Annotated in this window: 37 protein-coding genes; 19 read left to right on the plus strand and 18 right to left on the minus strand. The window is 73.0% G+C overall.

Annotation, left to right across the window (positions count from 1 at the left end; all coding sequences use genetic code 11):
* The first annotated feature begins 188 nt into the window (after positions 1-188).
* The 3 genes from AB0D29_RS30015 to AB0D29_RS30025 are packed head-to-tail and all read left to right on the plus strand — an operon-like array spanning position 189 to position 2,593.
* A complete protein-coding gene (locus AB0D29_RS30015) occupies positions 189-1,097 on the plus strand; it encodes an alpha/beta hydrolase fold domain-containing protein (protein WP_362858515.1) in 909 nt (302 codons plus the stop codon).
* 1 nt (position 1,098) lies between these two features.
* Complete coding sequence (locus tag AB0D29_RS30020; protein WP_362858517.1) at positions 1,099-1,617, plus strand: hypothetical protein; 519 nt, start codon at positions 1,099-1,101, stop codon at positions 1,615-1,617.
* 13 nt (positions 1,618-1,630) lie between these two features.
* Positions 1,631-2,593, plus strand: coding sequence for an LLM class flavin-dependent oxidoreductase (locus AB0D29_RS30025; RefSeq protein WP_362858518.1), 963 nt, complete (start codon positions 1,631-1,633; stop codon positions 2,591-2,593).
* Here AB0D29_RS30025 and AB0D29_RS30030 read toward each other — a convergent pair.
* Positions 2,584-3,090 (minus strand): hypothetical protein, encoded by a 507-nt coding sequence (locus AB0D29_RS30030; RefSeq protein ID WP_362858520.1) that lies wholly within the window; start codon positions 3,088-3,090, stop codon positions 2,584-2,586. The genes AB0D29_RS30025 and AB0D29_RS30030 overlap by 10 nt on opposite strands.
* A 411-nt stretch (positions 3,091-3,501) precedes the next feature.
* Here AB0D29_RS30030 and AB0D29_RS30035 point away from each other — a divergent pair, with 411 nt between their 5' ends.
* The 3 genes from AB0D29_RS30035 (at position 3,502) to AB0D29_RS30045 (ending at position 9,332) form a co-directional block, all read left to right on the plus strand.
* Entirely contained in the window at positions 3,502-7,518 is a 4,017-nt protein-coding gene (locus tag AB0D29_RS30035; protein WP_362858522.1) for an SGNH/GDSL hydrolase family protein, read from the plus strand.
* A gap of 94 nt (positions 7,519-7,612) precedes the next feature.
* Positions 7,613-8,065: a hypothetical protein gene (locus tag AB0D29_RS30040; RefSeq protein ID WP_362858523.1), complete on the plus strand. Its 453-nt coding sequence runs from the start codon at positions 7,613-7,615 to the stop codon at positions 8,063-8,065.
* Positions 8,066-8,114: 49 nt separating this feature from the next.
* Entirely contained in the window at positions 8,115-9,332 is a 1,218-nt protein-coding gene (locus tag AB0D29_RS30045) for a glycosyltransferase (RefSeq protein WP_362858525.1), read from the plus strand.
* A 19-nt stretch (positions 9,333-9,351) separates the two neighbouring features.
* Here AB0D29_RS30045 and AB0D29_RS30050 read toward each other — a convergent pair whose 3' ends face one another.
* Positions 9,352-9,690, minus strand: a complete 339-nt coding sequence (locus tag AB0D29_RS30050) for a hypothetical protein (protein WP_362858526.1) — start codon at positions 9,688-9,690, stop codon at positions 9,352-9,354.
* 80 nt (positions 9,691-9,770) lie between these two features.
* Entirely contained in the window at positions 9,771-11,549 is a 1,779-nt protein-coding gene (locus tag AB0D29_RS30055; RefSeq protein WP_362858527.1) for a protein kinase, read from the minus strand.
* A gap of 165 nt (positions 11,550-11,714) precedes the next feature.
* Between AB0D29_RS30055 and AB0D29_RS30060 the strand changes: the two genes are divergently transcribed.
* Genes AB0D29_RS30060 through AB0D29_RS30070 form a run of 3 tightly spaced genes read left to right on the plus strand, consistent with a single transcriptional unit; the run spans position 11,715 to position 14,115 of the window.
* Positions 11,715-12,659, plus strand: coding sequence for a hypothetical protein (locus tag AB0D29_RS30060; protein WP_362858529.1), 945 nt, complete (start codon positions 11,715-11,717; stop codon positions 12,657-12,659).
* An 18-nt stretch (positions 12,660-12,677) separates the two neighbouring features.
* On the plus strand, positions 12,678-13,301 hold the full coding sequence (locus AB0D29_RS30065; RefSeq protein WP_362858530.1) for a hypothetical protein: 624 nt from the start codon (positions 12,678-12,680) through the stop codon (positions 13,299-13,301).
* Positions 13,282-14,115, plus strand: coding sequence for an inositol monophosphatase family protein (locus AB0D29_RS30070; protein WP_362858532.1), 834 nt, complete (start codon positions 13,282-13,284; stop codon positions 14,113-14,115). The genes AB0D29_RS30065 and AB0D29_RS30070 overlap by 20 nt, the downstream gene beginning before the upstream one ends.
* A 108-nt stretch (positions 14,116-14,223) precedes the next feature.
* Here AB0D29_RS30070 and AB0D29_RS30075 read toward each other — a convergent pair whose 3' ends face one another.
* Positions 14,224-15,411 (minus strand): SLC13 family permease, encoded by a 1,188-nt coding sequence (locus AB0D29_RS30075; protein WP_362858533.1) that lies wholly within the window; start codon positions 15,409-15,411, stop codon positions 14,224-14,226.
* 97 nt (positions 15,412-15,508) lie between these two features.
* Between AB0D29_RS30075 and AB0D29_RS30080 the strand changes: the two genes are divergently transcribed.
* Positions 15,509-21,349, plus strand: coding sequence for a TIR domain-containing protein (locus tag AB0D29_RS30080; RefSeq protein WP_362858534.1), 5,841 nt, complete (start codon positions 15,509-15,511; stop codon positions 21,347-21,349).
* 7 nt (positions 21,350-21,356) lie between these two features.
* Here the strand turns inward: AB0D29_RS30080 and AB0D29_RS30085 are convergent, their stop codons facing one another.
* From AB0D29_RS30085 to AB0D29_RS30100, 4 genes are all read right to left on the minus strand, one after another.
* Positions 21,357-24,152 carry a tetratricopeptide repeat protein gene (locus tag AB0D29_RS30085; protein ID WP_362858536.1) on the minus strand — a complete coding sequence of 932 codons (2,796 nt, stop codon included), beginning with the start codon at positions 24,150-24,152 and terminating at the stop codon, positions 21,357-21,359.
* Between the two features lie 126 nt (positions 24,153-24,278).
* A complete protein-coding gene (locus AB0D29_RS30090) occupies positions 24,279-24,722 on the minus strand; it encodes a hypothetical protein (RefSeq protein ID WP_362858538.1) in 444 nt (147 codons plus the stop codon).
* Positions 24,723-24,806: 84 nt separating this feature from the next.
* The gene (locus AB0D29_RS30095) at positions 24,807-25,136 is read right to left on the minus strand and encodes a hypothetical protein (protein ID WP_362858539.1); all 330 of its coding nucleotides are present in this window, start codon (positions 25,134-25,136) and stop codon (positions 24,807-24,809) included.
* Positions 25,137-25,158: 22 nt separating this feature from the next.
* Positions 25,159-27,687, minus strand: a complete 2,529-nt coding sequence (locus AB0D29_RS30100) for a CHAT domain-containing protein (protein ID WP_362858541.1) — start codon at positions 27,685-27,687, stop codon at positions 25,159-25,161.
* Between the two features lie 251 nt (positions 27,688-27,938).
* Between AB0D29_RS30100 and AB0D29_RS30105 the strand changes: the two genes are divergently transcribed.
* Together AB0D29_RS30105 and AB0D29_RS30110 are read left to right on the plus strand one after the other, a co-directional pair.
* Positions 27,939-28,880: an NAD-dependent epimerase/dehydratase family protein gene (locus AB0D29_RS30105; protein ID WP_362858543.1), complete on the plus strand. Its 942-nt coding sequence runs from the start codon at positions 27,939-27,941 to the stop codon at positions 28,878-28,880.
* 26 nt (positions 28,881-28,906) lie between these two features.
* Complete coding sequence (locus AB0D29_RS30110; protein ID WP_362858611.1) at positions 28,907-32,227, plus strand: aminotransferase class I/II-fold pyridoxal phosphate-dependent enzyme; 3,321 nt, start codon at positions 28,907-28,909, stop codon at positions 32,225-32,227.
* Between the two features lie 8 nt (positions 32,228-32,235).
* On the opposite strand, the gene AB0D29_RS30115 is transcribed toward AB0D29_RS30110, so the two are convergent.
* The 4 genes from AB0D29_RS30115 to AB0D29_RS30130 all read right to left on the minus strand — a co-directional run bounded on the left by AB0D29_RS30115 (position 32,236) and on the right by AB0D29_RS30130 (position 35,505).
* The gene (locus AB0D29_RS30115) at positions 32,236-32,814 is read right to left on the minus strand and encodes a toxin (protein ID WP_362858544.1); all 579 of its coding nucleotides are present in this window, start codon (positions 32,812-32,814) and stop codon (positions 32,236-32,238) included.
* Entirely contained in the window at positions 32,811-33,263 is a 453-nt protein-coding gene (locus AB0D29_RS30120; RefSeq protein WP_362858545.1) for a helix-turn-helix domain-containing protein, read from the minus strand. Before AB0D29_RS30120 ends, AB0D29_RS30115 begins: the two co-directional genes overlap by 4 nt.
* Positions 33,264-33,566: 303 nt before the next feature.
* Positions 33,567-34,727 (minus strand): MAB_1171c family putative transporter, encoded by a 1,161-nt coding sequence (locus tag AB0D29_RS30125; RefSeq protein WP_362858547.1) that lies wholly within the window; start codon positions 34,725-34,727, stop codon positions 33,567-33,569.
* Between the two features lie 43 nt (positions 34,728-34,770).
* The gene (locus tag AB0D29_RS30130; protein ID WP_362858549.1) at positions 34,771-35,505 is read right to left on the minus strand and encodes a TetR-like C-terminal domain-containing protein; all 735 of its coding nucleotides are present in this window, start codon (positions 35,503-35,505) and stop codon (positions 34,771-34,773) included.
* A gap of 211 nt (positions 35,506-35,716) precedes the next feature.
* Between AB0D29_RS30130 and dacB the strand changes: the two genes are divergently transcribed.
* Positions 35,717-37,369: a D-alanyl-D-alanine carboxypeptidase/D-alanyl-D-alanine-endopeptidase gene (dacB, locus tag AB0D29_RS30135; RefSeq protein WP_362858550.1), complete on the plus strand. Its 1,653-nt coding sequence runs from the start codon at positions 35,717-35,719 to the stop codon at positions 37,367-37,369.
* A 61-nt stretch (positions 37,370-37,430) separates the two neighbouring features.
* Here the strand turns inward: dacB and AB0D29_RS30140 are convergent, their stop codons facing one another.
* Complete coding sequence (locus tag AB0D29_RS30140; protein WP_362858551.1) at positions 37,431-38,405, minus strand: zinc-binding dehydrogenase; 975 nt, start codon at positions 38,403-38,405, stop codon at positions 37,431-37,433.
* Positions 38,406-38,740: 335 nt separating this feature from the next.
* On the opposite strand from AB0D29_RS30140, the gene AB0D29_RS30145 reads away from it, so the two are divergent.
* The 4 genes from AB0D29_RS30145 (at position 38,741) to AB0D29_RS30160 (ending at position 41,969) form a co-directional block, all read left to right on the plus strand.
* Positions 38,741-39,346, plus strand: coding sequence for a hypothetical protein (locus AB0D29_RS30145; RefSeq protein ID WP_362858552.1), 606 nt, complete (start codon positions 38,741-38,743; stop codon positions 39,344-39,346).
* Between the two features lie 109 nt (positions 39,347-39,455).
* Positions 39,456-39,932: a hypothetical protein gene (locus tag AB0D29_RS30150; protein ID WP_362858554.1), complete on the plus strand. Its 477-nt coding sequence runs from the start codon at positions 39,456-39,458 to the stop codon at positions 39,930-39,932.
* A gap of 141 nt (positions 39,933-40,073) precedes the next feature.
* Positions 40,074-40,682 carry a hypothetical protein gene (locus AB0D29_RS30155; protein ID WP_362858555.1) on the plus strand — a complete coding sequence of 203 codons (609 nt, stop codon included), beginning with the start codon at positions 40,074-40,076 and terminating at the stop codon, positions 40,680-40,682.
* 294 nt (positions 40,683-40,976) lie between these two features.
* Complete coding sequence (locus AB0D29_RS30160) at positions 40,977-41,969, plus strand: serine/threonine-protein kinase (RefSeq protein ID WP_362858556.1); 993 nt, start codon at positions 40,977-40,979, stop codon at positions 41,967-41,969.
* Positions 41,970-42,007: 38 nt separating this feature from the next.
* Here AB0D29_RS30160 and AB0D29_RS30165 read toward each other — a convergent pair whose 3' ends face one another.
* From AB0D29_RS30165 to AB0D29_RS30180, 4 genes are all read right to left on the minus strand, one after another.
* Positions 42,008-44,485, minus strand: coding sequence for a SpoIIE family protein phosphatase (locus AB0D29_RS30165; protein WP_362858558.1), 2,478 nt, complete (start codon positions 44,483-44,485; stop codon positions 42,008-42,010).
* A gap of 130 nt (positions 44,486-44,615) precedes the next feature.
* A complete protein-coding gene (locus AB0D29_RS30170; RefSeq protein ID WP_362858559.1) occupies positions 44,616-45,320 on the minus strand; it encodes a 4'-phosphopantetheinyl transferase superfamily protein in 705 nt (234 codons plus the stop codon).
* 10 nt (positions 45,321-45,330) lie between these two features.
* The gene (locus AB0D29_RS30175) at positions 45,331-49,998 is read right to left on the minus strand and encodes an aminotransferase class I/II-fold pyridoxal phosphate-dependent enzyme (protein WP_362858561.1); all 4,668 of its coding nucleotides are present in this window, start codon (positions 49,996-49,998) and stop codon (positions 45,331-45,333) included.
* Positions 49,999-50,116: 118 nt separating this feature from the next.
* Positions 50,117-52,390: an MMPL family transporter gene (locus AB0D29_RS30180; RefSeq protein WP_362858562.1), complete on the minus strand. Its 2,274-nt coding sequence runs from the start codon at positions 52,388-52,390 to the stop codon at positions 50,117-50,119.
* Positions 52,391-52,634: 244 nt separating this feature from the next.
* Between AB0D29_RS30180 and recQ the strand changes: the two genes are divergently transcribed.
* Positions 52,635-54,641, plus strand: a complete 2,007-nt coding sequence (gene recQ / locus AB0D29_RS30185; RefSeq protein WP_362858563.1) for a DNA helicase RecQ — start codon at positions 52,635-52,637, stop codon at positions 54,639-54,641.
* A 59-nt stretch (positions 54,642-54,700) separates the two neighbouring features.
* On the opposite strand, the gene AB0D29_RS30190 is transcribed toward recQ, so the two are convergent.
* The gene (locus AB0D29_RS30190) at positions 54,701-55,519 is read right to left on the minus strand and encodes an alpha/beta hydrolase (RefSeq protein ID WP_362858565.1); all 819 of its coding nucleotides are present in this window, start codon (positions 55,517-55,519) and stop codon (positions 54,701-54,703) included.
* A 107-nt stretch (positions 55,520-55,626) separates the two neighbouring features.
* On the opposite strand from AB0D29_RS30190, the gene AB0D29_RS30195 reads away from it, so the two are divergent.
* Positions 55,627-57,651 (plus strand): transcriptional regulator, encoded by a 2,025-nt coding sequence (locus tag AB0D29_RS30195; protein ID WP_362858566.1) that lies wholly within the window; start codon positions 55,627-55,629, stop codon positions 57,649-57,651.
* Positions 57,652-57,671: the final 20 nt, after the last annotated feature.

The following is a 57,671-nucleotide window of genomic DNA, read 5'->3' on the forward strand; positions in this document are numbered from 1 at the left end:
CGGACATCCACGCCGGCATTACGACGGCGGTGATCGTGAACACGGCGATCGTGGTCCTCGGGACCCTCACCACCGCCCTCTTCCTCCGCAACAAGCAGCCCCGCAACGGCAACTAAGGCAACTCCGCCTTGTGACAGCCCTGCCGAGGCGGCGAACGTTGGCCCCAGGCACGGAGGGAAGGAAACCCGATGGCAACACCCACCCACTCGGCCGCCGGAAACAGCCGTGTCGCGGTCCGCTGGGAGCAGGCCCGCATCCCCTCCCCGTCCGGTCCGGTCCCCGCCAGGGTGTACCGGCCGGGGACATCAGCCCCGCAGGGCTGGCTGGTGTGGGCCCACGGCGGCAGCTGGCGCGCCGGATCCGCCCAGGACTGGCACGGCCCGACCGCCGAACTCGCCCAGTCCTCCGGATTCGCCGTCGTGAGCGTCGACTACCGGCTCGCCCCCGAGGTACGCCACCCGGCCATGGTCGAGGACGTGCTGTCCGCCCTCGCCTGGGTCCGGGAGCGGGCCGGGGCAACCGCTCCCGTCGCCGTCGGCGGAGACAGCGCGGGAGCCACCCTGGCCGCCTGCGCCGCACTCGCCTGCCGCGACCGTGCCTTTCCCCTCGCCGCCCAGGTCCTCGCGTACCCGCCCCTGGACCCCGGCTGCACCGCGGCCTCCTACCACCGCTTCCCCGACATGTTCCCCACGGCCTCCTACCTGATGGCGGCCTGGCAGGACTACCGGCAGCCGGGCCGGCCCGTGGCCGCGGACGGCACGCCCCTCTACAGCACCCCCTTCGAGGCGTCCGACCTGCGCGGCGTCGCAAGCGCCCTCATGGCCACCGGCGACCTCGACCCCGTCGGTGACGACGTGCACCACTACGGGCGCCTGCTACGGGCAGCGGGAGTGGAGGTGACCCTGCGGGAGTTCCGGGAGACGGGCCACGGGGCCTTCCTCCACCCCGGCCGCCCCATGGGCGGGCACCCGACGGTGTCCCTGCGCGGCTGGCTGGGCCTGTCCCTGCACCGGCTCGCCGCACCGGACGCCACCGGCGCCTGGGGCCACCCGCCCCGCTTCCCCGTCCCTTCCATCCTTCACCTCACAAGGAGCTGACATGACCCCCGACGTCCCCAACCTCGACGCCCTGCTCCGGCACTTCGCCGACCTGCGCGACGGCATCCACGGCGGAGCCGTGACCCGCCCCGACAAGGAGGAGCACTTCCGCACCGCCGCGCGCCTCCTGGACCCGTACGCCCGCCAGGCGCTCGGCGAGCTCAACGACGAACTGCTCCTCGGTCAGGGCGTGGTGGACGCGAGCGAAGTCCAACGCGCGGACGACGGCAGCCTCTTCCACGCCTGGACCCTGTGGTGGGACGAGCAGTCGGCCGCCGACATCCCTCCGGTGACCCTGTACGCGCACTACGGCGCCTCCTTCCACCACCCCCATCTGCGCGGGGCGACGGTCTCCGAGTGGCCGCTCAACGTCTTCGACGACGCCCAGGCCGCCACCGAGCTGCCCACACTGCGCGCCATCGCCGCCGCCGACCTCCACAACCTGGTCTTCGAACGGGACTTCAGGATCGTGCCCGCGACCATGGCGGGTGCCACCGGTGTCCCCGCCCACCAGCACTGAAAGGCCATCCCCCATGACGAACCTGCGACTGTCCGTGCTCGACCAGACCCCGGTCGGCGAGGACCGCACCCCGGACCAGGCGCTGCGCGCCTCCGTGGACCTCGCCCGCGTCGCGGAGGACCTCGGCTACACCCGGTACTGGGCCGCCGAACACCACGGCTCCCCGGGCTTCGCGAGCAGCGCGCCGGAGATCCTCGCGGGGGCGCTGCTCGCCCACACCTCGCGGATGCGGATCGGGACGGGCGGCGTGCTGCTGCCCCGCTACGAGCCGGCCAAGGTCGCCGAGGTGTTCGGCGTACTGGCCTCCCTCTACCCGGGACGGGTCGACCTCGGCATCGGCCGGGCGGGCGGCCCCGCCCGGGACTTCCCGCAGCGGCTGGCGGAGCTCCGGGTGCTGCTGGGCGAGGGGGGAGTCGTACCGCACGCACCGGTCCCGCCGCAGATGTGGCTGCTGGGCGCGGGACGAGAGTCGGCCCGGCTGGCCGGCCTGCTGGGGACCGAGTTCGCGTTCGGGCACTTCTTCTCCCCGACCGGGGGCCGGGAGGCGTTCGAGGACTACCGCACCGAGTTCCGGGCGGCCACCGGCGGTCGCGCGGGCGGCGCGCTCGCGGTGCGCGTGGTGACCGCGGACAGCGCCGGCCGCGCCGAGGAACTGGCCCAGAGCCTGCTGCTGTGGCGTGCCCGCAAGGACCTCGGCCGGGACGCCCCGCTGCCGTCGTACGAGACCACGCGCCGCCACCGGTGGACGGGCGCCGAGCTGGACCGGGCCAAGGTGCACCGCACCGCCCTCGTCTCCGGGGCGCCCGAGCAGGTGCACTCCGTACTGACGGCACTCGCCGCCACCCACGGGGTGGACGAGCTGGTCATCAACACCTTGACCGCCGACCCGGCCGACCGGCAGCGCTCGTACGAGCTACTGGCCGAGGCCTTCGCCCTCCCGGCGGCCCGCGCGGAAGCTGCCGTGGGTCAGAGGTAGAGGTCGATCGTGAAGCGCCTCATGCCCTTACCGATCGTGTCGGCGTGGACCGAGCCGCGAGCGCGGTCGAATTCCCCGGTGCCGCCGGTGATCCCGTTGTCGAACGAAGGGGGACGCCCGTCGGTGATGTTGCCGAAGACCATCCCCTGCACGGAGAGCTGGCCGCCCGGGAGGGTGTAGGTCACGACGCACACCTCGGCGCCGTGGTCGTCGGTCCGGGTGGTGGTGCAGGTGCCGTTGGTCTCGCCGACGCTCCTGTGGTTCTCGTCGAAGAGCTCCGAGTTGAAGACCGTCCGATCGCCCTGGGCTGCCGGGCCGTTGAGGTTGACGGGGAAGAACGACTGCTTCCTGAGCTCGCCGGTGAGCGTGATGACCCGGTGCTTGCCCTTGTCGTGGGAGGGATGGGGGTCCGTCGCGGCGGCCGCGACGGGGGCACAGGCGAGAAGGGCGACCAGCGCCGTGGCCGTGCCGAGACAGGCTGCTCTGATGGGACGCATCGTGCGGCTCCTGAGGTCGATGCTCATGGACGGTCAGATGACGATCACGTCATGCGATGACCTTCATAGCCCCGGTTCGGCCGCCGCCCGGAACGTCCCGGTGCGACCCACCGGCAGATCCGACCGATCGGACCAACCCGGGACGGGAGCAGGTCCGCCCGACCGGTCCTTTTCTGCCGGTTTGAATTTCCTCCGATTTTGAGGGCGAATTCCCTCTCCGGGTTTCATTTCGGACGGGTGAACGGAAGCGGCTTCCCCGCAAGTGCAAGCGCCTTCACAAGCGGAATTCACCGGATGAATACCTGCGTCAAATATTCCTTGACGTGACGACATGCCGCACACGTAAAGTCCGTGCGGTCGGCGCCAGTTGACGCCGTCTGAGGTTTTGTCGCATTTGGTTCAGGAGATGCAGTGAAACGAAGCAGACGCATATCTGCGTTACTCATCGGTCTGGTCGCCACCTCATTGGGAGCGGGGCTGCTGCAGCTGCCCGCGGTCGCGGCGGAGCCGGCGCCGGCGGCCGCCGCGGGCTCACCCGCTCCCGAGACCGACAAGTCGGCCGTTCCCCCGGCCGACCGCGAGAAGCTGCTGGGCAAGGGCTGGCAGAACTCCGGCGACCTGGCGTGGACGACCACGTCGGACGCCCAGGGGTTCCACATCCTCACGGCCAATGAGAACGCCGGATACGCATGGAAGACCGTCGCATCGCTCGCCGAGCCCGGTCTGGACGCCGACGCCTGGATCGGCAACGCGTGCGTCACCGGCTCCGGCCGGCGGGCCGTCGTCGTGTACGCCCCGCGTACGTTCACCAACAAGCCGCAGCTCATGGCGCGCGGTGCGTTCACGGCCGTCGTCGAGCTGGACACCGGCAAGGTGACCAAGCTGGACCTGCGCGCCTCGCTCTCGTACTACAACCCGGGCTGCGGCACGGGGGAGAGCGCCGTGTTCACCCAGTCCGGCGGCGACGACAAGAGCGGCACCCGGCTGGTGACCGTGGACGCGGTCACCGCCAAGCTCGCCGCACCGGTCGAGGTGACCGGTCAGGTCACCTCGGGCGTGCCCGCGGACGGGGCGGTCGTCGCGGCGAACGGGGCGCAGATCGTCAGGATCGACGCTCAGGGCCGCAGCCGGACGCTGGCCCGCACGGCGTCCGTGCCCTACCGGCTGAGCCCCGACGCCGACGGCGGCATCACCTTCCTCGACCAGCAGCCGCGGAAGTCGGCCACCGACCGCGGCACCACCCGGGTGCGGCGCGTGGCCGGCGGCAAGACCAGCACCCTGGGGGAGGGGCCCCTGACCAGCACCGGCCTCGCCCGGGCCGGCGGCGACGTCTACATCACCGGCGACGCCAAGGCGGCCACGTCGCTACCCGCCCGGGTGAAGTCCCTGCCGGGCACCCCCAAGGACGCCCTGGTCTCGACGGGCGGCAAGTCCGTGGTCCAGCGCACCGAATGGGCCGACGTCAAGGACTCCGCCCTCCAGCCGGAGTCGGCCCTCGACGCACGGCCCGTGAAGATCGAGCTGTCCGTACTGGACACCAAGAAGAAGGTCGGCTTCACGGCCGACCCGCTCGCGGTGACCCCCGACAGCTGGAAGCAGGGCCGCGACCCCGCTCCCGCCGCCGGCCGCAAGACGGCCGAGGGAGCCGAATCCGCGGCGCCGTCGGGAGCCGAGCCGACGGCCGAGGCCACCGCCTCGGCAGCGGCCACGGCCGCGGCGAGCTCGCCCACCGAGATCGTGGAGTCGGACCGGACCTGTTCCGTTCCCCGCAACGACCCCCGCAACCAGGCCATGCAGCCCAAGCCGCGCCAGGTGGAGTGGGCCGCGGACCAGGCCGTCACCGGGTTCCTGAACACGCACATCGAGCGCCCGGCGAACTGGAAGAACCTCGGCATGCCGGCGTACATGCCGCAGTCGCTCTTCCTCAACCCGCCGCTCGCGGGGGGCGGCAGGGTGCCGGCCCAGGTGCTCCTGGGCATTACCACCCAGGAGTCGAACATGTGGCAGGCGGCGCGCAGCGCCGTCCCCGGTGTCACCGGCAACCCGCTGATCGGCAACTACTACGGCATCGACTACTACGACGGCGCCGACGCCAACGACTGGGACGTCAACTTCGCCGAGGCCGACTGCGGTTACGGCATCACGCAGGTCACCGACCACATGCGGATGGCCGGCCGTGAGGACGGTCACGGCGGGGCCGCCTGGCCGTACCAGACACAGCGCGCGGTGGCGCTCGACTACACCGCGAACATCTCCGCCGGTCTGCAGATCCTGATCGAGAAGTGGAACGAGACGTACAACGCCGGGATGAAGCTCAACAACGCCAACCCGGCGAAGCTGGAGAACTGGTACTTCGCCCTGTGGGCGTACAACTCCGGCTTCCACCCCAAGGGCGCGGCAGGTGAACCCTGGGGCCTGGGCTGGTTCAACAACCCGGCCAACCCCGAGTGGGACGCGGCCCGCCCGCCGTTCCTGGAGAACTGGAACGGCGACGAGGACGCCAGCGCCGCGGCCCGCCCGCAGCACTGGCCCTACCCGGAGAAGGTACTGGGCTTCGCCGCGCACCCGCCGTCCTTCCTGGAGTCCCCGGGCAAGATGGTTCCCGCCTTCATCGCCTCCTACTGGAACGGCACCGCCGCCCCGGTGGACGCCCCGGGAAGCGCGAAGTACAACCGTGCGCACGTGAAGCCGCCGGAGAACCTCTTCTGCACCGCGGCCAACAGCTGCAACCCGGCGAAGATCGGTGACACGGCGACGAACGACACCCCCACCTCCGGCCCCTGTGGGAGGGCGGACTTCAAGTGCTGGTGGTCCGGACCGGCCACCTGGAAGGAAGACTGCTCCGCCTCCTGCGGGTTCGAGTTCATCCGCTTCAACTCCACCTACCCGGAGGAGGCCGACGGGACTCCGTACGCGCCCAACTGCTCGACCTCGGGCCTGCCCTCGAACGCTCTGATCATCGACGACGTGCCGGACGGCACCCCGGCCGTACGCCCCAACTGCGGGAGGCCCTGGACCAATCAGGGCAGCTTCGGCATGACCTTCTCCAAGTCCTCCGGCGAGAGCGTGTACCCCTCGAAGGTGGACCTGCACCAGCTGGGCGCCGGCTTCGGCGGGCACTTCTACTTCGGCCACACGCGTGCGTCCGACGTGAAGGGCGAACGCCTCAAGATCACCGGCACCTGGACCCTGAACAAGAGCCTGAACCAATGGGCCCGCGTACTGGTCCACGTACCCGACCACGGAGCCCACACCCGGCAGGCCAGGTACCAGGTCTCCACTGCGAGCGGCGTCTCGTTCCGGGCCGTCCCGCAGCGCATCAGATCCAACAAGTGGGTCTCGATCGGTGTCTTCCAGTTCAACGGCGTTCCGCAGATCAAACTCGACTCCATCGCAAAGGACGGAACCGGGGACGAGGACATCGCCTGGGACGCCGTGGCCATCCAGCCGCTGGCGGCCAAGCCCGAGCACATGATCGTGGCGATGGGCGACTCCTACTCCTCCGGTGAAGGAGCCTCGGTCACCGGGGGCGGCGAGTACTACCCGGAGACCGACTACGGCGGCGACCAGGGTTCGGCGCGCAACGCCTGCCACCGCTCGACGAACGCGTGGATCCGTCAGGCCGGCGCTCCCTACGACTCCGGCATCGGGCGGACCTTCGGGTCGCGGGCCGACAACTGGGGGGCGTCGGGCAGCATCGACCTCCAGCTCATCGCCTGTTCCGGTGCGCGGACCCACCAGGTCCTGTCCGCGAACGGTGAAGGTCCCATGAACGCCTGGGGGAAGAAGGGCGAGTCCTCGTACGGGGAGCTGCCCCAACTGGACAAGGGATACCTCGACGGCAACACCACGCTCGTCACCCTGTCCATCGGGGGCAACGACGCGGGGTACTCCGACGTGATCAAGAAGTGCATGCTCCTCACCTTCCCGACCAGCAACTGCTTCGACGATCCGCTCGACGGCGAGAGCGAGTCGATGAGGACGGCCCTGCCGAAGACCCTCGCGACGAAGGTCCGCCCGTCCATCGTGACCACCCTCAAGGAGATCGCGCTGCGGGCGCCCAACGCGAAGATCGTTCTCATGGGATATCCCATGTTGTTCTCCAACGGTGTGAACTGCGCCGGCGCCCCGTTCGTCAACGCCGCCGAGTACGCGGATTTCGGGGCCGTGACCACCACGATGGCGAAGGAGATGGGCAATGCCGCGGCCGATGCCCGCGCGGCCGGAGTCCGGGTGGTGTTCGCGGATCCCGGAGTCGCCTTCAACGGAAAGGGAATCTGCGGGACCCCGGAAACCATTCACGGTATCGTCAACGACAAAACGCCGAGCGACAAACCCGGCGATCAGGTTTCGGCGCAGGGATTCCATCCCAAGACCACAGGCGCCACGATCTATGCCGGAGTCCTCAACGAGGCTCTGAAGCCGTGACGTTCTGACGGCTCCACCGCTCCACCGCTCCACCGCTCCACCGGTGCCCGGGGCCGCACACGGCCTCGGGCACCTTCCCATCGAAAGGCGGACCATGCGGGAACTCGCGGGCACAGCCGGTGCGGCGGCCACCGGGGCGCTGACCGGAATTGCCGTCTCCGGCATATGGAATTGGGGCTTTCGTGAGGACGCGACGGTGTGCAAGGACGAGCCGAGCGTCTGTGTCACGTACTACCCGCTGTACGCGCTCGGCCTGGCCATCGCGGTCGTGCTCGTGCTCGTCCCGGTGGGCCTGTGGATCTCCCGGGTCCGCCCCCTGCAGGTCAGCGTGCCCGTCTGCCTCGTGTTGATGGCGTACGTCCTGCTGCGCTCCGGTGACTGGCTGTACGCCCCCGGGCGCCCCGGCCTCCAACTCACCTGGCCCTTCGTACTGATCTGTGCGATCGGCCCGGCCCTCGTCGCCACGGCCCGCATCCGGCGCCTGCAGGTGCCCGCGCTGTCCGCCCTGGGCATCCTGATCGTGGTTTCCCTCTTCGCCGGGGCCTGAGGGCAGAATCTCCCACCGTAGCCAGTGTCTTCGGAATGGGGAGTACGGAATGCGCGTGTTGCTGTCGGCCTATGATTCGCGCGGCGGCGTCGAGCCGCTGGTGGGTCTCGCGGTGCGGTTGCAGGAACTCGGCGCGGAGGTGAGCGTGTGCGCACCGCCGGACGAGGAGTTCGCCAAGCGGCTGGCCGGGGTCGGCGTGGAGATGGTGCCGACGGGCCAGTCGGTGCGCGCACTGGTGACCGGGAAGACGCCGCCGTCGCCCGGGGGCGTGCCGCGGCGGGCGGCCGAACTGGTCGCCGCGTTCTACGAGAACGTCAGCGCGGCGGCCGAGGGGTGCGACGTACTGCTCGCGACCGGTCTCGTGCCGGCCGTGGCCGGTGTGAAGGCCGTCGCCGAGAAGCTGGACATCCCCTACGTGTACGCCAGTTACCAGCCGGTGAGCCTGCCGTCGCCGCACCACCCGCCGATGCCGAGGCCCGGCCGGCCGCTCCCGGAGGACGTGACCGACAACCGGGAGCTGTGGGACCGCGACGTAGAGGACGCCCAGGCGGTGTTCGGCGAGGCGATCAACACCCACCGGGCGTCGATCGGCCTGCCGCCGGTGGACAACGTCCGCGACCACGTCTTCACCGACCGCCCGTGGCTGGCCGCGGACCCGGTCCTGGCCCCCTGGCAGGAGCCGGCGGACCTCGACGTGGTGCAGACCGGGGCGTGGGTCCTGCCGGATGAACGCCCGCTCCCCGCCGACCTGGTGACGTTCCTCGACGCCGGCACACCCCCGGTGTACGTGGGCTTCGGCAGCATTCCGATGCGTGATCCGGAGGGCGTCGCCCGGGCGACCGTCGAGGCGATCCGCGCGCAGGGCTGCCGCGCCGTCCTCTCCCGCGGCTGGGCCGACCTGGCCCTGATCGACGACCAGGACGACTGCTTCGTCGTCGGCGAGGTCAACCACCAGGCACTGTTCCGCCGTACGGCCGCCGTCGTGCACCACGGCGGCGCGGGTACGACGACGACGGCCACCTGGGCCGGCGCGCCCCAGGTGGTGGTCCCCCAGGGCGCGGACCAGCCGTATTTCGCCGGCCGGGTGGCCGAGCTGGGCATCGGCGCGGCGCACGACGGTCCGACCCCGGCCTTCGCGTCCCTCTCGGCCGCGCTCAAGACGGCCCTGACCCCCGAGACCCGCGCGCGGGCGACCGCCGTGGCCGCCGCGTTCCACACCGACGGGGCGATGGTCGCCGCGAAGCTGCTGCTCGACGCGGCCGGCTGAGCCACCGGCCGGCCGGGCTTCAGCCGACGTCGAAGAAGAAGGTGACCCAGACCAGTACCGCGGCCACCATCACGAGGGCCACCGCACCGAGCGGGACCCCGATGCGGGCCCCGGCCGGCGCCGGTACCCCGTCCCGCCGCGAACGCCACAGGTCGGGAAGACCCCAGACGATCGCGCAGATGCCGAGGGGCAGAACGAGGTAGAGGGGCACGAAGCGGATCAGGGACGGGACGGCCTCCGGCAGGAACGGGCAGCCGATCGACCCGACCGCGGCGATGCCCAGGAGCAGGGACCCCCTGCCCGTGGACCGCGGTTCTGCCTCGTGTGCCGACGCGTCGGCCTGCTGCGTGGAGCTCATGGGAACCAGGCTAGGCGGAGGGCGATCGGCGCACCTGGGGGCGGCTACTCAGACGTCCGTGAGTAGCCGGCCCCGCCTCCTCAGGGCCGGCGCTTCCAGAGCGTCACTTCGGTGAGGTAGGTCGGGACGGTGTACTGCTTGCTGGTCGACGGCTCGATGGTGACGATCTTGACCATGGCCAGGTTGCCCTTGGACGTGACCGTGCACAGCAGGTCGCCCTGGACGATGGCGCTGTCCGCGCCGGAGAGGTCCGAGCTCGGCAGCTTGTCGGGGATCGGGTTGGTGGCCGCCCCCGTCTCGCACTGTTCGGGGGTGGCTCCCTTGCTCTTCCCGAAGGGGGTGCTGCTCTTGACGTCGTTGTAGCCCATCGCCAGCTCCTGGTCCTTCCAGCCGATCTCCCCGAACGGGGCGACCTTGGGGAAGTCCAGGTCGACGTCGTAGACCTTGCCGAACTCCCGGCCCGCCAGGAGCTTCAGCGGCTTGTCCTTGAACACGACGGTGTAGGCGGGGGCGGAGGCGGGGGCGCCGGAGGCCTGGGGCGCCGCAGCCGAGCCGCTCGGCTGCGACGCCGGGGCGGCGTCCTTCGGCTGGTCCGCCGTCTTCTGCCCGCCGTCGCGGGCGGTCGACCCGCCGCCGTCCTCGCGCGTGAGGTACCAGGTGCCGCCCGCGATCAGGGCCACCGCCAGGACCCCCGCGCCGACGATCAGCGGCAGGCGGCCGCGGCCCGCGGGCGCGGGGGCCGCCGGAGCGGGCGCGGCGGCAGCGGGCGCGGCGTAGGCGGGGCTCGTGGGGGCGCCGTACACGGGGGACTGCGCAGGACCGCCCACCGGCCCCTGCGTCGGCGCGTACGCCGGGTGCGCCGGTCCGGCGGCCTGCGTGGGGGCGTACGCGGGCCGGGCCGGCCCGGGGGCCTGGGTCGGCGTGTACGCGGGCTGCGGCGGCGTCTGGGCCAGCTGCTCGCGCCGTGCGATGGCCGCGGCGACCGGTGCGGGCAGCCAGTCCGCGAAATCGCGCAGCTCGCGGCCCGCCGACTTGCGGCACCACTCGGCGATCTCGGCGGGCAGGGGCCGCTGCGCGGGATCGGCGGCCAGGCAGCGCTCCAGCAGGGGCCGCAGCGCGTCCGGGTACCCGCTCAGGTCCGGCGCCTGCTGCGGGGTGTTGGCTATCGAGGCGGCGACCGAGATGCCCGCGCCGTCGCCGTACGGGTGCCGGCCGGTGGCCACGACGGCGGCGATCAGACCCAGCGCGAAGACGTCGGTGGCCGGAGTGACCTGCTTGCCGAGCGCGTGCTCGGGCGACATGTACTGCGGGGTCCCGATGAACCCGCCGCTGCGGGTCAGCTGCGTGGTGTCGGTGGCCCGAGCGATCCCGAAGTCGATCACCCAGGGACCGTTCGAACCGAGCAGGATGTTGCTGGGCTTGAGATCGCGGTGCACCACCGAGGCGGCGTGTACGGAGTGCAGCGCCTGCGCGGTGCAGCCGATCAGCTGGAACACGGCGGGCAGCGGCAGCGGCCCGTGCGCGGCGAGGGCCTCGTCGAGCGGCAGACCCGGCACGAACGCCGTGGCCAGCCACGGCTGTTCGCCGCTGGTGTCGTGGTCGAGGACCGGCACGATGTGGTAGCCCTGCACCCGGCGGGCCGACTTCACCTCGTGCTCGAACCGGGCCCGGAAGTCCTGCTCCTGGGCGAACTCGCGGCGGATGACCTTCAGCGCGACCGGCTGGTTCCCCCGGGTCCGGGAGAAGTAGACGGAGCCCATGCCGCCTTCGCCGATCTTGGCGAGCAGCCGGTAACCGGCTATCTCCTGCGGATCGTTCGGCCCCAGCGGGCCCAGCACCGCGCGGTCGGCGTTCGACATTCGTGTCCCCTCGTTGATCACGAAGGAAGATCGTAACGGGCGTCCGTCCACGGCCCGGCCCGTCCGCTGCCCGGGCCGGCGCTCCGTCCCGCCCGAGTGCGCTCTGGTGGCGCCGCCGGGGCATCTCCTACCATCGGGACAGGGGCGGGGGAGGGGGGTGCGCGGATGGCGGCGCATGTCGGTCGGCTGGAGCGCTTCGTGGCCTGGGTGCTGCGCAATGCCGATGTCGTCGTTGCCCTGTTGGTCGCGATGGCGGTCGGCTTCCTGGACATCTTCGGTGACGTCGTCAGCGACGACGTGGCCTCCGGCGCCACCCTCGTCGTCCTCGGCCTGCTCGCCACCGGATCGATCGTGGAGCGGGTGCGCCGGCCCGCGAGCATCCAGGACGCGATGAGCGGGACCCGCCGGGCCCTGGAAGACCTCGCCATGGTGCGCTCCCTCTCGGGCAACGAGGTCGGCGAGGCCCTGCGCAAGGCACGCCAGCACACCAACCTCTGGTACTTCAAGGGCGGTACGGGCACCTACCTGCGGGCCGTCACCCTGCCGCTGTGCGTGCGCGCGGCGAAGGAACAGCGCTCACAGCTCAACGTGAAGATCGACATCGTGAACCCGGCCGACGAGCGGGCCTGCGCCGCCTACGCCCGTTTCCGCCAGATGTTCGGCGCGCAGCGCCCCGGAGACGACCTGTGGACCACCGACCGGGTCCGCCGGGAGTCCTACGCGACGGTCCTCGCCGCCTGCTGGTACCAGCGGCAGCTGACGACGCTCGAGATCAGCGTGCACCTGTCGGCCGCCGTGCCCACCCTGCGCTTCGACCTGTCCGAGACCTGCCTCGTCATCACCCAGGACGACCAGTCCCGGGTGAACCTGCTCGTGGAACGGGGCCAGCCGCTCTACGACTACTACGTCACCGAGCTGCACCAGAGCCGCGAGCAGGCAACCGTGCTCGATCTGCGCGTCGCGTCGCCCCTCGGCCAGGAGCCGACCGTCGACGAGGTGCGCACGCTCTTCGACGACCTGCGGCTTCCGCTGCCGCGCTTCTTCACCGACAGCGACATCGGCAAGATCATCGAGAAGGCGCTGCACGCGGAGGACCCCTACAGGAGGTGAGGCGCTGCGGCGCGTGACATGGACCGCGAGCTGGAAAGGACCCTTGTCACCCTGGAGGAAATAGCCTCCGGTACAAGGGAGTTGCGTGCCGTACGCCATCCGCTCGGATTTCTCTGCCTGCCGCTGCTGAGAGAGGGCAGGCGCGGGATCTGCGTCCACCTCTTCGACGCCGGGAACCGGGCCGAGCCGGACGCCTCGCCCATGCACGCCCACAGCTGGGAGCTGCGCAGCCGCGTGCTGTACGGGCGGGTGGCGAACCTGCCCGTACGGACGACCGCGGTGGACGACGGCGAAGAGGGCGCGACCCACCGCGTGTTCGAGGTGTGGAGCGGGAGCGACGGCGTGGACGAGATCCGCCCCACCCCCCAGCTGGTGCGCAGCGAGCCCGGACCCGCCCAGGTCAGCTCCGGCGGGGAGACCTACACCCTGGCCGCGGGCGAGTTCCACGCCACCGCCCTGGAGGGCCCTGAACCCGCAGCCACCCTCGTGCACGGGCTCTCGATCCCCGGGCAGGCCGACCTCTCGCTCGGGCCGCTCGACGGCCGCCCGCGCCGCACGACCCGCCGGCTGTGCGACACCGTGCAGACCGTACGCAGCGTCCACACCGTCCTCAGGAGGATCGATGCCGAACAGCGGGCCTGATTTCGACCGCGAGAGGCGGGTCGCCGTCGCCGCGGCGGAGGAGGCGGGCGGGCTGCTGCGCCGGCGCTTCGGCACCGCGCACTGCGTGCGGACGAAGGACGAGTACGGGGACGTGCAGGTCGACCTCGACCTCGCCGCCGAGAGGCTCGTGCTCGGCCGGATCCAGAGCCACTTCCCGCACGACCGGATCCTGTCCGAGGAGGCGGGGCTGCTCGACGCGGCGGGCGAACGCACCTGGCTGGTGGACCCGCTGGACGGCAGCAACAACGTCGCGATCGGGCTGCCCGCGTACGTGGTGGGCATCGGGCTGTGCCTGGACGGCGCCCCGGTGATGGGCGTGGTGCACGAGCCGGTCACCGGGCAGACCTGGCACGCGGTGAGGGGCCACGGGGCCCACGGGGCGGCCGGCGCGCTGCCCGGCCCCGCCCCCGAGCTCCCGCGCCCCGGGCCCGTCGTCGCCTGGACCCAGGGGTACGCCGTGCGGCGCGGCGACGCGACGGCGGTGGCGCTGCGGGCCGTGCTCGAACTGCGCTGCCGGCGCGTGCTGCAGCTGTGGGCACCGCTGCTCGGCTGGAGCCTGCTGGCGCGTGGCACGATCGACGCCTTCGTCGGCTACCGGGCCGAGGGCGTGGACCTGCCGACCGGGGCGCTGCTCGCGGCCGAGACGGGAGTGGAGCTGCGCACACTGTCCGGGGCGCGGTTCCGGCCCGGTTTCGCCGGGGACGACAGCGGGCGCAGCTATGTGGCGGCGCGCGGCGAGACCCTCGCGTACCTGCTGCGGGAGGTGGGCGGGGTGGCCCGGCCCGCGGGGTGACCCGGCACGTGGTGTGACCCGCGCCCCGGCACGTGGTGTGACCCGCGCTCCGGCCCGCGGGGTGACCCGGCACGTGGTGTGAGCGGCGCGTGGTGTGCCGGCCGTGCCTCACGTGGTGGCCGCGAGTGCCACCGTCGCCGCCAGCGTGCCCGTCACCGCCAGGACCAGCCCCGTACCGAAGAAGCGGCCCAGCTCTATCCGCGTGCCGTGCCAGCGGCACCGCTCGAACCACAGCAGCGTGGCCAGGGAGGCCCACGGGGTGATGACCGGGCCCACGTTGACGCCGACGAGCTGTGCGAGCAGCTGGTGCTGATTGGCCTCGGGGATGGCCGCCTCGCCCGCCATGTAGGCCGGCAGGTTGTTCAGCGCGTTCGAGAAGCCCGCCCCGACCGCCGCGGACCTCAGCATCCCGATGAACCCGTTGTCGGACCCCATCGCCGTCGCCAGTATCTCGTGCAGTCCGTGTGCGTTGACGGTCTCCACCACCAGGAACATCCCCGGGACGAGGACGAGGAGCCGCCAGGGGATCAGGGAGAGGCTCAGCGTCTCCCGGCTGCGCACCGCGAAGGCCACCACCACGATCACGGCGGCCGTCATCGAGGCCGACCACAGCGGCACGTCCGCGAGGATCGCCAGCAGGAAGCCGGTGCACGCCACCGCGCACACCCGGAACAGGACCCGGTCCGCGGGCCGCGGCGGTGACGGCGGCTCGTAGCGGAGCGCGCCACGGCGTCCCAGGCGCCAGTAGAAGCCCCACAGGCAGGCCATCGTGACCGCGATGGCGGCCAGCTGCGGGGCCCACATGGTGGCCGCCATCTCCGACGGGGACAGGGCGACCCGGTCCGCGGCCAGCAGGTTCGTCAGGTTCGACACGGGCAGCAGCAGGCTCGCCGTATTGGCCAGCCAGACCGTGGTCATCGCCAGCGGTACGGCCGCGATGCCCACCCGGGTCGCCAGCGACAGCATCACCGGGGTGAGCAGCACCGCCGTGGTGTCCAGGTTGAGGGTGATCGTGGTGACGGACGCGAACAGCACGCACAGCCCGAAAAGGAGGGGATAGTTCCCCCGGCCCGTCCGCGCCACCCAGGTGGCGACCACGTCGAAGACCTCCGCCTTGCCGGTCAGCTCGGCGAGGACGATGACCGTGGCGAGGAACACCAGCAGCGGGCCGATGCGCCCCATCACCTCGCCGGCCGGTGCGGTGGGCAGCAGACCCGTGGCGACGCAGAGCGCGCCGAGGGTGAGCAGGCCGCCGGCCAGCCAGTCCAGTGGATGCAGCCGCTTGAGGAGAGACACGTCGAACAGATTCGCACGTACGCGCGGTCGGCTGTCAGGCGGCCCGGATGGATTCGGACAGGCCCGCTCGGGCGGGGTAGCTCCTACCATGGTCCCCATGATGACGGATGGGCAATTCGGCGCTCCCGCAAGAGAATTCGACTTCTTCATCAGCTATTCGCCGGCCGACGAACCATGGGCCGCATGGATCGCCTGGACCCTGGAGGAAGCCGGGTACCGCACGGTCGTGCAGGCCTGGGACTTCGTACCGGGAACCAACTTCATAGATTTCATGGACCGCGGTGTCAGCGAGTCCCAGGCCGTCATCGCCGTACTGTCCCGCCATTACGAACGCTCCACCTACGGCCGCATGGAATGGCAGGCCGCGCTCCGCGCATCGCCCGAGTCCCCCGAAAGGCGACTGCTGACCGTACGCGTGGACGAGATGCCGATCGAGGGCCTGCTCGCCACCATCACCTACGTCGACCTCGTGGGCGTCGCCGACATCGACGCCGCCCGCTCCCTGCTGCTGACCAGGGTCGAGCAGGCCGTCGACGGACACGCCCGCCCGGGCCGGCGGCCCGGCTATCCGGGCGGCGGACCGGTCCCCGTCCGTCACCCGGAGCAGCCGAACCCGGCCCGCCCGCGGCCGAGCGCGCTCGCCGGCCCCGGCTGGGCGGGACGCCGGCGGCCGGCCCGGGCGCCGCTCTACCCGCAGGGCTCCCCGGCCGACGGCGGCCGGGCCCAGGACGCCGTCACCGTCCTGCACCTGGCCGGGCCCGACTTCGGGCGCGGCCGCGAGCCCGACGCGCTCAGCCGGCAGATCCGCGGCGACCTGATCATGCTCAGGGACGCGGGCGCTCCCGCCCCCGACCTGATGGTGGTGACCGGGGACCTCACCGCCTCCGGCAGCCCGCGCGAGTGCGACCAGGCCCTCAGCTTCCTGACCGCCCTGCGGTCCCAGCTCGACCTCTCGCCGCAACGCGTGATGGTGGTACCGGGCGCCCAGGACGTGAACCAGGCCGCGTCCCAGGCCTACTTCCACACCTGTGAGGCCGACGAGGTCGCGCCCCAGCCTCCGTACTGGCCCAAGTGGCGCCACTACACCCGGCTCTTCCGCGGCCTCTACCAGGGCCTGGACACCGTCTTCGACAGCGATCAGCCCTGGACCCTCTTCCCGGTGCCGGAACTGAGCACGGTCGTCGCCGGCTTCAACTCCTCCATGGCCTACAGCCACCGCCCGGAGGAGCAGTACGGGTACATCGGCCGCGATCAGGCCGCCTGGTTCGCCGAGGCCATGCGCCGCTACGAGGAGGAGGGCTGGCTGCGCATCGGCGCGCTCCGCCACCCGCTCACCGACGGCCGCCGCCCCGGCGACGCGGTCGGCGGCCCCGGCGGCCTGCGGGACGCCGACACCTTCGCCCGGCTCGCCGCCCCGCGCCTCCACCTGCTGCTGCACGGCCCGACAGGCGGCCCGCGCACCCTCACCGGGGTCCCCAGCCGCACCCAGCTGCCCGGCGCCGTCGGCGAACTGCCGCTCTTCGGCTCCGCCGCCCCCGCCCGCTTCCAGCTCCTGCGGGTCACCGCGGACGGAGCCACCCGCTGGGACGACCGGATCACGGCCGCGAGCGAGCACTTCCCCGGCGACTGGAGGCAGACCCGCCGGGTCTTCCCCGTCCCCGAACTGCCCGCCGTGATCACCGTCGAGCCCACCCAGGGCAGGGCCCCGCTGGAGGACCCGGCCGCCGCGCTCATCGAGCGGGTCAAGGAGATCTGCCGGGTGCGCAGGGAAGGCGTACGGCTGCGCGACGTCCCGCGCCGCGAGCCCGCCGACATGGCGCAGATCATGGCCACCTGGCGGGAGCAGGAGGACGGAGTCGTCCAGCAGCAGCGCATCGCCGTCCACCCCGGCACCCCCACCGAGGACGAGATCGACCGCTTCATCGCCCAGGTGCACGCGACCGACACCGGGTCCGAGGCCGTCCTGGTGTACGCGGGCGACGCCCCCGCGAGCCGGCTGCGGCAGCGGGCGGCCGGCCACGGCGTACGCGTGCGGGTGCGCAGTTTCATCGAGTTCCAGGGCCTTCTCGACCTGCGCGGCTACGTCGCCGCCCAGAGCGCCCGGCTCGCGGCCAGCGAACAGTACCCGCCGGGCCTCTACCTCCCCCAGCGCTACCGCGACGCCGACCGCAGCGACGGCCAGGACCGCGACGGACTGGTCGAGGAGCTGCTGGAGCTGCTGGAGTCCGACCACGGCCGCTTCGTCCTGCTCCTCGGCGACTTCGGACACGGCAAGACCTTCGCCCTGCGCGAGCTGGCCCGCCGCATCCCCGAGCAGCTGCCCCACCTGACCCCGCTGCTGATCCCGCTCAACACCCTCGACCGGGCGCACAGCCTCGAAGGACTGGTCGCCGCCCACCTGGCCGGCCACGACGTCGACACCATCGACCTGCGGGCCCTGCGCTACATGCTCGCCCAGGGCCGCGTCGTCCTCCTCTTCGACGGCTTCGACGAACTCGTCCACCGGGTCAGCTACGACAGGGCCGCCGACCACCTCCAGGTCCTCCTCGACGCCGCCGTCGACAACGCCAAGATCGTGGTCAGCAGCCGCACCCAGCACTTCAAGTCGCACGCCCAGGTCCTCACCGCGCTCGGCGAGCGCGTCGGCCTGCTGCCGCAGCGCCGCATCCTCTCCGTCGAGGGCTTCACCCCCGCGCAGATCCGCTCCTACCTGGTCCGCGGCTACGGCGACGAGCGCGCGGCCGACCAGCGCTTCCAGCTCCTGCGCAACATCCCCGACCTGCTGATGCTCTGCCGCAACCCCCGGCTGCTCTCCTTCGTCGCCGACCTGAGCCAGGACCAGCTGCGGGCGGTCGCCGGGGCCGGCCGCGCGCTGAGCCCGGCCCGGCTGTACGAGGACGTGTTCACCTCCTGGCTCACCTACGAGGAGCTCCGCGGCCAGGGAGGCCCCGGCGCCCCGCCCGGACTCACCGTCGACGAGCTGTGGGCCGCGGTGACCGCGCTGGCCTGGCGGCTGTGGGAGAGCGGCCGCAGCGCCCTGCGGCTCGACGAACTCACCGAAACCGTGGCCACCACCCTCAGCGAGCTCACCGAGTCCCCGCTCACCCCGTCCGAACGGGCCCAGGCCGTCGGCGCGGGCAGCCTGCTGGTGCGCAGCGACGACGGGGTCTTCCAGTTCATCCACGGCTCCGTCATCGAATGGCTGGTGGCGCGCGAGGCCGCACGCCAGCTCGCCCGGGGCCAGCACACCCTGCTGCACGCCCGCCCGTTCAGCCAGCTCGCCGTCGAGTTCTTCTGCGACCTCGCCGACCACGAACGGTGCGCCCGATGGGTGCGCGACGCCCTCGACTCACCCGGGCGCGCCATCAACGACGCCGCACGCGCCAACGCCGTCCGGATCAGCGACCGGCTCCGGGTGCCCGCCAACGCCGACCTGCGGGGCGCCCGACTGGCCGGTGAGGACCTCTCGCACCGCGACTTCTCCGGGGTCGACCTCAGCGACGCCGATCTGACGGACGCCCGGCTGGTCGGCGCCAACCTCTCGGGCGCCCGGCTGCGGGGCACCCGGCTGACCGGCGCCCGCCTCGACCGGGCGGACCTCGGCCGCGCCGACCTGACCGGCGCGAACCTCAGCCGGGCCCGGCTGACCCGGGCCGACCTGCGGGGCGCCTCGCTGACCGGCAGCCGCTGGCACCGGGCCGCGCTCATCGACGTGACGATGGACGACGCGGTGCGGTCGGCCCCCGAGCTCAGGACCGCCTCCATAGCCCCGGGGATGCCCGTGGACGCGGGGTTCCGGCCGTCGGCGGTCGGCGTTCCGTACGGCTTCGGCATGCGCACCAGCCGCCTTCCCGAACCCATCGCGTACAGCGCCGACGGCGAACTCCTCGCCGTCGGCAGCGAGGACGGCTCCATCCTGGTCTGCGGCGCCGACGACGGCCGGGCCGTACGCACCCTCCAGGGGCACGAAGGACGGGTGTACGCCGTGAAGTTCCGGCCCGACGTGATCGCCACCGGCGGCTCCGACGGCGCGGTGCGGCTCTGGGACCCGGTGACCGGAGCGTGCCGGCACCGCCTGGAGGTCCACCCCGACGGGGTCTGGCCGGTCTCGTTCGACACGGCCGGCACCCTGCTCGCCACCGGTGACCGCGAGGGCCTGGTCACGGTGTGGGACGTGGCCACCGGCGGGCCCGTGCACCGGCTGCCCGGTCACACCGCGCCCGTCTACACCGCCGTCTACGGCCCGGGCGGCATACTGCTCACCGGCGACGCCACCGCGAAGGTACGCCTCTGGGACCTGGCCACCGGGCGTTGCGTCCGGGAGATCGACGGCCACCAAGGCGCCGTGTACCGCGCCCGGTTCAGCCCGGACGGCACCCTCTTCGCGACCGCCGACCGGGGCGAGGGCGGGCGCGGCGGCACCGTGCGGATCTGGCGCACGGCCGACGCACGGCTGCTCCACGAGTTCACCGGACACACCGGCCGCGTGTACGTCCTCGACTTCCACCCCGAGGGGAACCTCCTCGCCAGCGGCTGCACCGACGGCCAGGTACGGCTCTGGGACCCCGTCGTCGGCACCCCCGCCGGAACCCTCGAACGGGGCACGGGCGCCGTCTACCAGGTGCTGTTCGGCGACGAGGGCAAGCTCCTCGCCGCCTGCGACAGCAACGGCGCGGTCCGGCTGTGGACGGTCACCACCGGGCGGCCCCACGGCTACACCATCGCCCTCCACCCCCAGCAGCCGGCCGAGCACCGCGGCACCGCCTGGGCGTGCGCCTTCCGGCCCGGCGACAGCCAGCTGCTCACCGTCGGCAACGACGGCGGCGCGCAGATCTGGGATTCCGCCACCGGCCAGGGCAAGCGCATCCTGCGCGGCCACGGCCGCCGCATCAGCGGCGTCGCCTTCAGCGCGGACGGCACGCAGCTGGCGACCGCCGGCAACGACGGGGTCGTACGGCTCTGGGAGACGCGCACGGGGCGGCGTACGGACGAACTCTCCGGGCGCGGGGACCGGCTGGTCTCGGCGGCGTTCAGCCCCGTCGAACCCCTCCTGGCCACCGCCAGCAACGACGGCGACATGTACCTGTGGGACCCGGCGGGCGGCGAGTACCTGAGGGAACTCGACGCCGAGACCGAGCACGTCTGGGCGGAGGCCTTCAACGCCGACGGCACCCTGCTCGCCACCGCCAACGACGACGACTCCGTGCACGTCTGGTTCCGCCCCACCGGTTCCCCCGTGTCGAACCTGACCGGGCACCGGGGCCGGGTCCGCTCGATCGCCTTCCGCTCGGACGCCGACGTCCTGGCCACCGGCTGCGACGACAGCGTCGTACGGGTGTGGGACGCCAGGAGCGGCCGGCTCATGGAGGAGCTCGGCGGGAGCACCGGGCACGCGGACCGGGTGTACGGCGTCGCGTACGGGCCCGGGAGCGCCTGGCTGGCCAGCGCGAGCTGGGACGGCAGCGCCATCGTCTGGCGGGACGGCGAGGCGGGCCCGCGCCTGCGCGGACGCGGCGGGCGGCTGTGGACCGTGGCCGCCCACCCGAGCCGCCCCCTGCTGGCCGTCGGGGGCGACGACCGGTCCGTCTGCCTGTGGAACGCCGAGACGGGCGAGCACGTCACCGACCTCGTCGGCCACACCGGCCGGGTGCTCTCCCTCGCCTTCTCCCCGGACGGCACGACGCTGGCGAGCGGCGCCGAGGACGGCACCGTACGGCTGTGGAACCTGCCGGCGGACGGCGGCCCGCCGTCACCGCGCGCCACCCTGATGGGCATGGCGGGCGGCTGGGCGGCGCTGACACCGTCCGGCGGCTACAAGTACGAGGGCGATGTGGCCGGCGAGTTCTGGCACGTCGTGGGCATGTCCCGGTTCACCCCGGGGGAGCTCGACGAGTACCTGCCGGGCATCCACCGGCTGCCGCTCGGCGAGGAGTTGTGACCCTCGCTCAGCCGTCCTGGGCGCCGCCGTTCAGGGCGTCCAGGATCTCGGCGCGCGTGGCGCTCAGGAGCTGCCGCCAGGCGTCGTCCTCTTCGGTGCCGCCCGGCAGGTCGGCGAACAGGTCGACGGCCTCCGTGATCTGAACGAGGGCTTCGGACCACAGCTCCAGGTCCTTCGACAGACCGGCCCACACGACGAGACACATGAGGAGGGCGGAGCGGAGGGGCGAGTCCGGGGCGGCCCGCAGTTCGGCGCGCAGATGACCGGCCGCCTCCGCCGCGAGCGGCCACGCGGCGCGCGGATCGTCCACCTGGGACAGCCGTTGCGCCAGGGCCACGAGCTGCCCGGCGAAGTACGCGCGGTACATCGGGCCCTCGGCTTCGTACAGCCCGCGCAGGAGCCCGACCGCCTCCCCGGCGTACGGAACGGCCTCCGCGGGGCGGTCGAGCGTCGCCAGGACGGTGTCGACGAACCCGGCCGTCTCCGCCAGGTGCAGCGCGTGCGGAGCCGAGCCGTCCTGCGCCAGTGCGGAGCGGATCCCGTGGGCCTGGAGGGCCGCGGCCAGGGCCTCCTCGAACCGGTCCTGGTGGTGCAGGCGGATGGCCAGCCCGTGCAGGTTGAAGGCGTGGAGGCGCCGGTACGCCGAGGGGTTGCGCCGCGCGAGTTCCGCCGCGATGGCGCACGCCCTCCGGGCCGCGTCCAGGGCGCCCGGGGCGTCACCGGTCGCGTCGAGCACCATGCCCAGGTTCTTGAGGGCGATGGAGACGTCCTCGTCGAACCTGCCCGGGTGCACCCCGTGCAGTTTCGTGTACCGCTCCGCCGCGTCACGGACGTACGGCAGCGCCTCGCGGGGCCTGCCGCTCTGGTAGAGGAGGAGGCCGTAGTTGTCCAGGGACGCCGCGAGTTCGGCCTCGGCCTCCGGGCGGCCCGAGCGGGCCGAGCGCCGGCGCAGCCGCAGACCCTCCGCGGTGTAGGGCTCGGCCTCCGGCCCCCGTCCCATCTCCATGAGCGCCATGCCCAGATTGCTGAGGGCCATGGCGAAGTCCTGGACGGGCACGGTGACACCGGAGTGCCGCAGTTCACGGAAGAGCCGGATGCCCTCGGTCATGAGCTCGACGGCCGGCTGTTGCCGGCCCGTCCTGTACATGGCGATGCCGAGATCGCTCAGCGCACCGGCGAGGCGCGGCCCGTTCGACGGCGGACCCCCGTCCGGCAGGCTCCTGCGGATGCTCACCGCGGAACGGAACGAGGCCACCGCCTCCTTCCAGAGTCCGGCCTGGACCAGCCTGGTGCCCAGCGCCTCGTGGAGGCCGGCGCGCTCGGCCGGGCTGTCGCTGAGGCGCAGCCGGTGTTCCGTCAGCACGCGGCCCAGCGCCGCCGCACCGGGTGCGAGGTCGATGTCCTGGTGCCGGGGCAGACACTTCTCCACCGCCTCCAGCGCGGGAAGGTCGACGCCGGCGATCTCGGTCAGCGCGGCCACCACGGCGCCGCCGCCGTCGACGGCCAGCTGCGGCCTGGCCCGCAGGAGCGGCCACAGCTCGCGCTCGGCGACGTGCGGCCAGCGGCGGGCGGTGTCCGTCAGGACCGACAGTGCGGATCGGGTGTACGGCGGCACGGACTCCGGAGGCGGCGGCTGCGCCTTGCGCCGGAACCGGTCCAGGCCTCCGGTGGCCGGTGACGGGGTCTGCTCCGGCCGCAGCAGCCGGCCGGCGGCCCCCGCCGCCCACGGGTCGGGCATGTAGCCGGCGCACGCGTGCCCGGGTGTGGACAGGGCGAGGAAGTCCTCCGCGAGCCGGTCCGGGTACAGCGGTTCGAGTGCGACGCCGGCCGCCGGATCGCGCGGCGGGTAGCACACGGCGTGGTCGTCGACGACGACCGACGGAGGAGCGCCGGACAGGCCGATGCGGTCCAGGGCCGTGGCGGCCTCGGCGTGCGGCAGGGTCCCGGTGAGCGCGGCCGTGTGGACGGCCCGGCGCATGATCCGCGGCTCGGTGGTGACGCGGCCGTTGTCGTGGAGGCCCTGCCAGAAGTCGTGTTCGCGGTCCAGCAGGTAGCGGGACAGGCCCAAGGGATCGCGGGGTGAGGTGAGCTCCAGCCGGAAGCTGTCGAGTGAGACGAGCGCGGCCATGTGGAGGGTGAGGGCCACGTCGTACGCCTTGCCGTCGAGGTCGGTGGGGACCGCCGGCAGGGGTGGGTTGCGAAGCCCGAGTGCCTTCGAGAAGGCCCGGTGGGCGACGCGGTAGGAGATCTGCCGGTCGGTGTGGCTCGCGGCCAGCGCGGGCAGTTCGAGGGTGGGGCCGGTGTCGAGGCCGGCTTTGGCCAGGCGGTTCTGCAGGGCGGGCCACCACAGGTTCGCGGAACGGGCGACGAGCAGGACGCGGCACTGCCGGGGGCGGTGCAGCAGGGGGTTCGACAACAGCATCAGCAGGTCGTCGGCGGGCCAGCGGTCGGCGTAGTCCACGATCAGCAACAGCGTGCGCCCCGGGTCTCCGGGCGCGACGACCTGCTCGGCGATGGGGTCGCTGCGGTGGTGGGCGGCCCACACCGCCCAGCCCCGCGCCGCGGAATCGGCGGCGAGCCGCGCCGCCAGCCGGGTCTTGCCCTGGCCGCCGCCGGCGTGCACGAGCGCCACCGAGCGCGCGCCGTCCCCCTCCCGCCACCGGCCCAGGGCGTCGAGCTCGCCGCCCCGGCCGTGGAAGGGCACCACGTGGTTCTCGGCGGCCAGCAGCCTGCTGGGCTGGTGAAGAGCCGCCTCGATCGGCACGGACCGGGGCATGAGGTCGAACGGCGCCACTTGGTACACGGGCCGGCCACCCCTCACGTGGATGTCTCCGTGGAGGACGGCGTATACGGAACTGCCCGGCTCGGCATGGATGTGCTGGGACGCCTCCAGGGGAGGCTCGTCGGCGGACGTCACGTCTCCGGGGCCTCAATCCGTGCGTCGGGTTCCGTCGTTGCCGCGGTTGTCGATGTTCATGGTTCCGAACATCACGCCGTAAGTGGGGCTCGTGCCCTGGCCGTTGACGTGCATGACGTTCTTCGCCGCCCGCCCGCCGCGCCGGGCGGTGAGGGCCTCCAGTTCCGCGGCGGCCTGCGGATGCTCCGCGAGCCAGCCCTCGAGCCGGGTCCGCAAGGCGCCCGCCCGCTCCTCGCGGACCGCCTGTCGGTCGTCCTCGGCGACGGCCTCCAGGGCGGCCGCGTCCTCGTCGAGCCGCGCCAGCAGGCCGGGTTCGGCGTTCTCGCCGCGGCTCTCGCCGTGCCGCCTGAGGAGTCCGGCGACCCCGGAGCGCATGGTCTGCCAGGCGTCGGTGGCCGCCGCCGCCAAGATGGCCGTACTGCTGACGCCGGCCAGTTCCAAGAGTGCCTGATCCACGGCGAAGCCCCCGCCCCGTTCGATACCGCTTGCAGTCATATGGTTACAGAAGGTGTCCGGCCGCGACAACGGTGTGCGGCGCGGCTATTCGTCGTCGCCGATCAGGGCCTCCTGGACCTGGCGGGCGACGGTCACGACGTCCGCGTCGCCCGGAATCCGGATGGTCACGCTGTCGCCGTTCGCCTTGATCTCCACCGTGACCCCGGTGGTGGACCGCCCGAAGTTGGTGCGGACGAGCTCCGTGAGGCGCAGGAAGGTGTCGGGTCCCTGGAGGAGGCTGACGGTGGCGGACAGGGCCGAGATGCCGACGACGGCGAAATCGGCCGCACTGCTGCCCCGGCCCCCCGGCCGGATGGCGAGTCCCTCGGCGACCAGCAGATCGGCGATGTCCGACGGCATCGAAACGGCAATCATGAAAAGAGGTCCTCTCGATGGTTCAGTACGCCTGGAACGAGGCCCAGATGATGGGGTGGGGATCGCGGATCTCCTCGCCGTCGAGGTCTTCCCCGCGCACCGAGAACACCTTCCACTCGGTGAGCATCCGCAGCTGCAACCGCCTCAGCAGGTCCGCGTGGTCGCCGGCCCGCTGCCCGTCGAGCATCCCCCGGACGAGGAGGTCCTCGAAGGCCTCCGTGAAGGAGGCGTCGCGGATGTCGAGGGAGGTGGCGATCACCTGATCGGCACCGGAGTGGATGACGCCCGCCGCGAGCCCCATGCCCTCGCCGCCGAGGGCCGACGCGCTGGAGCTGGAACAGCACGACAGGATCACCCGCGTGGGCATCGGCAGGAAGGGCGTGCCGTCGTCGAACGCCCCGAAGAGCTCGCCGGACTGTACGTACGTCTCCTCGGCCAGGGGCAGGGCCGACCAGGCCGGATCGCTGTCGTGCACCCCGTGACCGCGGTAGAAGAAGACCCCGTGGGTGGAGGGTCCGATCTCGTGCAGGGCGGCCAGCAGGGCGTCCTTGGTCCCGGGGCCGTTGGGCCCGGAGACGGTCAGGAGCGCGTCCGCCTCGTTCACCACGGAGTCCGCGGTCCGCTCGCGCAGCGACCCGTCCGGGTTGTCGCAGGCCAGCAGGAACGGCACGGGCGTGCCGGGCGGGAGCCGGAGGCCGCGGGACGCGCGCTTGAGCTGGGTCGGCGTCGAGGTCCACATCCGCAGGACCGCCTTCTCGATCAGCCGCTCCTCCGTGCCGGGGACCATCGTGATCGCCCAGGGCACACAGGTGAGTTCGCGGGCCGCGGAGATCGTGAGCCGGAGCGGTTCGTCCGCGCCGGACCGCCGCAGCGCGTCGACGAGCGGCGGCGGCAGGAGCTGCCCGATGGTGCGGGTGATGATCTGCTCCTCCGCCGACCGCCAGCTCCTCAGCTGTGTGAACGGCTCGTAGAAGTCCCCGGGGCCGCGCTTGTAGGGGAACAGGCTCCACGTCTTGCGTTCGGAGGACTGGGAATGCCCGGCCAGGCCCAGCAGGACCGGCTTGATCCGGTCGAACTCCCGGAGGTCCTGCACGCCGAACCCGGCGGGCCGTCCGTCCCGTGCGAGGAACCAGAAGAGGAGCCCGTCCTCGATGTGGGTCGCCCAGAAGACACCCTCGGGCAGCGCGTCGTCCAGCGGCCGGGCCGCGAGGCGCTGCGCCTCCTTCGGTGGCAGCGCGGTGCGGTAGTGGGGGAGGAGGCGGGCCTCGCCCTGGTAGGAGACGGGCTCCGGGAAGTGCAGGAGCGTCGAGTTCAGGGCGTCCTGGTAGGCGGTGAAGACGGACGAGGACACGACCAGGTCCCTGCCGCCGGCCGCGCCGGGCCCGTCCTCCGCGGCCGGGGCGGGTGTCACGGCCCTCCCGGCGGCCTCGCCGTCCCCGTCCTGCGTCCCGGCGTCCGCGGGGCCCGTCTTGGCGTCGATCCCGCTCTCGGCGAGCTTCTCGTCGTCATCGATCTCGACGGCGGCGCCGAGCAGGGACTGGAGCCTGCACGACTCGATCAGCTCGGCGACCGTGCGTTCGTCCCCCAGGGCGACCGCCGAGACCAGGGCGGCCCGCCGGGTGGGTCCGAAGTTCTTCCAGAGGGTGAGCCGTTGGGTGTGCGAGCACGCCCGGTACCGCTGCGCGTCCAGCTTCGCCCAGGCGGCCAGGGCCAGGGCGAGGCCCTCCTCGTACCGCTCCAGCGCGGTCCATATGCTCGCGGCCGCCTGTTCCAGCTCCCCGACCAGCCAGTCGTCGGCCCGATCCGCGGCGAGCCGGGCGAGGGCCCTGGTGAGGAGGCCGAGGGCGCGTTCCGGCTGCGCGTCGGCGGCGAGGCGCTCCGCGAGGCAGGAGACGAGGTAGGTGTAGGGGATGATCCCCAGCTCGCGCACCCGATCGATGCCCTCGGCCGCGTTCGCGCCGAGCAGGGGCTCCGGGTCCAGGATCCGGGCCGCGATCCGGTGGAAGGCGGCGGACGGGCGGTGCGTCGCGCCTTCGAGGATCTCCAGACCGTCCAGGGCGGCGGCGCGGTCCCCCTCCTTCATCGTGAGGACGACCATCTGGGCGTACGTGCGCCGCTTGTGGCGGGGGGTGCCCCAGTGGAGGGCGGCGCCGATGAAGCACTCGGACGCGGTCGACCAGTCCGCGCAGCGCACGTACTCGCGCCCCAGCAGCTCGTAGAGCCGGGCGAGATGGCGGTCCCTGGGCGGCAGTTCGTCCCGCTCCCAGGGCTGGTCGGTCATCCTGATCAGCATCGCCCGTACCCAGGAGTGCCCGGCGTTCCCCGGGTCCTTCGAGTCCGCGATGCTCAGTCCGCCGAGGAATCCGTCGAGTTCGAGCAGCTCGCGGTGGAGTCGGGCCGGCAGGCCCTCGGGTCGCTCCAGACGGGCGTCGAGGCGCGACGCCGTCCACCGGGTGCCGCGGGTGGAGAGGCCTCCGCGCAGCGGGAGTCTCCGGTCCCGGGCCATGCGCCCCGCCAGCACGAGAGCGCGGTCGTACGCCGTGAACCTCATGTGCCCCCCGCGTGCCCGCCCATTGAGAGCAGCCATGGTGCCGCGCCCGAACGGCCGATACCAGGAAACCGGAATAGTCATACGAATGAGATTGCGGAGGGTGGGAGCCGAGTGGTGCGGGTCCCGCCTCCGGCCGGTGGAACGTCGTGATCCGGCAGCCCGTAGGCGACTATCGGCCCGGTCGGACCGGATGGCAGGGGGGATGCAGCCGTACGCCGTCTGGCGCGGGCGGCTCGCGCTAGTGTGCGTACGTGAGTTCTCATGTCGTCATCGGTTTTGGACCCGCCGGCGCGGCCACCGCCCGGCTTCTGGCCGAACAGGGCCATTCCGTACGGGTGGTCACCACGTCGGGCAGAAAACCGGAACCCGGAATCCAGCACTTCGCCTTCGACGCGACCGACAGCGCGCGGCTGACCGAGACCGCGCGGGGCGCCGCCGCGATCCACAACTGCGCCGCGCCTCCCTACCATCACTGGGCGCGTGCCTGGCCGCCGCTGGCCTCGTCGGTCCTGGCCGCGGCCGAGGCCACCGGGGCCGTCCTGGTGATGCTGGGCAACCTCTACGGCTACGGCCCGGTGGACGCTCCCCTGACCGAGGAGCTGCCGCTCGCGGCCACCGGCACCAAGGGACGGGTGCGCGCCGCCGTGTGGGAGCAGGCACGGCAGCTGCACGAGCAGGGCCGGGTCAGGGCGGTCGAGGTACGGGCCTCGGACTTCTTCGGGCCCGGTGTGACCGACGGCGGCCACCTGGCCGGGCGGGTCCTGCCACCGCTGCTGCGGGGCAAGCCGGTCTCCACCCTCGGTGACCCGGACGTGCCGCACAGCTGGACCTATCTCCCCGACGTGGCCAGGACCCTGGTCGAGGTCGCGGGGGAGGAGCGGGCCTGGGGGCGGCCGTGGCACGTTCCGACCGAGCCCGCGCTGTCGGTCCGGGAGATGGTCGGCCGGCTGGCCGCCCAGGCGGGTACGGCACCGGTCGCGGTGCGCCGGATCCCGCCGGCCGCGCTGGGCCTGGCCTCGCTCTTCTCCCCGCTGATCCGCGAACTGAAAGAGATCCGCTACCAGTTCGACCGCCCGTTCACCGTCGATGCGCACGCGTACGAGGCGGCGTTCGGGGGACGGGCCACGCCCCTCGACGAACAGGTCAAGGAGACCGTGGACTGGTGGCGCGAGCGCCTGGCGGCCACCGGGTGACCGCGGCGACAGGGACGGATCCCACCGTGGACCCGGGGCGCGCGGCGCGCGACGACATAGCGGTCGTGGGGATGGCGTGCAGGTTCCCCGGAGCGCGCGATGTGAACCAGTACTGGCGGCTTCTGAGGGCGCCCCGGGCGCAGTTCTCCACCATCCCGGACTCGCGCTGGCGCACCGCCGCCTTCCTGGGCGACAACGCCCGTGACACCTCGTCGGCCTACACGGACACCATGGCGTTGCTCCCGGACGTGGGCCACTTCGACGCCGCGCACTACGGCATACCGCCGCGGCGGGCCAGGGCGATGGACCCGCAGCACCGGCTGCTGATCGACCTCGCCCGCGAGGCGATCCAGGACGCGGGGTGGGAGGCCGACGGCTTCGACCGCGAGGAGACCTCGGTGATCACCGCGCTCACCGAGAGCGGCTACCGCGAGCTCAGCACCCTGCAGATACGCATGCGCCAGCTGGCCGGCGGTGAGTTCGGTGCGCGGGCGGACGGTCTCCGGTGGCCGGAGACCGTCCGCGCGGTCGACGGACTGCACGGCACGTCCGTGGCCGGGCTGCTGCTCAACATGGGCCCCAACACGATCAGTTCGGTCTTCGACCTGCACGGCGAGAGCTACGCGCTGGACTCGGCGTGCTCCGGTGGCCTCATGGCCGTGGCCAACGCCGTGCACGCCCTGCGCTCGGGCCGCTCCCGCATCGCACTCGCCGGCGGCGCCCAGCTCATACTCGCCCCCGATCTGCTGGTGGGGCTGTGCCGGATCGGCGCCCTCTCGCGCAGCGGCAGGTGCCTGCCCTTCGGCGCACGCGCCGACGGCTTCGTCCTGGGAGAGGGAGCCGGGGTCCTCGCGCTGCGGCCCCTGTCCGACGCGCTGGCGGCCGGCGACCGGGTTTACGCGGTGATCCGCGGTGTGGGAACGGCCAACGACGGGACCGTGCAGGGCGGTATGCACCCCCGTGCGGCCGGTCAGCTCCGGGCCCTGCGGCGCGCGTACCGGGACGCGGACCTGCCCCCCGACGTGGTGGGCTACCTGGAGGCCCACGGCACCGGGACGACGGTCGGCGACCCCGTCGAGCTCGGCGTCCTGAGCGAACTGCGCGGTGAGGGGGCCGCACCCGCCTACCTCGGGGCGGTGAAGGCGGTGATCGGCCACTCGCTCAACTCCGCCGGGATGGCCGGGCTCATCAAGTCCGTCCTGGCCGTGCAGCGGGGAGTGATACCGCCCCAGCCGGAGTTCGACCTGGCCGACCGCTCCGCGCTGGACGCGGCACGCCTGACCGTACCCACCGCGCCGACCCCGTGGCCGGACGACGGCCGGCCGCGCCGGGCGGGGGTGAGCGCCTTCGGCTTCGGCGGCACGGGCGTGCACATGGTGGTCGAGGAGTGCGCCCCGCCGGCCCGACCCGCGCCGGCCGCGGGACCGCACCGGCTGGTGCTCAGTGCCCGCGACCGGGCCGGGCTGGCCCGCCACGCCCGGGAACTGGCCCGCACCCTCACCGAGGACCGGCCGCCGCTCGCCGCGGTGGCGGACACCCTGGCCCGCCGGAGCCCCCTCACGGAACACCTCGCCCTCGTGGCGCAGGACACCGCCGACGCCGTGGCCCGGCTGACCGCCGCGGCCGAGGCCGTCGAGGCGGGCGGCGCCGCAGACCCCGGCCCGGGACGGGAGGCCGTACCGGAGGACCGTACGGCGGCGGAGCGCATGCCCCCGTGCACCCTCCCGCCGAGTCCGCTCGCCCCGCGCCGGCACTGGGTCGTGGACGAGTCGGCGCGCGACCTGCCGGACCCCGCCGCACCGGTGGGGCGGCCCGGAGAGGCGGAGCCCGCCCGCTCGCCGTGGTCCGAGGGCGCGTCCCCCGCGGCCGTCGTGCTCGAAGAGGTCTCGCGCACCGGCGTCTTCCCGCTCTCCGACGTGAGCGAGCGGATGACGCTGGTGACCGACCTCGGCTTCGACTCCCTGATGCTCCAGGAACTGGAGGTCAACATAGGCAAGCGCGTACCGGGCTTCCGCACCGAAGAGCTCTTCACGCCCGGACTCACCGTCGGCCGGCTGATCGCCCTGGTCGATCCGGACCGCGCCGAGCCGGCGCCCCCCGCGCCGCCGGCGCCCCGGGAGACGCTGCCGCAGTGGAGCGCCGGGACGGCGAGCGTCGACGACTTCCCCGAGGTGAGCCTGTTCGAGCAGCGCCTGGGCGCGATCGCCGACAGCGGGGCGCAGTACCCGTACTTCCGCGTCCACGAGGGCAACGTCCGCGACACCACGGTGATCGGAGGGCGTGCGTACCTGTCCTTCGGAAGCTACAACTACCTGGGGATCTCGGGACATCCCGCGGTCAACGAGGCCGCGCACCGGGCGGTCGACCGGTACGGGACCTCGGTCTCCGCCAGCCGGGTGCTGTCGGGCGAACGGGAGCTGACGGTCCGCCTGGAGCGGGCCCTTGCCGAGTTCCTCGGCGTCGAGGACTGCCTGACGCTGGTGAGCGGCCACGCCACCAACGTCACCGCGATAGGGCACCTCGTCGGCGCCCAGGACCTGGTGGTGCACGACGCGCTCGCCCACGACAGCATCCTCCAGGGCTGCGCCCTGTCCGGGGCGGCGCGACGCCCGTTCGCCCACAACGACATCGGGCAGCTGGAACACATGCTGCGCCTCAACCGGTCCCGCTTCCGGCGGGTGCTGATCGCCGTCGAGGGCGCCTACAGCATGGACGGCGACCTCGTCGACCTGCCCGCCGTGATCGAACTGAAGAAGCGCTACGGCGCCCTGCTGATGGTGGACGAGGCGCACAGCATCGGCACGGTCGGCGAACACGGCCGGGGCGTGGGGGAGTTCTTCGGAGTCGAGCGGTCCGACGTGGACCTGTGGATGGGCACCCTCTCCAAGGCCTTCGCCAGCTGCGGCGGATACCTCGGCGGCTCGGCCCGGATGGTGCGCTGGCTGCGCCACACGCTGCCGGGCTTCGTCTACAGCGTGGGCCTGACCCCGGCCAACGCGGCCGCGGCGCTGGCCGCGACCGAGCTGATCGCGGCGGAGCCGCACCGGGTCCGCGCGCTGCGCGGCAACGCCCGGCTCTTCCTCGACCTGGCCGCTTCGGCCGGTCTGGCCACGGGCTCCAGTGCCGACACCCCGATCGTGCCGTGCATCCTCGGTGACTCGGCGCGGACCCTGCGCGTCGCGGGCGGGCTGTACGACCGCGGGATCATCGCGGACCCGATCGTGCACCCCGCCGTGGAGGACGGGCTGTCGAGGCTGCGGTTCTTCCTCACCAGCGAACACCGCGAGGACGACATCAGACGGGCCGTCTCGGTCCTCGCTGAAGAGGTGGCCTCCACAGGGCACTGAGCGACTCCTCAGAACAGGGTGCGCTCGATCCGGCTGAGCACGGCGCTCCTGCCGGGGTCGGCGCCCTCGTCCGCGTCCGCCGCCGGGGGAGCGCCGTGCCGGTGTTCGGCGCCGCCCATCCGCTGGGAGAGCAGATAGGCGATGATCTCCGCCTCCTGCTCCTGGACGTCGTCGTACGTGGCGCGCAGGAGCATGTCCCGTACGAGTTGGGGGTCGAGGTCGGGGAAGAGGAGGCGGGCGGCAGCCTCGTCCAGCCCGCCCGCCCCTCGGTGGCAGCAGATGATGTGGCCCAGCTCGTGCAAGATGATGTGCTCCTGATGCGCGCTGGTCGTGTTGGCGTCGTAGAAGATGAGGTCCTCGTCGCGTGCGGCGACCCACATGCCGCACGGATGCGTGGAGGGCATCTGCATCGGGACGAGCGTGATCGGACGGTCGCGCACCTCGCCGAGGTGGCGGCACAGTTCGGCCACGTCGGTCACCTCGGGGAGGTCGAGTTCGGCGATCCGCCGGGCGCCGGCCTTGCGGAGCTTCTTGAGCCCGCTGCGCCGGTCCTGGTCGGCCGACCGCTCCTTCCGCGAGGCCCTCATTCGGGCTGGGAGGAGTCGGTGACGGGCGGCAGGCCCTGCATCTGCCGGTACTGGTCCATGATGGCCGTGATGGCCTGGAGGTTCTCCTTCTTCATCCCGGCCGCGCGCATCGCCACCGCGCGGACCCCGGACTGGCGCAGTGCCTCGATGGCGGCGATCTGGCTGAGCACCGACTCGGCGACCTTGTCGTCGAAGAAGTAGGCGACCGAAACGCCGAAGAAGCGGGCCAGGGCCGCCAGGAGGTCGGGTGAGGGGTTGGAGCGCTTGCCCGTCCGCAACTGCGACAAGTACACGCCCCCGACCTTGAGTTCGGGGTTGGCGCGCTTCAGCTCCTCGGCCACCTCGGCATTGGTCCAGTTCTTGCCCTTGGGGCGAACCGTCTTGAACAGGTCGTCGAGGCGCACTGCGAGCAGGGGCCGGTCATCGGACCCGCTTTCCGTCCCGGTCATGGTGAATCTTCCTCCCGTCACCTCCTCGGCATAGCCCTTGGCTATCTGTCAGTCTCACAGATTAGCAGTCAGTTGACAATTGGCCGGGAATCCGCCACCGTTGGGGTCTCGCCGATAGCTGTCAGCTAAGTCGACTCGCGGGGGCTTCACGGAGTCGGCTGCCGGCGACATCGGACTGGCCCGGCCCTCGGGGGATGGGCCGGGCCAGTCCGGGCGGGAGTCCACCCGTCCGGCTCGATCTGAATCGGGCGGAACGGGCATGCCCGCCCGGTTTGACGGGGGATGCAAACCGGGCGGGAGCTCTCAACTCGCGGTACCGAGTTTACTGTAGGCGGCTGCGACTTGGGTGAGCCAGGCCACTTCCGCACTGAAGTTGTCCGTGTCGCGATCGTCGAAGTCGCCCGCGTCCTTGTTGTCGTGCGGGACCGTACCGGTCCGCTTGGCGAGCAGAGCCTGCTTGATCTGCGCCGCCTCCGTGAACGCCTGCCGCAGCTCCTCGCTCGCCTCCCCGCCCGGCCCGCCGGGTCGCTCCGCGCCGCCGGCCGTGCGGTCGATGTACGGGCGCAAGTCCCGCCATCCGTCGCGTATTTCGACCACCCGACGGTGAAGGCGGTAGTCGAGGTCCGAGACCGACGCGCCCGGCGGCTCCAGGGCGATGTCCGGGGAGGCCTCGTACAGGTCCCGCCAGAGCGGGTACAGCACCCGGTAGGTGCGGTAGGTCCGGGACCACTCCAGGAGCCGGGTGGCCGAGGGTCCCCAGGAGGAGTTGGTCAGGCTGAGCGACAGCAGGACGATGCCCGCGGCGCTGAAGACCGAGGCGGCGACCTTCCAGGCACCGATGTCGACACCGCCCGCAGCCGTGAGGATGTTGACCGTCCTGGCCACGCAGTAGAGGAAGAGGACCACCGCGGCCACCGAGAGCAGCCGAAGGGCCTGGCGCAGCGTGGCGTTGTCGGTCATCCGGGCGTAGGGGCCGCACTGCCGGTAGATGGCGACGCACGGAACCGCCTGGGAGACGATGAAGACCAGGAGGTACGTGAGCATCAGCGGCTCGCTGGTGCCGTCGAAGTCCGAGGTGGGCCGGCCCGGGCCGTCGGCGATGAAGAACAGGGCCGTCAGCAGCACGTCGAGGACGATGCCGGAGACCAGCCAGTAGCGCGTCATGCGCACCGTCGCCTCGTCCGCGGCCGCCCAGCGGAGCAGGATGATCTGCGCGCTGACGCAGAAGGCGACGGCGGCCAGGTGCATGACGAGGACGGCGAGGTTCCCGACGCCGAAGAGGCTCTTGCCGCCCATGGCGAAGGCACCCATGGTGAAGGTGAGGCACTGGAGCAGCAGAGTGGCGATCAGCGTGCGGTAGGCGCTGTCCCGCCAACTGCGGCGTGCCTGGCACAGCCGGTAGGCGAGCGCCGCGTACGAGGACAGCGCCGCTATGACGAAGCAGAGGGTTCTGGTGGTGTTCACGTCCCGCTTTTCTGCACGTGCCGCGCTTGCGGCGGACAGGGGTTCAGTCGGTGGTCTCGCCCGAGGGGACCACGAGCCCGATGCTCTCGGCCGCCACGGCGATGGAGTAGTCGAAGAACGCGGCCTCGTCCCGGACGCTGTCGTGGGTACGGCTGAAGACCTGGAACACCAGGAGCCCGATGAGATTGCTCCACAGGACGATGCCGCGCTCGATGATGTCCGAGAACGGAGCCTCGGGCACGCCGCCGAAGGCCTCCACGGCGGCCGGCAGGAGCAGCGGCGGACCGGGCACCGCCCGCCGCGGCGGGGTGAGTTCACCGCCCACCAGCGCCGCCCGCACGATGCCGGCGAGCACCCCGGGGGTGCGCGAGGCCGGCGGGACCGTCTCCTGCGGGGCGTGGTATCCCGGCACGGGTGAGCCGTAGATCAGGGTGAACTCGGCCGGGTTGGCGAACGACCACCGGCGCAGCGCGCGCGTCACCGCGAGGAGCCGGGCACCCGCCGGGGCGCCCGCTTTGGCGGCGGCCTCGTCGGCCTCCTCCATCGCGGCGCCCGACGCGTCGTAGGCGTCGATGACCAGTGCGGTCAACAGGTCGTCCCGGTGCGGGAACACGGCCTCGACATCGGTGACGGCGAGAGCGCCGGCGCGGGCCACCGCCTCCGGGGACAGCCCTGCGGCCCCCACTTCCGCCAACTGCCGGCGTGCGATGTCCTTGATCACGGTCATGACCTTCGTCGTCGCCCCGTCGTCGCCGTTCGAACTTGCTGCGGAATTCATGCCGGAACCGTACCCGCCGTCGGCAACACCCGTCAGTGCTGCCTCCGGAGCACCCCGGCCCGGCATCGAGATCCGGCCACGGCGCGGCAACGTGGCTGCGGCGGACGAGGCCGCAGGCCCTCGGAGGGCGTGACATGCAGGTCGAATCCGGCCGTGCCACTCTGTTCACACGGCCTCGGGGACCAGGCAGCCGCGACGAACGGAGCGCGCTGTGAGCAGTCCGATCCACTCCGTCCACCGCGCACCGCTGCGGCGGGGCCTGGCCGCCGCCTGCGCCGCACTGCTCTTCGTGGCGCTGCCCCCCGGTACGGCGGCCGCGGCGGATCCCTCCCCCTCTCCCTCTCCGTCGCCGTCGGGCGACGCGGAGCAGGGCCGGCTCGACCCGCGCATCATCGAGATCATGCGGAAGCCGCAGTACAGCCATGCCCAGTGGGGCCTGCTGCAGACCGAACCGGACGACGGGCGCGTGGTGCACAGCATGTTCCCCGGCCAGTTCTTCATCCCCGGCTCCACCGCCAAGCTGATCAGCGTCTCGGGCCCCTGGCAGACCCTCGGCACGGACCACCGCTTCGTGACCCCCCTCTACGCGGTCGGCGAGCGCAGCGGCACCACGCTCACCGGCGACCTCGACCTCGTCGCCCAGGGCGACCTCACCATGGGCGGCAGGACACGGCCCGACGGGACGGTCGCGTACACCGACCTCGACCACACCTACGCCAACGACTTCCCCGGCGCGACCCTCACCCCGGAGAACCCCCTCGCCGGGATCGACCAGCTCGCCCGGCAGGTCCGCGCGTCCGGCATCACCCGCCTCGACGGCGACGTGATCGTCGACAGCCGGCTCTTCCTCCCCGACCCCGTCCTCGACCCCACCCCGACGCCGCTGATCATCAACGACAACCTGATCGACCTGATGACCACCCCCGGGGGCCGGGCCGGCGCGGACGCCCGGCTGGACTGGCGGCCGAAGGTCGCCCCGTACCAGGTCACCTCCACCGTGAAGACCGTGGCGGCCGGCGAGCCGACCGCCGTCACGGTGACGGCCACCGACGGTGGCACCCGGATCCGGCTGTCCGGAACCATCGCGGCGGACGCCGAGCCCCTGCTGCGCACCTCACCGATCACCGATCCGGCCGCCTTCGGCCGCACCGCGCTGATCGAGGCGCTCGGCCGGGCCGGGGTGCGGGTCACCGCGGACCCGGCCGGCCCCAACCCGGTCGCCCGGCTGCCGCGCGACTACGCGGGGCGGCCGCGGGTGGCGGCGTACACCTCCCCGCCCTACGCCCAGTACGCCAAGCTGATCCTCAAGGTCAGCCACAACCTCGGTGCCAACCTCGGGATCTGCCTGATGGCCGTCACGACGGGCAGCCGCCAGTGCGAGGACGGCTTCCCGGTGCTCGCCGACTTCCTGGACCGGGCGGGCGTCGACCGCGAGCAGGCCCAGCTCATGGACGGCCGGGGCGGCAACCCCGCCGACCGCGTGACCCCCCGGGCGCTGGTGCAGATGCTGGCGTACTGGCAGCGCACCCCTGACGCGCGGCTCTTCCGGGAGGCCCTGCCGATCCTGGGCGTCGACGGGCTGCTGGCCGACAACTGCCGCAGCTGCCCGGCGCGCGGGAAGGTGTTCGCCAAGACCGGAGCGGCCGTCGGCGGCGACGCGCTCAACGACAGGCTGGCCGTCGGCGCCATCACGATCGCCGGCTACCTGGACAAGGGGGGCGGCCGCTACGACACCTTCTACGCGGGAGTCAACGGCGCCTCCACCCCGACCGCCGACCCCGCGGGGGTGCTGACCATCGCCAACGACCTCGCCCTGATCGCCGCCTACCTCCAGGAATCTCCCGCGTCCTCGCCCTCGCCCTGATCGGTGCCCGGGCCCGCTTCAGGGTCGGCGACCCGCCCGGCGGGGCGGTGGAGCAGGCCCCTCACACGGTGATCACCGTCTTGCCCACGAGCTCCCGGGACTCGATCGCCGTGTGCGCCGCCGCCGCGCGCTCCAGGGGGAAGGTGGCGCCGATCACCGGGCGCAGGGCGCCCTCGGCCGCCGCCCGCAGGGCCTGCGCCGCGAGTGCGGCGTGCTCCGGGGTCGTCAGCTGGACGTCCGCGATGCCGAGCAGGCGGACGTCACGGGCCGCCGCGTCCGCCGGGGTCACCGGGGCGAAGCCGCCCGTCGGAGCGCCGTGGGCCGAGAACCGCCCGCCGGTCCGGACCAGGGGGAACGCGGCCAGGCCGACCTCACCGCCCACCCCGTCCAGCACGACGTCCGCGCCCGCGCCGCCGAGCGCCTCGCGGGCCCGTTCCACCCAGCCGGGGTGGCTCGCGTTGACCACGGCGTCCGCGCCCAACTCCCTTACCAGCGCGGTCTTTTGGTCGCCACGGGCCACGCCGACGACCCGGGCGCCCGCTCCCTTCGCCAGCTGGACCAGTACGGTGCCCATGCCGCCCGAGGCGCCCAGGATCAGCACCTGCTCGCCGGGCCGCAGCGCCGTCGTGTCCAGCAGCCGGGCGGCCGTCACGCCGTCGTGCACCAGGGCCGCCGCATCGGTGAAGGAGACCTCGTCCGGTACGGCGGCCAGGCCCTCGGCCGGGGCCACGGCCAGCTCCGCGTAGCCCCCGCCGGCGATGCCGAGGGAGGCGACGACCCGGCGGCCCTGCCAGGCCGGGTCCACTCCCTCGCCGGTGGCGCGGACGGTACCGGCTATGCCGCCGCCCGGCAGGTAGGGCGCGGTCACCCGGAAGTGCTCGCGGCCCCACCCGCCGCGCACCTGGGTTTCCACGAAGATCGTGTCCACGGCGGCGACGGAGACCAGCACCTGTCCCGGGCCGGCCACCGGCTCGGGCACCTCCGTGGGAACCAGTACCTCCGGACCGCCGAACCCGATCGCCTGTGTCGCGCGCATGGCACTCACCCCTCCAACAGGGCCGCCGGCCTCTCCGGCGCCCGTGCAGTGAGCCTCGGACATCAAGTGCGGTTGAGGTCAAGCGGGGGCCGTCCGCCCCTCGGGGCGCCGGCCGCGCGGAGTTGTACCCCGCGTTCAGGCGGGTGTCAAGTCCCGAGATTCCGGAACATGACCCGGGGGTGCCGTCCGGGGCTTACTTGAGGAGCGGAAAGGAAACGAAGCGAAAGGTACAGACGGAAAACCTCGCAAAGGGATTCCTCCTCTCGCCAGTATCTCCGCACCGTCCCGGAAATCCGGGCAGGTCAATATCCCTCTTCATTCGGTAGGAGAAAATCATGAACCGCAAGATGCACACCAACAGCACCGTCCGCCCCACCCGCAAGGGCTTCCGCTTCGCCACGCTGGCTGCTTCGGCCGCTGTGGTGCTCGGAGGAATCCTCGTGCCGGCCTCTGCTGCGACGGCGGCTCCGATGCCCGACCACGTGCACTCGATTCTCCTCCCGACCGACGGAGGCGCCGGAGGCAAGGGCGGCAAGGGCGGGAGCGGCGGCCTCGTCGGGGGCGGTGGCGGTTCCGGCGGTGCCGGTGGCGGCAGCGTCAACGGTACCGGTGGTAAGGGCGGCCTCGGCGGCGACGGTGGCGACGGGTTCCTCGTCGGCGGTGGCGGCGGTGGCGGTGGCGGTGGCGGCGAGGGCCGCATCGGTGGCGCCGGCGGCGACGGCGGCAAGGGCGGCTTCGGCATCCTCGAAGGCGGCGGCGGTGGCGCCGGCGGCGGCGGCGGTGACGGGTTCCTCAAGGGCGGCAAGGGCGGCAACGGCGGGAAGGGCGGCTTCAGCTTCTTCCAGGGTGGTGCGGGCGGGGACGCCGGTGACGGTGGCTTCGGCGGCCTGATCGGTGGCCTCGGTGGCGACGCCGGAGCCGGTGGTGGCTCCATCTTCTAAAAGGCGCACCCGATCCGACGGGGTGGAGGCCCTCCCGGCCTCCACCCCCCGGTCCCCCCACCCCCCGACCCCCATCCACACCTCTTGTCCTACGAAAACGGAGAACCCCATGTTCACGTGCACCTGGCAGCGTCCGCTCATCCTGGCGGCGGCCTCCCTGGCCCTCGTCACCGGTACGGCCTGCGCCGCGCAGGCGTCGGAGTTCAAGGCCCCGGCGGGCACCAGCTCCTCGGTCGCGGCGGAGCAGCCCACGCACTGCGCCCTGGGTGGCCACGGCGGCGAGGGCGGCAAGGGTGGCAAGGGCGGCAGGGGCGGTCAGCCCGGCGAGCCGGGTGAGCCCGGCAAGCCCGGCGGAGTCGGTTGCTTCCGGTTCGACGACCTGCCCGACAAGTCGAAGTCCGACCTCTCGATGGTCGACAAGGTCCACATCGTGATGATCCTGCTGGTCGACGACTCGGACGAGATGAAGGAGAAGATCGCCAAGAAGTACGACCTCTCCGAGGAGCAGCTCGACAACCTGAAGGACGACTACCTCGAGGGCAACTGGTTCGCCCTGATGGGAGACGGCTTCTCCTCCTCGACCTGAGGCACGAATCCCCTCGGGGCGCTCCGGCCCGATGCGGCCGGAGCGCCCCGACTGTTTTACGCCGGCGGAATGGTCCACGGCGAGGAATTCGACCAACCGATCCGCGTAGCGGACATCAGTTTTCAGACAAGGGAGAATCTCATGCGCGTGCGATCTTGGAAGTTCCGTCTTGGTCTTCTCGTCTCGACGACTCTGCTCGGTGCCGGTGCGATGACGACGGCCGCCACGGCGGCGCCGGCGCTGCCGAGCCAGCCGGTCGAGGCAACCGTCACCCGGCAGCACGGTCCCGCCCCCGGCGGCGGTGACACCCAGACCGGCGGGAACCGCTTCGGCCGCAACGGGGCGATCGGCAAGTTCGGTGACCGGATGACCGGCAAGGTCAAGGTCGACAAGGACAGCGTCCGCGTCGGTGACAAGGTCTGCGCGGGCAAGTGCAACGGCTCGGTCAACGGCACCGAGGGCGGCAAGGGCGGCATCTGCGCCGGCCTCTGCAACGGCAGCGCCAACGGAGGCACCGGCGTGACGGGCCGGCCCGGCGGTGGCACCGGCGGGACGGGCGGCAACGGCGGAGTCTGCGCCGGCGTCTGCCACGGCAGTGTCAACGGCGGCGACGGAGGCACCGGCGGGGCGGCGTCGCCCGGCGGCGACGGAGGCGAAGGCGGCCTCGGCGGCGACGGCGGCCTGTGCGTCGGCATCGGCTGCGAGACCAGCGGATTCGGCGGTCGTGGCGGCAGCGGCGGCACGGGCTGACCCCCACAGGCAGCGCCACGCCACGGGTCCCCGGCACCACGTGCCGGGGACCCGTTCCGTTTCGAAGGGGCACTCGTATGGATCACTCGATAGACTTCAGACATGGAAGAGCGGCCTGGCGCGTCACTTCCGCACCAGAGCCGACACCGTCGCGTCGAGCGCGACCCGTTCAGCCATGTCGTCCCTCGGGCGACGCTCCATCGAGGACGGGGTCGGCATGATCGGCACCTTCGCCCACGGACATCGCGTCGGCGCCGCGCCGTCGTCCCGCCGGCCGGCCGAGGCGGGCACCTGATGGCCTCGGCACCCGACCTGAGCGTGTACACGGGCCGGCCCTCCGGCCTGATCGGCAAGCAGATAGCGGGCTACCGGGTGGAGCGCCTGATCGGCCGCGGCGGCATGGCCGTCGTCTACTCCGCCAAGGACCTGAGGCTGGACCGTACGGTCGCACTCAAGCTGATCGCGCCCGAGCGCGCCCGCGACGACACCTTCCGGCGCCGCTTCACGCACGAGTCACGGGTCGCCGCGAAGATCGACCACCCGCACATCGTGCCGATCTTCGAAGCCGGTGAGACCGACGGCGTCCTCTACATCGCCATGCGGTACGTCTCCGGGCTGGACCTGCGGGCCCTGCTGGACCGGGAAGGACCGCTCCCCGTCGCGAAGGCCCTGCGCATCGCCTCCCAGGTGGCATCCGCCCTCGACGCGGCCCACGAGCACGACCTGGTGCACCGGGACGTCAAGCCCGGCAACATCCTGGTCGCCGCGGGTACCGACAGCGACCACCCGGAACACATCTACCTCACGGACTTCGGCCTGACGAAGAAGTCCCTGTCGCTCAGCGGGTTCACCACGGCGGGGGAGTTCGTCGGCACCCTCGACTACATGGCGCCGGAACAGATCACCGGCCGCCCGGTCGACGGCAGGTGCGACCTCTACAGCCTCGCCTGCGTCGTCTACGAAACCCTCGCCGGCGGACCCCCCTTCGTGCGCGACGAGGACGTGGCGCTGCTGTGGGCGCACCAGTACGACCAGCCGCCGCCCCTGACGGAGAGGCGGCCCGAGATCCCGCCCGCCGCCGACGAAGTCCTGGCCAAGGCCCTGGCGAAGGTTCCGGAGGACCGCTACGACTCCTGCCTGGAGTTCGTGGGGGCCCTGCGCGCCGCCGCCGGAGTCGGCACCAGGCGGGAGGACGGCCCGTCGCACCGGGTGGAACCCCTGGAGCCGCCGCCGGACCCTCCGATCTGGGCCCTGCCGGTCTTCCACGCCCCCGCCGGCGGATCGTAGGGACCGCGGACCTCGGAACCGCAGACCTCGGAAAGACCTCAGAACCCGACCAGCGACTGCTCGGCCCAGATGGTCTTGCCGAGGGCGGAGTGCCGGGTGCCCCAGCGCTGGGCGAGCTGGGCGACCAGCAGCAGGCCCCGCCCTCCCTCGTCGAACGTCCGGGCACGCCGCATGTGCGGGGCGGTACTGCTCGCGTCGGAGACCTCGCAGAGCAGCGTGCTGTCGTCGTGGATCAGCCGCAGCTCGATCGGGGGCGCCCCGTAGCGGATGGCATTGGTCACCAGTTCGCTGACCACGAGCTCGGTGACGAAGGCGGCCTCGTCCAGCCCCCAGGCCGTCAGCTGCTCGGTGGTGTACCGGCGGGCCCGGGCGACGACGGACGGATCGGACGGCAGCTCCCAGACGACGACCTTGTCGGCGTGCAGGGCCCGGGTCCGGGCGACGAGCAGGGCGACGTCGTCGTCGGGACGGTGGGTCAGCAGAGCCGCCAGAACGCGGTCGCAGACCGTGTCCAGGCTGGCGGCGGGGCGTACGAGGGCCGCGAACATGCTGTCCAGGGACTCGTCGATGTCACGCTCGCGGGGTTGCAGCAGGCCGTCGGTGTACAGGGCGAGGAGGCTGCCCTCGGGAATCTCGGCCTCGATGGTCTCGAACGGCAGGCCTCCCAGGCCCAGCGGCGGTCCGGCCGGGACGTCCAGGAGGTAGGCGGAGCCCTCCGGGGAGACCACGGCGGGCGGGGGGTGGCCGGCCCGGGCGACCGTGCAGCGGCGGGTGACCGGGTCGTAGACCACGTACAGGCAGGTGGTCCCGATGCCGCCGGCGGCCTCCGCGGCTGCCCCTTGCTCGCCCTCGTCGGCGGACAGGTGGATGATCAGGTCGTCGAGGTGGGTGAGCAGCTCGTCGGGCGGCAGGTCGACGTCGGCCAGCGTGCGCACCGCGGTGCGCAGTCGGCCCATGGTGGCGGAGGCGCGGATGCCGTGGCCGACGACGTCCCCCACGACCAGGGCCACCCGTGCGCCGGACAGCGGGATCACGTCGAACCAGTCACCGCCCACGCCGGCATCGGTACCGGCGGGCAGGTAGCGGGAGGCGATCTCCAGGGCCGGATGGTCGGGCAGCGAGTGCGGCAGCAGGCTGCGCTGCAGCGTCATCGTGGTGGTGTGCTCGCGGGTGTGCCGGCGGGCGTTGTGGATGCTGACGGCCGCCTTGGACGTGAGCTCCTCGGCCAGCCACAGGTCCTCCGGGTGGAAGGGGTCCTGCCGCTGGTGCCGGCTGAAGACGGCCAGACCGAGCGTGGTCCCTCCGGCGCGCAGCGGCACCATCATCATCGAGTGGGTCCCGGAGTGGCCGATCCAGGCTGCCCCGGGGTCCTGGGCCACCCAGCGGGCGACCGCCGGGTCCGTGGTCGTGTACACGGCGCCGCGGCCCGCGGCCAGGCACTCGACGGGGGGTGACAGCGCCGGATAGACGGCCGTCCCGCCGACCGGGACCTGGGACTCCAGGCTTCCCTCCAGGAGCGAGCGCACAGCGATGTGGGTCACGGTGACCGGCCCCGCCGCCGGCCTGGAGGAGTGCTCGTCCGCGCGCGGGGGAGGCTCCAGCAGGTCGACGACCGCGAAGTCGGCGATCCGGGGGACGGCCGCGTCGGCGAGCTCCTCCGCGGTGCGCGCGCTGTCCATGGTGGTGCCGATGCCGGCGGTGTCGACGTCCGACAGGAGCAGCTGCGGCCGCTCACCGGCGGTTCCGCTCTTCTCGTGCGCGGCCAGACACACGGCGCGCACCCGTCCGTCAGCGTCCCGCAAGGGGGCCAGCGAGGCCGCCAGGCCCTGCTCCGTCCGCGCGCCCGTGGGACGGACGAAGACATCGACGTGCTGCGGCTCCCCCGTCTCCACCACCAGGCGCATCCTGCGCTCGGTCTCGTCGCTCACCGGATCCGGGGCGATCTCGGGCAGCCGCAGCCCGCGCATCTCGGTCTCCGTGAGGGACAGCGCGCGCTCCATGCCGGCGTTCGCCCGCACCAGGCGCAGGTCCGCGTCGAAGACCGCGAGGAAACAGGGGGACTGGGTGAACGTCCACTCCTTCAGGGCTTCGCCCCAGGACGTACGGGGCTCACCCGGCACGGCGGACACCACGAACCACTTGGTGTTCCCGCCCGTGGACGTCCAGCGGTGCGCGAGCAGTCTCACCTCCAGCCGCCTGCCGTCCCGGTGCCGCAGCGCCACGGTGCCGCTCCACCGGTCCTGCCCGGACGGGATCCGCCCCGCGCTCTCGTCGATGTCCTCGGCGTTCCCGGCGTTCCCGGCGTTCTCTGCGTTCCCGGCGCCGTCGGCGAGCAGGCGGGCGGCGGGCAGTCCCACGATCTCGGCGGGCGCGTAGCCGAGCAGCCGATGGGCGTCCTCGCTCCACTCGGTCACGATGCCCTCCTCGCTGAGGGTGGCCGTGGCCGTGTAGGTCGATCCGTCGGAGGCGTTCGTCTCCGCCGGCCGCTCACCAGGAGAGGTGGGAAGTTGCTCCATCGCCGCTCATCTCGCCCTCGCTAGTTCCCTCGCCGTGCTTCCACGGCAACCCGCACGGCCAGGGGCTCCACTGACAAGCATCATCCGGCGGGCCAAGGAGCACCAACGCAGTGCTGCCAAGGGGGTGCGCTCAGCCCGCCGGACCCGGGGAGGGCGCGAGGACGAGGGCGAGGACCGCGTCCCCCTCCCGCCACACCATCGCGCGGCGCCGTCCGCTGAGCACGGGCGGCCGGAGGCCGAGGATTTCGACGCGGCGCGGAGCGGCGCCGAAGATGCTGCTCCGGTCGGCCTTGACCGCGGCCTCCTTGAGCGCCCAGGCGCCGGCCAGGGCAGCGGGCCGGTCCGTCCCGATGCGGGAGAGCTCCCCGGGGGAGAAGACGTGGTCCGCGACACGGCGTACGGCGGCGGCCGAGGCGGTCTCGCACAGGTCCACTCCGACCGCTCCGGGTGCGAGCGCCGCGGCGACGTGGCGGGCGGTGTGGCTGATGGAGACGCGCACGGCCGGCACCGGGCTGCCGCCGACGACGACGTACGGGCTGCCGTCGGCCCGGGGGAGGACTTCCACCTCGTCGGCCGGTGCCGCGAGGGCATCGCCGACCAGGCGCTTGGCGAGCAGCCGGCCGGCCGTCCACTCGGCCCGCCGCCGGGCCGGCAGCGCGTGGACCACCCGCTGCTCGGCCGGGGACAGGAACGGGGTCTCGTCGAGGTCGGCGAACCGGGCCACGAGGAGGCGGGCTCCGCCCCATCGGTGGATGTGGCCCGGCGTGATCGGCCGGAAGGCGGCGTCCACGACGGCGGTTTTCATGGCGATGGTGCTCATGGCGGTGGTGTTCACGGTCGCGGGGTCAGGCCGCGCGGGCCGTGGTCAAGTGCCGCAGCTCGTGCTCCAGCGCGGTCACCGCGTGCCGGATCTGGTCGGGGGTGTGCTCGCAGGTGATGAAGAAGCGCAGCCGGGCCAGTTCCTCCGGTACGGCCGGATAGAGGATCGGGTTGACGCTGATGCCCTGCTGGAACAGGGCCTCCGCGAGCCGCAGGGCCTTCAGCGAGTCCCCGACGATGCACGGGACCACCGGTGTGTCGTGGCTGTCCCCGACGTCGATCCCCGCATCGCGGGCGAGGCGGACGAACAGCGCGGCGTTCTCCGCGAGCCGTGCCACGCGCTGCGGCTCGGCGCGCAGCAGGCGCAGCGCGGTCAGGGACGCGGCGGTGTCGGCCGGGGTCATACCGGCGCTGAAGACGAAGCCCGGAACGGTGTAGCGCAGGTAATCGACGACCGAGCGCTTCCCGGCGACGTAGCCGCCACAGCTCGCCAGCGCCTTGGACAGCGTGCCCGACCACAGTTCGACCGCCGAGCGGTCGATGTCGAAGTACTCGCCGATGCCGCGTCCCGTCGCACCGATCGTCCCTATGCTGTGCGCCTCGTCGATCATCAGCAGCGCGCCGTGCCGGCGCTTGACCTCGACGAGGGCGGGCAGGTCGGCGATGTCGCCGTCCATGCTGTAGACGCCCTCGATGACGACGAGGACCCGCCGGTACTGGTGGCGGACCTGCGTGAGGATCGAGTCCAGGGCGGCCGCGTCGTTGTGCGGGAAGGGCCGCCGGGTCGCGCCGGAGAGCTTGCACCCCTGCAGGATGCTGTCGTGGGCGAGCGCGTCGTGGATGACGAGGTCCCCGGGGCCGACGAGGTGGCCGATCACGGTGACGTTGGTGGCGTGCCCGTTGGCCAGCGTGACCGCGGCCTCGCACGAGAGCCGGCCGGCGAGTTCCGCCTCGAGTTCCAGGTGGAGCGGACGGCTGCCGGACAGCAGCCGGCTGGCCGACACCGAGGTGCCGCAGCGCTCGATCGCGTCCCGGGCCGCCTCGTTCACCTGGGGGTGCGTCGCCATGCCCAGGTAGTTGTAGCTGGAGAAGGAGAGGAGTTCCCGGCCGTCGACGACGGTCGTGTCCGTCATTCCGCGTTCGTGGACGAGGAAGTACGGATTGGGCACCCCCAGCCCGGTGAGTGCCGAGATGCGCTCGCCGTGGGCGGTGACCTCCGGGAAGCACTCGATCCGCGTGTGCTCTTCGGGCAGCGGCGCGGTCGGCGGGTCGGCCGCCGGCGCCGGCGGGCTCTCCTCGCCGTGGCCGGCCCGCTGTACGGGGAAGCCCTCGGGCGCGGTGGCGGGTGTCGCGGCGGCCGGTGCGGCGGCCGGTGCCGCGTCCGTGCCGCAGTCGTTCGCGATCATCGCCGCGATCCTCCCGACGGTCGGCCGGTCGGCGGCGCCCTCGTCGAACGTCCACTGCGGCCACTGCCGGGCGAGGGCGGTGAACAGGTCGGTCAGCATCAGCGAGTCGAAACCGAGCTCGTCGATCAGCAGCTGGTCGACGCGCAGGTGACTCACCGGGAAGGCACTGATCCGGGCCACGTGCGCGAGCACGCCTTCGGTGAACTCGTCGATGTCACCGGCCGGTGAGGGGGCGACGGGCACCGGCGCCGGTCCGACCGGCTCGGTCGCCTCCGCTGCCGGGTCCCGTACGGGAAGCGCCTCGGTGAGCCGGGCGAGCAGCGTCACCTGCTGCCGGACCAGCTGGAGCAGCTCACCCATCGGGTCGTTCGCCGGGTCGTTCGCCGCGGCGGCCGGCGGGGCGGCCACGGGGGCGTCGATCGGGGCGTTCATCGAGGTCTCCTCGGGGGATGCGGGCGGGGGCGGCAGGGCGGTGGCGCAGGCGTCCCTCTTCGTGGCGGGGCGCCCGCGCGGCACCCAGTAGGACTGCGTGTCGAGCTTCGCCACCGGCAGGTCCAGCAGGCGGCGCTCCTCCTCGGGCACCAGGGCGCGCGGGTCGACCGGGACGCCCAGGACCGCGAGCCGGGCGAGGGCCCGTACGAAGCCGCGCCCGCCGTCCGGCGCCACCTCGCCGGCGGGTACGACGTGCACGTCGCCGTGGCCGGTGAGGTTGCGGCGGACCGAGGTGAGGAGCGAGCTGCCGCCGGTCACCTGGAGGAAGACGCGCGCCCCCTGGTCGTAGGCGGTCCGGACGGCGTCGCCGAAGCGGACCGGAGCGGACGCGTGCCGGGCCCACAGTTCGCGCAGCTCATCGGGGTCGGTGCAGACCTCCGCGTGCACGGACGAGACGAACGGCAGGGCGGGGCCGGCGATGCGGAGGGCGGCGAGGTCCGCGCGTACGGTCTCCTCGGCGCAGGCCAGCCGGGGCGAGTGGAAGGCGTTGGACACGTCCAGCGCCACCGTGACCACCCCGGCCTCGGCGCAGGCCAGCCGCACCGCGGCGAGCCCCTCGGGCGTACCGCTGACCACGACCTGTCGCGGCTGGTTGAAGCAGGCGAGCCACACGTCGTCGATGCCGGTCATGAGCCGGCGGCAGGTGTCCTTGTCGGTCTGTACGGCGAGCATCCCGCCCCCGAGGCCGGTCTCGGCCTCGCGGAGGGCCGCGCCCCGGTGGACCAGCAGCCGGACGGTGTCCTCGTCGGTGAGCGCTCCGGCCGCCGCGGCGGCGGCGAACTCCCCGACGCTGTGGCCGAGCGCCAGGTCGGGCGCGACGCCGCAGTGGCCGAGCAGCCGGGTCGCGGCGATCTGTACGGTGCCGAGCAGCGGCTGGCACACATCGGTGCCGGCGAGCCGCTGACTGAGCTCCTCGGGGTCGCCGTGGGCGGTCGGGGCCTCGCCGTACAGCAGGTCCGCGAGGTCGAAGCCGGCGTCGCGGCGGGCGACGGCGCTGAGGACGTTGACGTCCGTGCGGAAGCCCGCGAACCGTTCGTAGAGGTCCTGCATCATGCCCGGCCGCTGGCTGCCCTGACCGGGGAAGAGGAACGCGATGCGGCGTTCGGCCGCCGGCAGGGGGGCGTCGGCGGCGTAGGCGCCGTCGCCGAGGTCGCCCCGGGCGCCTTCGGCCAGCTGCTCGCGGGCGTGGCGCAGCCGCCGGGTGAACTCCTCGGTGTCGGCGGCCACGATCGCGAGCCGCGTCGTGAGCGGCTCGCGCGCGCCCAGGGTGTGGGCCAGCGCCGCGATCGGCACGGGGGCGGCCTGCTCCACCATGTCGAGCACCTCGTCGATGTGCCGTTCCAGCAGCTCGGGGCTGCCGGCCGAGAGGAGGAGCAGCTGGGGCCGGGGGCCTTCGGCGCGTACCGGGACGTTGCCGCGGGCGGGGGCCGGCTGCTCCTCGAGCACCACGTGCACGTTCGTGCCGCCGAAACCGAAGGAGCTGACGGCGGCACGCCGCGGGGTGCCGGTGGCCGGCCAGGGCCGTGCGGTGTCGGCGAAGCGCAGGCCCGCGGCGGAGACGCCCAGGTCGGGATGGGGTGTGGTGACCGGCTGCGGCACGATCGTGCGGTGGTGGACGATCAGGGCCGTCTTGATCAGCCCGGCGATGCCCGCCGCGGACAGGGAGTGCCCGATGAGGGCCTTGCCGGAGCCGAGGTAGGACAGCGAGGGGTCGTCGTCGGGGTACTCGGTGCGCAGCCGGCGCAGCGCCTCCACCTCGGCACGGTCGCCCGTGGTGGTGCCGGTGCCGTGGGCCTCGATGAAGCCCACGGAGGAGGGGGCGACCCCGGCGTCGTCGTAGGCCCGGAGCATCGCGCGCAGCTGGCCTTCGGCGGTGGGGACCAGCGGGCCGGGGGACGCTCCGTCGTTGGCCGAGCCGATGCCCCTGATCACCGCGTAGACGCGGTCACCGGCGGCGAGGGCGTCGGCGAGCGGCCGTACGACGACGGCGCCGGCCCCCTCGCCGAGGACGAAGCCGTCGGCCGCCTCGTCGAACGGACGGCACACCCCGGTGGCGGACAGCGCGCGGAGCCTGGAGAAGCCGACCAGGCCGTCCGGGGTCAGGTTGAGGTACACGCCGCCGACGACGGCGATCCGGCAAGTGCCCTGGCGGAGCTGGGCGATCGCCTGGTCGAGGGCGACCAGCGAACCGGAGCAGGCGGCGTCGACGGTGAAGCTGGGGCCGCCGAGGCCGAAGTGCCGGCTGACGGTGCCGGACGCCATGTTGAGCAGACTCCCGGGCAGGGTGAAGGAGTGAATGGTGCCGAGCTCGGCCGCCTGCTCCCTGATGGCGTCGAGGCCGCCGGGGCGGTCCGCCGCCTCCGAATCCTCGGCCAGGGAGATGGCCCGCAGGGGAGCGGCCATGAGGTCCTTGTAGTCGGACACCGACACTCCGAAGAAGACCCCGGTGTTCTCGCGGTCGAAGTCGCCACGGCCCATCCCGGCGTCGTCGAGCGCCTCGCGGGCGATGTCGAGCATCAGCCGGTGCTGGGGGTCCATGGACCGGGCGCGCGCGGGCGGCACCCCGTAGTGCAGGGCGTCGAAGCGGTCCACGTCGTCCAGGAACGCGACCTGGTCGGTGTACGCGGCGTTGGGGGCCGAGCGGTCGCCGGGCCGGTGGAAGGTCTCGTGGTTCCAGCGCTCGGCCGGGACGGCGGAGAACTGGCGTTCCCCGCTCAGCAGGAGCTTCCAGTAGGCGCGGATGTCGGGGGCGCCGGGGAAGCGGCAGCCGAGTCCGGTGATGGCGATGTCGGTCATGACGGGTCTTCCTTGTCGTGATCCCCCGGGCGGGGGGTGGGGTCTGTCGGAACGGGGTGTGGGGGTGCGGGACTCACGGGGACCGGGGTGTACGGGGACGAGGCCTGTGCCCGGTCGGTCAGCGGCCCGCGGGTGCCCGCGCGTGGGGGCGGGCGGGCGTACGGACCGCGACGCGGCCGTGTGGGGGACACCGGCCCGGTGGGCACCTCCGGGGCGGGGGAGGAGGGGACACCGGGCGCGGCGCCCTGGGCCTCAGCAGCCTCGGTGCCCACCAGTTCAGGCCGCCCGCCAGCCGCATGAGCGCCGGTACGAGGACTCCGCGGACGAGCGTGGCGTCGAGCAGGACGCCGAGGCCCGCGCCGATCCCGAAGAACTGCAGGAGGGACACCTGGGAGGTGCCGAAGCTCAGCAGGGTGAAGGCCAGCAGGGCGCCGGCGGTCGTGACGATCCCGCCCGTGCGGGCGATGCCGGAGACGATCGCCGTGCGGTCGTCCTGCCCGGCGTCGTGCGCCTCCTTGATGCGTGCGAGGACGAACACCTCGTAGTCCACCGACAGGCCGAAGACGATGCAGAACAGCAGCACCGGCATGGTCGTGCTGAGCGGTCCGGGCGTGAAACCGAGGAGGTGGTGCAGATGGCCCGACTGGAAGATCCACACCATGGCCCCGAGGACGGCCGCGAGGCTCAGGGCGTTCAGCGCGATCGCCTTGATCGGCAGGAGCAGGCTGCGCGTGAAGCCGAACAGCAGCGCGAAGGTGGTCAGGGTGATCAACGAGAGCGCCAGCGGGATCCGGTCTCCCACGGTGGCCTTGGCGTCGACCAGGACCGCGCTCGGTCCGCCGACGAGGACCTCGGCGCCCGCCGGGACGGGAGCGGAGCGGATGTCGCGCACGAGCTGCTGGGCCGCGCGAGACTGGGGGTCGGCCAGCGGCACCACGGAGAGCCCCGCCGGGCCACCGCCGGCGGCGGACCCGGCCGCGGAGCCGGACACCGCCGCCTTCTCCCCGGACCGGAAGCTGCCCTCGGCACCCACGACCTGGGCGACCTGCGGGAGCGCGGACAGCCGGCGGGCGTAGTCCTCCCGCGCCGACGGGGACGCCGTACCCGTGACGACGACCGTGAGCGCGCTGGAGCCCTTCATGTCGAACGAGCCGCGCACCAGGTCCCCGGTCTGCCGGCCGGCCGCGCTCACCGGCAGCGCCCGGTCGTCCGGAGTGGCGAAACCGGCGTGCGCGAACGGCGCCGCGAGCACCAGCAGCAGGCCGATCACCGGCAGCGCCGCGACCAGCGGGCGGCGTACGACGATCCGCGCCAGCCCCTCCCAGAGGCGGGATCGCGAGCCGCCGTGGACCCGGCGGCGCCACGGCACGGCCCAGGCGTTCACCCGCTTGCCGAGCAGCGCGAGCAGTGCCGGCAGTACGGTCAGGGCGCTCACCGCCGCGATCACCACCACGGCGATGCCCGCGTAGGCGAAGGAGCGCAGGAAGTACGGCGGGAACACCAGGAGCGTGGCGAGTGCGGCGGAGACCGTGGCGGCACTGAAGACGATGGTGTGGCCCGCGGTGCGCACGGTCCGGATGGCGGCGTTGCGCGGCCGGTACCCGTCGGCGAGCTCCTCACGGAAGCGGGAGACGATCAGCAGCCCGTAGTCGATGCCCAGCCCCAGGCCGAGCGCCGTGGTGAGGTTCAGCGCGAACACGGACACGTCGGTGACGGAGCCGAGCACGCTCAGGACCAGCAGCGTCCCGGCGATCGCCAGAACGCCGATCAGCAGCGGCAGCGCGGCGGCCACGACACTGCCGAAGACCAGGACCAGCAGGATCAGGGTTCCCGGCAGGACGACGGACTCGGCCCGCTTGAGGTCGGATTCCGAAAGGTCCTGGAGCTCGGCGTCGACGAGCGCCGTCCCACCCACGTGCAGGGTCAGAACCGTCTCGGGAGCGCCCGGGCCGGTCAGTTCCCGCTTCAGCTCCTTGACCCGGGCTCCGAGCCGCTCCCCCTCGCCGTCGACGTGCGCGACCAGCATGGCCGCGTCGCCGTCGCGGCCGCGCAGCTCGGCCGCGCCGCCCGTCCAGTACGAGGTCACCGCGCTGACGTGCGGCCGGGCGGCGAGGCGGCCGGTCAGGGCCTCGCCCTCGCTCCGGGCCGCAGCGTCGTCGACGGACCCGCCGCGGGTCTGCGCGACGACGACCAGGTTGGGGGACGCCCCCAGGCCCTCGGCCGCCAGCTGGGCGGCGCGGCTGGACTCGGAGCGCGGGTCGTCGTATCCCTGCGACTTCAGCCGGCCGGTCGCCTCCGCGCCGAAAACGGCGGACAGGACGAGGAACACGAGCGCGGCGAAGAGCACGAGTCGGGGGCGACGGGTCACGAAGACCCCTGCGCGACGGGACACGGAAGGCTCCGATCCGGGTGGAGTATCGGTCCTGCACTGGCGCAGGACGGTCGATTTCCACCGTGACCGGAGGAGGAGCGGGTTCGTAGCCCCGGCTGTTCGTACCTTGACAGGAGCCGGGGCGCCCGCTCTCGGGCCCGCGGAGCCCGTCACCAGCGCCTCCGCTCGCCGTCGGACCGGCAGGTTGTCCACAGGTTCCGGTGAGCGGAGCAGGGGTGTCGGTGTGTGCCGCTAGGCTTCTCGAATGGCCGCTCCGGACACCTCCCACGAAATCTCCGATGCTCTGCAGGTGCTGCACCGCGTCTTCGGTTACAGCTCCTTCCGCGGTGAGCAGCAGGAGATCATCGACCAGGTCGTCGGCGGCGGTGACGCCCTCGTCCTGATGCCCACCGGCGGCGGCAAATCGCTCTGCTACCAGATCCCGGCGCTCGTCAGAGACGGCACGGGCGTCGTGATCTCGCCGCTCATCGCGCTGATGCAGGACCAGGTGAACGCGCTCACCGCCCTCGGGGTGCGGGCCGGGTTCCTCAATTCCACGCAGGACCCCTACGAGCGGCAGGCCGTCGAGCAGGCCTTCCTCGCCGACGAGCTGGACCTCCTCTACCTGGCCCCCGAGCGGCTGCGCACCGAGGGCACCCAGCGGCTGCTCGACCGGGGCAAGGTGTCGCTCTTCGCGATCGACGAGGCGCACTGCGTCGCCCAGTGGGGCCACGACTTCCGCCCCGACTACCTCGCGCTGTCCATGCTGCACGAGCGCTGGCCGAAGGTGCCGCGGATCGCGCTGACCGCGACCGCCACGGAGGCCACCCACGCCGAGATCGTCGCCCGGCTCGGCCTGGAGGACGCCCGGCACTTCGTCGCCAGCTTCGACCGGCCGAACATCCAGTACCGGATCGTCCCGAAGGGCAACCCGCAGCGGCAGCTGCTGGACCTGATCCGTACCGAGCACGACGGGGACGCCGGAGTCGTCTACTGCCTCTCGCGGGCCTCGGTGGAGAAGACCGCGGCCTTCCTGGCGGAGCAGGGCATCGACGCCGTGGCGTACCACGCCGGAATGGACGCCCGGACGCGCGCGGCCAACCAGGCGCGCTTCCTGCGGGAGGAAGGGGTCGTGGTGGTGGCCACGATCGCCTTCGGCATGGGCATCGACAAGCCGGACGTGCGTTTCGTCGCGCACCTGGACCTGCCGAAGTCGGTCGAGGGCTACTACCAGGAGACCGGCCGCGCCGGCCGTGACGGAGAGCCGGCCACGGCGTGGCTGGCCTACGGCCTGCAGGACGTGGTCCAGCAGCGCAAGCTCATCGAGGGCTCCGAGGGGGACGAGGCGCACCGCCGGTCCCTCGGCATGCACCTGGACGCCATGCTGGCGCTCTGCGAGACGGTCGACTGCCGCCGGACGCGGCTGCTGGAGTACTTCGGGCAGTCGGGCGAGGCGTGCGGCAACTGCGACACCTGCCTGACCCCGGCCGAGTCCTGGGACGGGACGGTCCCGGCGCAGAAACTGCTGTCCACGGTGTGGCGGCTCGCGCGGGAGCGGCGCCAGAAGTTCGGCGCCGGCCAGATCATCGACATCCTGCAGGGCAAGAAGACCGCCAAGGTCATCCAGTTCGACCACGACGCGCTCTCGGTGTTCGGCATCGGAGCCGATCTGAGCACCGCGGAGTGGCGCGGTGTCGTGCGCCAGCTGCTGGCGTCGCGGCTGCTGGCGGTGGAGGGCGACTACGGGACGCTCGTGCTGACGGACGACAGCGGCGAGGTGCTGGGCGGGCGTCGCAGCGTCCCGATGCGCAAGGAGAAGGCGCCGGCCGGCCCGGCGAAGAGGGAGTCCGGGTCGCGCTCCGGGAAGGGCGCCCGCGTCCCCGTCGACCTGCCGGCCGGGGCCGAGCCGTTCTTCCTGGCGCTGCGCGCCTGGCGGGCCGCGACGGCACGCGAGCAGGGCGTACCGGCGTACGTGGTCTTCCACGACGCGACGCTGCGGGAGATCGCGACGCGACTTCCCACCACCGAGGCGGAGTTGGGCACCATCGGCGGGGTCGGCGAGGCCAAGCTCGCCAAGTACGCCCAGGGCGTCCTGGACACCCTGGCGGAGTGCAACGCCACCACCCCTGCCCCCGCCGCTGCGGCCGCCGGGCCGGGGCCCTCCACCGCCGCACCGCCGGCCGGATCGGCCCGGCCGGCCCCCGGCGGCCCGCCCGACGAAGAGCCGCCCTACGACCTGGACGAGGAACCGCCGTGGGAGGACTGGCAGTAGCCGGTCCGCAGTGACCGCCCCGGAGCCCGGCAGGCACACCACCTGCCGGGCTCCCGCGGTCAGGATCCGATCGGGTGCCGGGCCAGGAAGCGGGCCAGCTCTTCGGCGACCGGCCGGGACCGTTCGATGTGGAGCAGATGGCCCACCCCGTCGATGACGCACTCCTCGATGTCGGGCACCGCCGAGCGGAGGAACGCCGCGACCTCCACCCACAGGGGCAGGGTGGCGCTTCCCCGTACGGACAGCACCGGCCGGCGGATCGCCGCCGCCTCGTCGGGCCCGAACCGCCATGCGCCCAGGGCGGGCAGCTCGACCCCGAAGAACGTGTCGGCGTCCTTGACCGCCTGCTCGACGCTGCCCGGCACGCGCTCGTCGAGCAGGGCCCGGCACCGTTCCGGTTCCATGCCGCTGACCAGGGACAGGAACAGTCCGAGGGCGCGTTCGGGGTCCCCGTCGGCGTACGCCTGGAACGCCGGCGCCGCCTGGGCGAAGAACGCCTCGCCCGCGGGCACCGACAGCAGCGAGAGCTCCAGCAGGGTGACCGTGGCGATGCGGTCGGGGCGGTCCTGGGCGAGCTGCGCGGCGACCGCCGCGCCGCTGGAGTGTCCGGCGACGTGGACGCGCTCGATACCTAGGCGGTCGAGCAGCGCGAGGGCGTCGGCGGCGTGATCGGCGACGGAGACCGGCCCGGGGGTGTGGGTGCTGCCGCTCCAGCCCCGCTTGTGATAGCGGATGAGCCGGTGGTTCCCGGCCAGTGCCGGTTCCGCGACGAGCGGGGCGAACCCGTCGGCGAGGACCGGGCTGATCAGCAGGACCGGCTCCCCGGTTCCGCGGATCTCGTGTTCCAGCCGGATGCCGTTGACCGTGATGGTGTCCATGATGTCCTCCACTGAGGTTGTGGCTCACCATGGAGGCGTAAGCGGGCCCGTTACCGCCGTAACCCGCCCGCCCCCCGGGACCACCGGCACGGCGAAGGAAGACCTCCATGACTCATGCCTCCGGCGACGGGACCGCGCTGGAGCGGGCACGCAACGCCGCCGCCGGCGGCGCGTGGGCGGAGGCGTACGAGGGCTATCTGGCGGCCCGGGAGGAGGCGGGCGGGCTGGGCCCGGCAGAGCTCGCCGAGTTCGCGGGCGTCGCCTACGCCGCGGGACACCTCGACGTGACGATCGAGACCTGGGAGCGGCTCCACGCGCAGCTGGCCGGGCTCGGCGAGGACAACGGGGCGGCCGGGGCCGCCGTACGGGTGGCCATGCACCTGCTGTTCGACACCGCGCTCATGGCACCGGTACGGGGGTGGCTGCGGCGTGCGGAACGCCTCCTCGACCCCGCCTCGGAGACCCCCGCCCACGCGTGGTTCGCGGTGGTGCGCACCTTCGAGCGGTTCCTCAGCGGCGACCTCGACGCCGCCCGGGACTGGGCCGGGCGGGCGATCGGAACCGGCTCGCGCACCGATCCGGCCGCAGCCGCGCTCGGGCGGGTGGCGCAGGCCCGGCTGGTGATCCTCGACGGAGACGTCGAACAGGGTCTGGGGCTCCTCGACGACGCCGGGACGGCAGCCATGTCCGGGGACCTCGACGCGCTGTCGACCGGAGTCGTCTACTGCGAGCTGGTGTGCGCCCTGCAGGGCCTCGCCCAGTACGACCTGGCCGAGCAGTGGACCGAGGCCATGGAGCGCTGGGCGCGCACGAGCGCGATCGGCAGCCTGCACGGCCGGTGCCGCGTACACCGGGCCGAGATCCTGCGCCTGCGCGGCCAGTGCGCCGGCGCCGAGCGGCAGGTGCTGCTGGCCTGCGACGAGCTGCGCCCCTACCTGCGCCGCGAGCTGGGCTGGCCGCTGACCGAGCTGGGCCGGATCCGGCTGCGGCGCGGCGACCTGAGCGGGGCCGAGGAGGCGCTGCTCGCCGCACACCGCCTCGGATGGGATCCCGAACCCGGGCTCTCGCTCGTCCGGCTCGCCGGCGGCGACATCGACATGGCCGCCGCCGCGATCCGGGAGGCGCTGGACCGTCCGCTGCCGGTGCCGTCGAAGGAGCTGCCGCCCACCACCGGGCTGCGGCGGGCGCCGCTGCTGGACGCCCAGGTGAGGATCGCCCTGGCCCGCGCCGACGTGGAGACGGCACGCGATGCGGCCCGCGAGCTCGCGGAGGTCGCCGTCCGCTTCGAAAGCAGCGCGCTCGCCGCCGCGGCCGTGCGGGCGCGGGGCGAAGTCCTGCTCGCCGAGGGCGACGCGACCGGCGCGGCGGCGCTGTTCGCCGATGCCGTCCGTGCCTGGAGCGAGCTCGGCGCCCCCTACGAGTCGGCCGAGTGCCGGCTGCGGCTCGCGGACGCCCACGGCGCCCTGGGAAACCTCCCGGCCGAGACCCTGGAGCGGGAGACGGCGCGCACCGAGCTGGAGCGGATCGCCCGCGCGCCGGCCGCCGACGAGCCGCCTACGGCCCCGCCCGAGCCGAACACCTTCGTCCGGGAGGGCGACTACTGGAAGGTCGTCCTCGACGACCGGCGCGTGAGCGTCCGCGACAGCAAGGGCATGCACCACCTGGCCCGGCTGCTCGCCGCGCCGGGCCGGGAGTTCCACGTCCTCGACCTCGTGGCCGCCGACAGCGAAGACCCCGGCGCGGCCGCCGGGCTCGCCCGGGCCGGCGACCTCGGCCCCCTCCTGGACGACCGGGCCAAGGACATGTACCGCCGAAGGCTCGCCGAGATCGAGGAGGACATCGAGGAGGCCCGCGCCGACCACGACATCGCCCGGCGCGAACAGACCGAGCTCGAACGCACCTTCCTGATCGACGAACTCGCCCGCGCCGTCGGCCTCGGCGGACGCGACCGCCGCGCCGGCGCCGCCTCCGAACGGGCCCGGGCCGCCGTCACCCAGGCCGTCCGCAAGGCCATCGGCCACCTCCGCGAAGCCGCTCCGGAGCTCGCCGACCACCTCGACCGCACCATCCGCACGGGGACCTACTGCGCCTACGTTCCCGACCCGCGCGTCCCCTCCCCGTGGTCCGTCTGACCAGGGGCGCCGCCGGGCGG

The organism is Streptomyces sp. NPDC048424 (genome assembly GCF_040651555.1).
Taxonomy (GTDB): domain Bacteria; phylum Actinomycetota; class Actinomycetes; order Streptomycetales; family Streptomycetaceae; genus Streptomyces.

Coding starts and splice junctions, on each gene's coding strand:
- AB0D29_RS30015 (WP_362858515.1), top strand. CDS start 189: ATGGCAACACCCACCCACTCGGCCGCCGGAAACAGCCGTGTCGCGGTC.
- AB0D29_RS30020 (WP_362858517.1), top strand. CDS start 1,099: ATGACCCCCGACGTCCCCAACCTCGACGCCCTGCTCCGGCACTTCGCC.
- AB0D29_RS30025 (WP_362858518.1), top strand. CDS start 1,631: ATGACGAACCTGCGACTGTCCGTGCTCGACCAGACCCCGGTCGGCGAG.
- AB0D29_RS30030 (WP_362858520.1), bottom strand. CDS start 3,090: ATGCGTCCCATCAGAGCAGCCTGTCTCGGCACGGCCACGGCGCTGGTC.
- AB0D29_RS30040 (WP_362858523.1), top strand. CDS start 7,613: ATGCGGGAACTCGCGGGCACAGCCGGTGCGGCGGCCACCGGGGCGCTG.
- AB0D29_RS30045 (WP_362858525.1), top strand. CDS start 8,115: ATGCGCGTGTTGCTGTCGGCCTATGATTCGCGCGGCGGCGTCGAGCCG.
- AB0D29_RS30050 (WP_362858526.1), bottom strand. CDS start 9,690: ATGAGCTCCACGCAGCAGGCCGACGCGTCGGCACACGAGGCAGAACCG.
- AB0D29_RS30055 (WP_362858527.1), bottom strand. CDS start 11,549: ATGTCGAACGCCGACCGCGCGGTGCTGGGCCCGCTGGGGCCGAACGAT.
- AB0D29_RS30060 (WP_362858529.1), top strand. CDS start 11,715: ATGGCGGCGCATGTCGGTCGGCTGGAGCGCTTCGTGGCCTGGGTGCTG.
- AB0D29_RS30065 (WP_362858530.1), top strand. CDS start 12,678: ATGGACCGCGAGCTGGAAAGGACCCTTGTCACCCTGGAGGAAATAGCC.
- AB0D29_RS30070 (WP_362858532.1), top strand. CDS start 13,282: ATGCCGAACAGCGGGCCTGATTTCGACCGCGAGAGGCGGGTCGCCGTC.
- AB0D29_RS30080 (WP_362858534.1), top strand. CDS start 15,509: ATGATGACGGATGGGCAATTCGGCGCTCCCGCAAGAGAATTCGACTTC.
- AB0D29_RS30095 (WP_362858539.1), bottom strand. CDS start 25,136: ATGATTGCCGTTTCGATGCCGTCGGACATCGCCGATCTGCTGGTCGCC.
- AB0D29_RS30100 (WP_362858541.1), bottom strand. CDS start 27,687: ATGAGGTTCACGGCGTACGACCGCGCTCTCGTGCTGGCGGGGCGCATG.
- AB0D29_RS30115 (WP_362858544.1), bottom strand. CDS start 32,814: ATGAGGGCCTCGCGGAAGGAGCGGTCGGCCGACCAGGACCGGCGCAGC.
- AB0D29_RS30120 (WP_362858545.1), bottom strand. CDS start 33,263: ATGACCGGGACGGAAAGCGGGTCCGATGACCGGCCCCTGCTCGCAGTG.
- AB0D29_RS30130 (WP_362858549.1), bottom strand. CDS start 35,505: ATGAATTCCGCAGCAAGTTCGAACGGCGACGACGGGGCGACGACGAAG.
- AB0D29_RS30140 (WP_362858551.1), bottom strand. CDS start 38,405: ATGCGCGCGACACAGGCGATCGGGTTCGGCGGTCCGGAGGTACTGGTT.
- AB0D29_RS30145 (WP_362858552.1), top strand. CDS start 38,741: ATGAACCGCAAGATGCACACCAACAGCACCGTCCGCCCCACCCGCAAG.
- AB0D29_RS30150 (WP_362858554.1), top strand. CDS start 39,456: ATGTTCACGTGCACCTGGCAGCGTCCGCTCATCCTGGCGGCGGCCTCC.
- AB0D29_RS30155 (WP_362858555.1), top strand. CDS start 40,074: ATGCGCGTGCGATCTTGGAAGTTCCGTCTTGGTCTTCTCGTCTCGACG.
- AB0D29_RS30160 (WP_362858556.1), top strand. CDS start 40,977: ATGGCCTCGGCACCCGACCTGAGCGTGTACACGGGCCGGCCCTCCGGC.
- AB0D29_RS30165 (WP_362858558.1), bottom strand. CDS start 44,485: ATGGAGCAACTTCCCACCTCTCCTGGTGAGCGGCCGGCGGAGACGAAC.
- AB0D29_RS30175 (WP_362858561.1), bottom strand. CDS start 49,998: ATGACCGACATCGCCATCACCGGACTCGGCTGCCGCTTCCCCGGCGCC.
- recQ (WP_362858563.1), top strand. CDS start 52,635: ATGGCCGCTCCGGACACCTCCCACGAAATCTCCGATGCTCTGCAGGTG.
- AB0D29_RS30190 (WP_362858565.1), bottom strand. CDS start 55,519: ATGGACACCATCACGGTCAACGGCATCCGGCTGGAACACGAGATCCGC.
- AB0D29_RS30195 (WP_362858566.1), top strand. CDS start 55,627: ATGACTCATGCCTCCGGCGACGGGACCGCGCTGGAGCGGGCACGCAAC.